Source organism: Streptomyces sp. NPDC058401 (assembly GCF_042722885.1).
In the GTDB taxonomy this organism is placed as follows: Bacteria; Actinomycetota; Actinomycetes; order Streptomycetales; family Streptomycetaceae; genus Streptomyces.
Genome location: NZ_JBHXKA010000060.1, coordinates 1 through 48,531, shown reverse-complemented (window position 1 = coordinate 48,531; position 48,531 = coordinate 1). Strand labels below are relative to the sequence as shown.

The following is a 48,531-nucleotide window of genomic DNA, read 5'->3' as shown; positions in this document are numbered from 1 at the left end:
CCTCCGCCGCGGCCGCCCGCGGCTGCGCCGCCTCGGGCCCTGCCTGCGCCGTCGGCCCCGGGCCGGGCTCCGCCGCCGGGCCGGGCCGGGCGGGGGCGAGCGGCCCCGCCCCCGGGTGGCGCACCGTCGGCGCGGCCGGTCCGGGCAGCAGCACCCGGGCGGTCGGCCGGACGGCCGGAACCGGACCCGGGACCGGAAGCGACGCGGAGGGCGTCCCGGGCGGCCGCGGCCGCGGCTGCGACCCGGCGGGAACACAGAGGTCGACCCGGGCGCCGCGCCCGTGGCCGTCTCCGGCGACCGCCACGTGACCGTGCAGCGGGCAGAGCGCCGCCACCAGGCCGGCCCCGGCGAAGTACTGCCAAGCGGTCACCGCGCGTTCTCCCGATTCCGCAGCAGGGATGAGGACTACGCCTGAAGAAACGATCAAGGCGGTGCTTCGATACGCGGCAGACAGGTCAAGATCGGCCCATGGCAGCCCACTTCGGGCCGCCCCCGGTCCGGCCGGCACCCGGCCCGCACCGGCCACGCACCGGCTCCGCTCCCGTACCCGCTCCCGTCCCCGCGGTCGGCGTTCACCCGTCCGGCCCACTCCGTCACGGCGCGGCCCGCTCCGCCCGCCGATGATCGGAGAACCCGATCCCGCAGCTCAGCGGGGTCGCCCCGGGGAGCACAGGGACGGTGGCAGGTGGACGCGGACGGCTCGCAGACCCTCGAAGCACAGGTCGACACCCTGATGGACGGCCTCCGGGCCGACCTGGAACGGCTCGCGTCGATCCCCTCGGTCGCCTTCCCCGGATACCCGCCGGAGCCGGTCCTGGAGGCGCACGATCTGATCGTCTCCCTGCTGCGCGAGGCGGGCGTCCCCTCCATCGAGCGGATCGACCTGCCCGACACCGCCCCGGTGATCTACGGCGAGATCCCGCCCCCGCACCCGGACGCGCCGACCGTCCTGCTCTACGGCCACTACGACGTCCAGCCCGCCGGCGCCAAGTCCCTCTGGCTCTCCCCGCCCTTCGAGCCGACGCCCGTCGACGGAGTACCCGGCGCCCTGCGGGCGCGCGGGATCGCCGACGACAAGTCGAACGTGATCGCCCACCTGGGCATGCTCCGGGTCTACGGCGGCCGGCCGCCCGTCGGGATCAAGCTGGTCATCGAGGGGCAGGAGGAGTACGGCAGCCCCTTCGACGACTACCCGCCCACCGATCCGGACCGGTTCGCCTGCGACGCGATGGTCATCGCCGACCTCGGCAACCTGCGCCCCGGCACCCCGACCCTGACCACCGGGCTGCGCGGGGCCTGCGAGGTCGTGGTGGAGGTGCGCACCCTCGCGGAGGCGCGGCACAGCGGGGAGTTCGGCGGAGCCGCCCCCGACGCCCTGCTGGTCCTCCTCCGGGCGCTGGCCACCCTGCACGACGAGCACGGAGACGTGGCGGTGCCCGGGCTGCGCCGCGATCCCTGGGAGGGGACGACCTACACCGAGGAGGAGTTCCGCGAGCTGGCCTCCGTCCGGGACGGGCTGCCGCTGATCGGCACCGGCTCGCTCGGGGAGCGGCTCTGGAGCGGGCCCGCCGTCACCGTCATCGGGCTGGACGCCCCGGACGTGGCGGGGGCGGCCTCCGCCGTGGTCCCGTACGCCCGGGCCAAGCTGAACCTTCGCTTCCATCCGCTCCAGGACCCGAAGGAGGCCCGGGCCGCGCTCGTGGCGCACCTGCGCGCGCAGCGCCCCTTCGGGATCCCGCTCACGGTCACCCCCGGCGACACCGGCCCCGGATTCGAGGCGCGGACGGGCGGGCCGGCGTACCGGGCGGCGCTGACCGCGCTGAAGGAGGCCTGGGGCACCGAGGCCTCGTACGTGGCCACTGGCGGCTCCATCCCGCTGGTGAACGGCCTCGCGCGGGCGGCTCCGGGCGCGGAGGTGCTGCTGTTCGGCGCCCAGGACAGCATGTGCAATCTGCACGCGCCGAACGAGCGGGTGCTGCTGTCGGAGGTGCGCAACACGGTGGTGGCGATGGCCGCCTTCGTCCGGGAGTACGCGGCGGACTTCGGCGCGGCGCGAGCCCCGAAGTCACCGGGAGGCGAACAGTGACCACGACGCCCCCGGCCCCGCCGCAGATCCCGACCGTGCAGGCTCCGCCGGAGGAACCGCCGCCCGCGCGGAAGTTCACCTTCCCCAGCGCCCTGACCATCCTGGCCATCGTCACCGTCGGAATCTGGCTGCTGGCCTTCCTCATCCCGGCCGGCGAGTACGACCGCAGCGACAGCGGGACGCCCGTCTCCGGCACCTACCACCGGGTCGAGGGCACCCAGAGCTTCACCGACCGCCTGAACGACCTGTTCCTCTCCCCCGTCAACGGGCTCTACGGGCTCCAGGACCCCAAGACCGGCGAGGTCGGGCCCACCTTCAGCGGTGATCTGTACGGCAGCGCGGGCGTGTTCCTCTTCGTGCTCGCCATCGGCGCCTTCATCACCGTCGTGTTCGCCACCGGGGCCCTGGACCGGGGCATCGCCCGCCTGGCCCACCGGCTGCGCGACCGCGGGGCGCTGCTGATCGCAGCCGTCATGGTGGTCTTCTCGATCCTGGGCACCGTGGAGGGCTTCGCCGAGGAGACCCTCGGGTTCTACGGACTGCTGGTGCCGATGATGCTGGCCCTCGGCTACGACCGGCTGGTCGCGGTCGGCGCCGCCATCCTCGGTGCGGGCGTCGGCGTGCTCTGCTCGACGGTCAACCCGTTCGCGACGGGCGTGGCCTCCTCGGCGGCCGGCATCTCGCTCGGCGACGGGATCGGGCTGCGCTTCCTCATGTGGATCGTGCTGACCACGGTGACCGTGCTCTACGTGATCCGGTACGCGCGGCGGGTCCAGAAGGACCCGTCCAAGTCGATCTGCGGGTTCCTGCCCGGGGACCGGGAGCAGAAGGCCACCGGCGCCGACTACCCCGAGGGCGCAGAACCGGAGCTGACCGGGCTGCACAAGACCGTGCTGGTCCTGCTGGTACTCGTCTTCGCCTTCATGATCTTCTCGGTGGTGCCCTGGTCGAGCGCACTGACCGGCGACGCGGACGCGACCCCGTACGGCTGGGAACTGGACTGGTCCTTCGCCCAGTTGGCGGCGCTGTTCATCTGCGCGGCCGTGCTGATCGGCCTGGTCGCCCGGATGGGCGAGGCCAAGCTCAGCTCCACGATCATCCAGGGCGCCGCCGACTTCATCTCGCCCGCCCTGGTCATCATGCTGGCCCGCGGGGTCACGGTCATCATGAACAACTCGCAGATCACCGACACCGTGCTGCACTCCATCGAGGGCGTGGTGAAGGGGACTTCGTCCGGGGTCTTCGCGATCATCGTCTTCCTGGTGAACCTCCCGCTCGCCTTCCTGATCCCCTCCACCTCCGGGCACGCCACGCTCACCATGCCGATCCTGGCCCCGCTCGCCGACTTCGCCGGGGTCTCCCGTGCGCTGATGGTGACGGCCTGGCAGTCGGCCAGCGGCTGGATGAACCTCTGGGTCCCCACCACGGCCGTCACCATCGGCGGTGTCGCGCTGGCCAAGGTCGGCTACGACAAGTACCTGCGCTTCGTCTGGCCGTTGCTCGGCATCCTCTTCGTGCTGATCTGCGGGTTCCTGGCCCTGGGCGCCGCGATGTGACGGCGGCCCCGCGCCGGAGCCGGGCTCAGCGCCGCCGGACGACGACGAAGTCGGCGAGGGCGGTGAGCTGTTCGCGGACCTCCTCCGGCAGGTAGATCTCGTCGAGGGCCGCGAGGGCGGTGTCGTACTGCCGCCTCGCCTCGTCGGCGGTCCACGCCCGGCCCCCGGCCTCCTCGATCAGGGCGGCCCGGAAGGCGAACTCGGCTTCGTCGAACACCTCGTCCGGTGCGCCTGCGGCGGCCCCGGTTCCGGCGGCCCCCGCATCGGCGGCGAGCAGTGCGGCCAGGCGCTCCGACGCCGGCCCGCCGGCCTGGAGCGCCGCGCACACCGGCAGCGACTTCTTGCGCTGCTTGAGGTCGCTCCACGCCTGCTTTCCGGTCTGCTCCGGGGTGCCCCAGATGCCGAGCAGGTCGTCGACGGCCTGGAAGGCGAGGCCGAGGTGGTACCCGTAGCGCTCCAGGGCGTCGGCGGTCGCGTCGTCGGCGCCGCCCAGGACGGCGCCGATGGAGATGGCGCAGGCGAGCAGCGCGCCCGTCTTGTTGCCCTCCATCTCCAGGCATTCGGCGACCGTCGCCCGGTCGCGCTGCTCGAAGGACATGTCCTGGGCCTGGCCGTCGATCAGCTTGCGGGTCGCGGTGTTCAGCCGGCGGGTGGCGCGGGTGGCGTCGACCGTGTTCAGCTCCAGCAGTACCTCACTGGCGAGCGCCAGCAGCGCGTCCCCGACCAGGATCGCCTGGGCCGGGCCGTGCACCTTCCAGACCGTGTCGCGGTGGCGGCGCTGCTCGTCGCCGTCCATGAAGTCGTCGTGCAGCAGTGAGAAGTTGTGCACGAGCTCGACCGCGACCGCCCCGGTGACCCCCGCTTCGGGCGGGGCTCCGGCGGCTTCGGCGGAGATCAGCGCGAGGGCGGACCGCAGGGCCTTGCCGCCGTCGCCGTCCGACGGGTTCCCGTCGGCGTCGATCCAGCCGAAGTGGTAGGCGGCGATGGTGTCCATGGGCGCCGCCAGCCGTTCGACGGCCCGGCGCAGCGCGGGCGTGGACAGGGTACGCCCCCGCTCCAGCAGGCCGGGTACGTCCACGGCGCCGCGGACCCTCGGCTTCACGTCCAGACGGTTCATGCTGTCTCCTCCCAGGAGGGCCGGGCGCCGTGCAGCCAGGCCATGTGTGCGTACAGGTCGTCCTCGCTCAGTGACCGCAGCAGCGCGTTGCGCGCGCGGGCGGCCTCGCCGGCGGGGTGGTAGAGCCGTTCTCCCATCTCCCTGGCCAGGAGCTGGGTGCGTGCGGTGCGCTCGCGGCGTTCGGCGTTGTACTTCTCCAGGCGCGCGGGCACGTCGTCGGCGGTGGCGCCGCCGAGGAGTTCGCCCAGGACGACGGCGTCCTCCAGGCTCTGGCACGCGCCCTGGGCGGCGTACTGGAGCATCGGATGGGCGGCGTCTCCCAGCAGGGTCACCCGCCCGTCGGTCCAGACGTCCACGGGATCGCGGTCGCACAGCACCCACTCGCGCCATTCCCCGCCCAGTTCGAGGAGCCGGCGGGCCGGGCCGCGCAGGTCCCGGAAGCGCTCGCGCACGAGGTTCCGGTGGGCGGGCCGGCCCGCCACGGGTTCGCGCGCGCCGTCGTCCAGGGTCGCGGCGAGGTTGAGGTACTTCCCGCCCCCGATGACGTAGTGGACGAAGTGCCATCGGGGGCCCGCCCACAGCGTCACGGCGTTCCAGCGCAGCTCCTCGGGGACCTTCCCGATCGGTATCACCGAGCGGTAGATGGTGTGCCCGCTGACCCTGGGGGGCCCGTCGCCGACGAGCTGGGCGCGGACGGCCGAGCGGATGCCGTCGGCTCCGACCAGCAGATCGCCCGTGAAGGTCCGGCCGTCGGCCGTGGACACCGTGACGGCCGAGGGCTGCTGCGCGTACGAGCGCACGGCGGCGCCCGTCACCAGCTCGATGCCCGCGTCCGCGCGGCAGGCCGCGAGCAGCGGCTGGTAGAGGTCGGCGCGGTGCACCACCGCGTAGGGGCCCCCGAACCTGCGGCGGTAGCGCTCGGTGAGGGGCAGGGTGGCTACGGTCTCGCCGGTGACTCCGTCCATGAAGCGCAGCTCGGCGGTGAACACCGCCCGCTCGCGCACGGCCCGGCCCACGCCCAGCCGGTCCAGGGCGCGGAAGGCGTTCGGGGCGAGCTGGATGCCCGCGCCGATCTCGGTGAAGGCCTCCGCGCGCTCCAGGACCGTGACCCGGTGTCCCCGGCGTGCGAGGGAGAGGGCGGCGGCGAGACCGCCTATGCCCCCGCCGGCGACGAGTGCGTGCGTCGTGGTCTCGTGCGTGCGCGCGGTCGCGCTCGGGTGCGCTTTCGGGTGGGCGGTCACGGCCGCAGCACCCCGGTGAGCAGCGAACCGAGGATCCGCCGGCCTTCCTGGGTCAGGACGGACTCCGCGTGGAACTGTACGGAGGCGAAGTGCCGGCCCTCCAGGGCGTGCACCTCTCCGGTGTCCCGGTCCCGGCTCACCGTCACCCGGCCGTGGTCGGGATGGTCGAGGACGTCGGCCTCGGCCCGGGCGGCGAACGTGTTGTAGAAGCCCACCCGTTCGCGCCCTCCCAGCAGGTCGATCTCGCGCTGCACCCCCTGGTTCGGGGCCTCCCGGCGGACCAGGCCGAGTCCGAGGAACCCGCTCAGCACCTGGTGGCTCAGGCACACCCCGAGGAAGGGCTGCTTCCGCGCGAGCAGCCGGGCGACCTCGGCCCTGAGGTGCGCGATCTTCGGATGCCCGAGGTCTCCGGGGTCGCCCGGTCCGGGGCCCAGGACCACCAGGTCGTGCGCCGCGGTGTCGTAGGGCTCGTCGAAGCGCCGTACGGTGACCTCGGCGCCGAGGGAGCGGATCAGCTGGGCGAGCATCGCCGTGAAGGTGTCCTCGGCGTCCACGACGAGGACCCGGCGCCCGGCCAGTTCGGCGGTGGCCCCGCTCCTGCCGCCCGGGTCGTCCAGCCAGAACCCGGCGACGGTCTCGTTGCGCAGGGCCAGCGCGGCGCGGACCTCGGGGTGGGCGGCGAAGCGGCTGGGGGCGGGGCCGGCCAGGGCCGCGAGCAGCCCGGCGGCCTTGGCCCGGGTCTCGCGCGCCTCGGCTTCCGGATCGGAGTGGCGTACCAGCGTGGCGCCGACGCCGATGCGCAGCCGGCCGTCCACGGCGATGTCGGCCGTGCGGATCAGGATGGCTGAGTCGAGGCTCCGGGCGCCCGAGGCGTCCCTGCCGATGAGGGCGGCGACGCCGCTGTAGTAGCCGCGTCCGGTGGTCTCGTGGCGGCTGATCACCCGGGCGGCGTTCTCCAGCGGTGCGCCGGTCACCGTGGGGGCGAACAGGGTCTCCCGGAGGATGTCGCGGACGTCCAGGTCGGTGCTGCCCTCGATGAGGTACTCGGTGTGCGCGAGCCGGGTCATCTCCTTGAGGTAGGGGCCGATGAGGCGCCCGCCGGACCGGCAGAGGCGGGACATCATCTTCAGTTCCTCGTCGACGACCATGTACAGCTCGTCGGCTTCCTTGCGGTCCGTCAGGAAGGACAGGACTCCGTCGAGCGTGGGGCCGCCCGGGGGGTAGCAGTAGGTGCCGCTGATGGGGTTCATCACCGCGGTGCCCCCGCGGACGCTGATGTGGCGTTCGGGGGTGGCGCCGATGAGCATCCGGTCGCCGGTGTGCACGAGGAAGGTCCAGTAGGCCCCGGCCTCGCGTTCGAGGAGGCGGCGGAAGAAGGACAGCGCGCCGACGACCGAGCAGTCGGGCAGCCAGGCCGTGAACGTCCGCTTGATCACGAAGTTCGCGCCCTCGCCGGTGCCGATCTCGTCGGCGACCACCCGGCGCACGATGTCCGCGTACGCCTCGTCCGAGAGGTCGAACTCCTCGGACTCGACCTTGACGGGATCGTTCGGCAGCCGGCGCAGGGCCGCGGCGAGCGGGAGGTCCTGCCGGTCGGTGACGGTGAGCGCGATCAGCGGTTCGCCGTCGTCGAGGGCGGCGAACCCGCGCTCGGTGATCTGCCGGTACGGCACCAGGGCCAGCACCTCGCCCCCGCCGGCCGGGGCCGCGGGGTCCGCTGCCGGGTCCGCGGGGTCCGTGAGCGGGAGGTCCGCCAGGGTGGCGCAGGCGGCCGTGTCGCCCAGCAGCACCTCCAGGGTGCCCGGGGCCGTGGATTCCGGGCGGTACAGCAGGGCGAAGGCTCCCGCGGAGCCGTCCAGCACCCGTGCGAGGAGGTCCGGGGCCGCGGCGGTGCCCGGCCCGGCCGCGGGCCTGCCCGTCCCGGTCACCGCCGTTCCCCCGCCGGTACGGCGGCCAGCGCCTCGCACACGGAGGCCGTGGTGACCACGGCGGCGCACCGCTCGGCCGCGTACTCCAGGGCGAGCCGGTGGTAGGAGGCGGAGAAGTCGGCGACGGCGTCGCCCACCAGGAACGGCTGGATGTCGCGGGTGAACGCGTCCACCGCCGTCATCAGGACCCCGACGTGCGCGTAGACCCCGCAGATGACCAGCTGGTCGCGGCCTTCGGCCCGCATCCGCTCCAGCAGGCCGGAGTTGAAGAAGGCGCTGTAGCGCCATTTGGTGAACACCCAGTCGTCCGGGGCTGGTTCGAGTCCCGCGACGACCTGGCGGTGTTCTGGCGACGGGCGCATGCCGGGGCCCCAGAAGTCCGCGAGCAGGCCCCGCTCCACGGGGGTCATCCCGCCGGGCTGGGCCGTGTAGGCGACGGGGATGCCGAGTTCGGCGCAGCGCCTGCGCAGCAGGGCCGCATTGCGCACGAGGGGGTCCCTGGGGGAGGTTCCCCGCGCGAACGGCCGGAGGAAGTACTCCTGCATGTCGTGGACGAGCAGCACGGCGCGCCGCGGGTCCACCCGCCAGCCGACCGCCGCGGGAGGAAACTCACCGGGCAGGGGCATCGGGTAGGGATCGATGGAAGGGAGGCCTGCCATGCGGTGGTCGGTCCTTTCGGGATGCGTTCGGTGGACGGAGCGGACCCGGGCGGGGGCCTGGGCCGCACCGGTGGCGGAGCGGGGGGGTACGGCGGGACGCGCCGGGCGGGACGGGAGGCGCCGGGTGGGTCAGACCCCGAGGGTGGCGCCGCCGTCGACGGTCAGGCCCTGCAGGGTGATGTGCCCGGCCTCGTCCGACAGCAGGAAGCGGATCGCGTGGGCGACGTCCTCCGGGCTCGCCACCTTTCCCAGCGGTATGCCGGTCCGGTAGGCGGCCGGGTCCCCCTCCACGGAGGCGGCGACCGCGCTGCCGTCGGCGTGCATGCCGTGCAGCATGTGGGTGTCGGTCGAGCCGGGGGCGACCACGTTGCAGCGGACTCCGTACCGGGCGACCTCCAGGCCCATGCACTTGGTGAAGGCGACCGCCGCGGCCTTGGACGCGGCGTAGGCGGCCATGTGCGAGCGGGCGGTGCCCGCGGCGTTCGAGGCGACGGTGACGATCGAACCCCTGCGGCGCGACACCATGCGGCTGACCACCGCGCGGGACACGAAGAAGACCCCGTTCGCGTTGACCGCGAAGGTGAGGTACCACTCCTGGTCGCTCAGGTCCGCGACCTCGCCGAGGCGGAGCACCCCGGCGGCGTTCACCAGATAGTCGATGGGCCCCAGTTGCTCCTCGACCGCCTCCACCACCGCTTCGACGTCGGTGCTCGACGTCACGTCCGCCGGGTGGCCGCGGACGGGCAGTCCTTCGGCGGCGAGCTTCTCGACCGTTTCCCAGAGCTGTCCGTTGTCCAGGTCCACGGCGGCCACCACCGTGCCCTGTTCGGCGAGCAGGCGGACCACGGCCGAGCCTATGCCGCCGGCCGCGCCGGTCACCAGGGCGACTTTGCGGGCCATCCCGTCACTCATCGCGAGGCCGTCGCCGAAAGGGGCCGCAGGGCGGAGCCCTCGGCGAACTCCTCTGCGGAGCGGGACCGTTCGCCTTCGGCGAGCGCCCCCTCGGCTTCGCGCAGGGCCGCGATCTTCAGCTGGCGTACGAGCATGAAGAGGCCGTAGGTCACGATCAGGGCGATGGCCGGGGCTCCGACGATGTACGCCCACACGTGCCGGATGCCGTACCGCCGGCCCTCGACGATCATGTAGGCGCCGACGGCCGCCCACGTGAGCACCAGGTCCATGTAGACGAACTGGGTCGCCAGATTGGTCGTCGAGTCGCGGAGGAAGTTCTCCACGACGCCCAGCGCACCGGCGTCGGCGTTCTGCACGACGAACGCGACGGCCATCCACCCCATGACGATCAGGCCGATCAGGGCGGACGCCCCGTAGAGGAAGCACAGTGCGCGGTCCCTTCCGCGCACCTCGCTCAAACGCGTCACAACTGCCTCCCAGGCATTGGTTCCTGCCGCGGCCGGCCGGCCGCGGATCATCGCTCGTAGCTGTAGTCGTCCAGGTCGAAGTGGCGGGCCCGCCAGGCCGCTTCGTAGGTGGAGGCGGGGCGGACGGCCGGCGCGTCCCCGTGCTCGTCGAGGTAGTAGCTGTTGGTGCCCCGGCAACTCGGGTCGAGGAAAACGGTGTTGCGCATGCGGCGCAGGTTCCTGCGGAAGGAGCCGTCGTGCTTCTCCGGGCGGATGACCGCTTCCGTGGCCCGGCGCCGCCGGGCTTCGCCGATCACCCGCAGGGCGTGGGTCACCTGGTAGTCGATCATTCCGAACCAGGACCCGCCGGTGAACGAATAGGGGCCGACGATGAACCACAGGTTCGGGTAGCCCTTGATCGACGTGCCCTCGTACGTCTGGAACCGCTCGGTCTTCCAGAACTCCTTGAGGTCCCGGCCCCCTTGGCCGCTCAGCGGGAACGGCGGCAGGTTGTCGAGCACGTGGAATCCGGTGGCCAGGATCAGCACGTCGAGGTCCTGCTCCTCGCCGTCCGCGGTGCGGATGCCGTACGGGGTGACCTCCTCGATGGGCTCGGTGACGAGCTCGACGTCGTCGCGGGTGAAGGCGCGCCAGTAGCCCTTGCTCAGTGACGGCCGCTTGCAGCCCACCCGGTAGGTGGGCGTCAGCTTGCGCATCAGCGTCCGGTCGCCCTTGACCTGGCGCCGCAGGTAGAGCTTCGACGCCGCTTCCCCGGCCCTGGCCAGGAAGGGGAAGCGCCGGTAGTGGACCATGGCGATCACGAAGCTGAGCTCGGTCACGACGTCGGTGAGCAGCCGGATCGTCCGCTGCGTCGCGGGAACCCTGCGGAAGAGCCGGCGGACGGACTCCGGCACCGCGAAGTCGGGCTTCGGGAGCAGCCAGGTGGGGGTCCGCTGGTAGACGTGCAGTTGCTCGGTGCGCTCGGCGATCTCCGGGACGATCTGGACGGCCGAGGCCCCGGTGCCGATGACTCCCACCCGCTTGCCGTCCAGGTCCAGGGACTGGTCCCACTGTGCCGTGTGCACGAGGTCGCCCTTGAACGTGTCGAGGCCGGCGATGGCGGGAGTCTTGGGCTTGGTGAGCCAGCCGGTGGCGCAGATGACGAAGCGCGCCGTCAGCGAGGTGCCGTCGCCGAGGACCACCTTCCACATGTGCGTCGATTCGCTGTACGAGGCCCGCTCGACCCGGGAGTTGAAGCGCAGGTGGGGCCGCAGGCCGTACGCGTCGATGCAGTGGTCGGCGTATGCCTTCAGCTCCTCTCCCGGGGGAAAGACCCGGGACCAGGAGGCGAAGGGTTCAGCGGCGAAGGAGTAGGAGAAGGCGGAGATGTCCACGGCGACGCCCGGGTACTTGTTGGCGTACCAGCTGCCGCCCACGTCGTCCCGCTCCTCCAGGACGACGAAGTCGTCGATGCCCGCCCGGCGCAGGCCGAGCGCGGTTCCGATGCCCGAGAACCCCGCGCCGATGACGAGGACTTCGTGATCGGGACTCATCGTTTCCCTCATGGAGGTCACAGGGCCAGGCCGATCGCCAGCAGGGACCCGAACGCGAGCAGCAGCAGGCAGGTGTGCTCCAGTGCCGGAATCAGCTCGCGGCCGGCCGCTCCGCCCAGCACCCGGCGCAAGGGGAGGACGGCGACGGGGACCGCGCCGAGGACGAGGAACGCGCCGGGGCGGGCGGAGGCGAGGAGCAGCGCGGACACGAAGGCCGCGGCGACGCACAGGGCGTAGAACTGCCGGGTCGGTCCGGCGCCCATCCGCACCGCGAGGGTGATCTTCCCCGCGGCCGCGTCGGTCGGGATGTCGCGGAGGTTGTTCGTGGTCAGCAGCGCGACCGCGAGGAAGCCCAGCGGTACGGACGCGCCGAGGGCGGCCGGGGGCACGTGCCCGAGCTGGACGGCGGCCGGGGCGCACACGAAGACGACGCCGTGGAAGAGGAAGATGCTGATCTCGCCGAGGCCGCGGTAGCCGTAGGGCCGTGCCCCGCCGGTGTAGAACCAGCCGCCGAGGGCGAGGGAGACGGTCAGCGGCAGCACCCACCACGAGACCAGGACGGCCAGGACCAGCCCGGCCAGGGCTCCTACGGCGTACAGCGCCAGTCCGTGCCGGAAGACCTGCCGGGGCGTGGCCCGTCCGGAGCCCACCAGCCGGGCCGGGCCCGCCCGGTGGTCGTCGACGCCCCGGATCCCGTCGCTGTAGTCGTTGAAGAAGTTGGTCCCCAGGACGAAGCCCAGGAGGAGCACGGCCGTGAGGGCGGCGTGCCACGGGTCGACGGTCCCGGCCTCGGCGGCGACGGCGAGGCCCACCGCGAGCGGGGCGAAGGTGACGGGCAGGGTCTTGAGCCGTGCGCCGGCCACCCAGCTCCGTACGGCGCCGTGCTGTACGGGCTGCTGCTGGAGGGTCATTTCTTGGATCCCACGCCCAGGTAGAGGACGGAGGTGGAGTTCGTGCGCACCATGGTCACCTCGTCGATCCGGCCGGCCGCGTAGCGGGCCATCTCGCGCATCCGCGGGCGCAGGCCGAGGAGTTCGAGCTCGACTCCGTTCTCCCGCGCGGCCCGGGTCAGCCGTTCCCGGTTGACGAAGAGCCGGTGGTCGTGGGTGCCGCGGGGCGGCCTGCCGGGGAGGGGGAGGTTCTCGGCGAGGGTGATGGAGACCAGCCGGGCCACCCGCGTATCGGCGATGGTGTCGACGATCAGCGTGCCGCCGGGACGCAGGACCCGGCAGGCCTCCGCCACCACCGCGTAGGGATCCGGTACGTGTTCCAGGCACTGCCCCGCGGTGACCACGTCGAACGACTCGTCCTCGAAGGGGAGTTCGGAGACGTCGGCCCGGACGACCTCGTCGAACCCGTGCCGCAGCGCCTCGCGGAGCGACATCTCCGAGAGGTCGACCCCGACCACGCGGTAGCCCTTGGCCGCCGCGTGCGGGCCGAACAGCCCGCCGCCGCAGGCGATGTCGAGCAGTGCGGCCTGCGCGTCGCGGGCGGCGGGAACGAATTCCGCGCGGGCCCGTGCGATCCAGCTCAGCGGCGCGAGCGCCCCCCTGGGATCCCACCACTCGTCGGCGAGCCCGTCGTAATCCGAGATGAAGTCCTGCCGGATTTCCGACCTGTCCTTTTCTCCACTGCGTGTAAGCAAAGCAGTTTACCTCCGCCCATCAGTCGCACTGCTGTCAACCTTTTCCAGAAGCCTGACAGGGGCTGATAGAGCCCGCATGGAGCATCCCTATAGCCCACGGCCCGGGAGCGTTCTGCGGCCTTCCGGAGCGGGGCCGGAGCCGGTTACTCTCCCCTGACTTCCCCAACTCCCGCAACCTGCCGCCCCTCGGGCAGGTGCCCATGCGGCGCGACCCGGAAAGAGATCCGGGAAAGGTGGCACACAATGAGCGCATTCAGCACCGATTTCGGACGGTCCCTCTCCCTCACCCCCGAAAGGGTGGTCCGGGAAGGCGCGGACGGGGAGATCGGCGACCTCATGGCCGAGGCGGCCGCGTCCGGCAAGGACACGGCGGTACGGGGCGCCGGCCGCTCGTGCAACACCCAGACGCTCGCGTCCGGGACCGTGCTGGACAATGCCCGCGCCGATGCGGAGCCGCGCTTCACGGGCACGGAACATCTCGTGGAAGTCCCGAGCGGAATCACCTGGCTCGCACTGGAGAAATGGCTGAACGGGCACGGGCGAGCCAATCCCGTCCTGCCCAGCTATCTGAATCTCACGGTGGGCGGGACGCTGTCCATCGGAGGTTTCGGCCACGGTTCCCTGCGGTCGGGACTTCAGATCGACCAGGTGGAAGAGATCGAACTCGTCGACGGAACGGGACGTTCACGCACCTGCTCCCGCCGGGAGAATTCCGAGCTGTTCCGATTCGCCCTGGGCGGTCTGGGGCAGGTCGGTTTCATCAGGAACGCGGTGCTCCGCACCGTGCCGTACCGGGCGGTCACTCCCGTCTCCAGGATTGCGCACACCGGAATCTCCGATCTCGCCCACTACATGAAGTCAGTCGCCGGAGATCCCGCGGTTTCCGGCTATTTCGGCATGTACGACCGGACCTCCTGGTATTCGCAGATCGCCTGGGCGGCGGAGGCCGCGGAAGCCGTGGCGGCGGGTGAGCCGGGCACCGTGCTGCCGGCGCCCGACTACTCCCTGCTGCTGCACCAGGAGGTCGACCAGCACCTGCTGCCCGTCCTTCAGGACGAGTCCCGCGTGAACCTCTGGGCCGACTACGTCTTCGACGAGGCCGGCTTCGAGGGGATCACGAAGACCCTGGAGGAGCTGACCCGCGAGTCCCCGTTCGCGGACCACCTGATCAGCCTGTACTTCCTGGTCATCAAGCGCCCCGAGGAGGCGACGCCGTTCGTCTTCGCCCCGTCGCTCGACACCTCGGTCCAGTACGGGGTCGGCGTGTTCACCACCATCGAGAAGTCCGACTCCCACGCGGTGGCCGAGACCCGCCGGGTGCTGCGCGAGCTGCTGGCGGCCTGCGCGGCGGCCCAGGGCCGCCCGTACCTGTACGGCTCCCACGAGCTGGACGCGGAGCTGCTGGAGGGCTTCTACGGTGCGGACGCGCTGCGGCGGCTGGAGGCCCTGCGCGAGGAGCACGCGCTGACCCGTTTCAACCCGCGCGCCTTCGGCGGCGTACGGCCGTGAGGAAAGCGCGCAGGGGCGCGACCCCGACGGGCCGCGCCCCTGCGTGTGCTGATGCCCTGGAGCGGTGACGCTCCGGAGGCCGGTACGGCTCAGGCCTCGGGGTTGCCGCCGAAGCGCTCGCGGTACGACTCCAGGTCCTCTTCGGTGATCCTCGGGAAGAGCACCGGCGGAACCGTGAACGGCGTGCCCGCCGGCACCGCGTCGAGGGACGCGGCCTGCTCCGGGGTGATCCAGGTGGCCGTGTCGTCGGCGAGGTCGAACGAGGAGCGCATGGCGCGCGCCGAGGCCGGGATGAACGGCTCGGAGACCACCGAGTAGAGGTGGATGAGGTTCATCGCCGTGCGCAGGGTGAGGGCCGCGCCGTCCAGGTCGGTCTTGACCTCCGTCCAGGGCGCCTTCTCGTCGAGGTAGGAGTTTCCGGCGGACCACAGGGCGCGCAGCGCGGCCGCGGCCTTGCGGTACTGGAGCGCGTCCATGTGGAGTTCGTACTCGGCCAGCAGCTCGGCGATCTGCGTGCCCAGCTTGGCCTCGGCCTCACCTGCGGGGCTGCCGGCGGGGACCTCGTCGCCGAACTTCTTGCGGGAGAAGGTCAGTACGCGGTTGACGAAGTTGCCGAGCGTGCCGCCGAGGTCCTTGTTGACCGTGGCGGTGAAGTGCTCCCACGTGAAGGAGGAGTCGTCGGACTCGGGCGCGTTGGCGATGAGGAAGTAGCGCCAGAAGTCGGCCGGGAGGATCTCCAGCGCCTGGTCGGTGAAGACGCCGCGCTTCTGCGAGGTGGAGAACTTGCCGCCGTAGTACGTCAGCCAGTTGAAGGCCTTGACGTAGTCGACCATCTTCCACGGCTCGCGGACGCCGAGCTCGGTGGCGGGGAACATCACCGTGTGGAACGGGACGTTGTCCTTGGCCATGAACTGGGTGTAGCGGACGTCCTCGGCCTCGTACCACCAGGACTTGTAGTCGCGGTTCTCCGGGTCGGCATCCGCCCACTCCTTGGTGGAGGCGATGTACTCGATCGGCGCGTCGAACCAGACGTAGAACACCTTGCCGTCGGCGGCCAGTTCGGGCCACGTGTCGGCCGGGACCGGGACGCCCCAGTCGAGGTCGCGGGTGATGGCGCGGTCGTGCAGGCCCTCGGTCAGCCACTTGCGGGCGATGGAGGACGCGAGCTGCGGCCACTCCTCCTCGTGCTCCGCGACCCAGGCCTCGACCTCCACCTGCAGCTTGGACTGGAGGAGGAAGAGGTGCTTGGTCTCGCGGACCTCCAGCTCGGTGGAGCCGGAGATCGCCGAGCGGGGCTCGATCAGGTCCGTGGGGTCCAGGACGCGGGTGCAGTTCTCGCACTGGTCGCCGCGGGCCTTGTCGTAGCCGCAGTGCGGGCAGGTGCCCTCCACGTAGCGGTCCGGCAGGAAGCGGTCGTCGACCGGCGAGAAGACCTGCCGGATCGCGCGCTCCTCGATGAAGCCGTTCGCCTGGAGCCGGCGCGCGAAGTGCTGGGTGATCTCGCGGTTCTGCTCCGAGGAGCTGCGGCCGAAGTAGTCGAAGGACAGCTCGAAGCCGTCGTAGACCGCCTTCTGGGCGTCGTGGGCCTGCGCGCAGAACTCGGCGACCGAGAGGCCGGCCGCCTTCGCGGCGAGTTCGGCGGGGGTGCCGTGCTCGTCGGTGGCACAGATGTAGAGGACGTCGTGGCCGCGCTGGCGGAGGTACCGGGAGTACACATCCGCCGGAAGCATCGACCCGACCATGTTGCCCAGGTGCTTGATCCCGTTGATATAGGGAAGCGCGCTGGTGATCAGGTGTCGAGCCATCCTCGGATGCTCCATTTCATATATGCCGGTACAACGTGACGTGCGGTTCATCGTATCGAACCGCCGAAACGCCACGCGCCGCATTTCTTCGGGGTGGACTGGGGGGTACAGCGCAGAACTGACGGGTGCAACGCAAAAGCGAGGACTGTGACCTCTCCGTCACGGCCCTCGCGCTGCGGCCATGGTACAGCGGGCCGGGCAGCCGCCGAACCGCCGTCCGCCCCGGTGGGACACCGTCCCACCGGGCCGGGCGGTCAGTCGCGGCCGCCCCGGGCGCCGTCGATCGCGGTGATCCGGACGCCGCTCGCGAGTCTGGCCGTCAGGGTGGCCGCGGGGCCCTGCGGACCGGCGACGGGGGCGGTCAGTGTCCGGCCGGCCGCCTCCGCGCGGACGGCGCCGGCCGCCGTGATGCCCGCGACCTCGCGGCTGCCGGCCGCCAGCAGGTACCAGCGGCCGGCCGGGGACCTCCACCGGGTGCCCGCGAGCAGGTGCTGCCCGAACCGCCCGCACGCTGCGGTCTCCCGGGACCGCGCCACGTCCTGCGGAGCTCCGGCGGGCAGGCGCAGCTGGACCAGGACGTCGCCCGGGCCGGCCCAGCCGGAGGCCCGGGTGCAGGTCCAGACGGCCCGGCCCGCGCCGTCGGGGAGTTCGGAGTCGGCGAAGTCCCAGATGTTGACGGCCCGTACCCCGCCGGCCCGGTACTCCCGCAGCCGGCAGGCGACCGGCGCCCACGCCGCCCGCGCGGCCGGTCCGGTGGCCTCGCGCGGCTGGCGCGCGGCCACCGCCGCCGGGCCGTCGGGCAGCGGGGTGTAGGTCAGGTGCACGGGGGTCAGCGCGCCCAGGTCGGCGAGGACGAAGGCGTGCTTCTCCACGATGCGGGCGGAGGAGGTCAGCTCCAGTACGGGCCACGCCGCGCAGGCTCCGCCGGAGCCGCCCGAGCCGCCGGATCCGCCCGGGGCGTCCGTACGCGGCACCGCGGTCTCCTCGGTGACCCCGTCGGCGGAGACGGCCAGCGGCTTGGTCCCCTCCCCCGCCCGGAGCAGGTCGCGGGTGCCGGCCCGGGCGATCCACGGCGCGAGCAGGTACCTGGCCCGGCCGCCGTCCGTGCTCCCGCTGCCGTTCCCGCTCCCCGGGGAGCGGCTCAGGGTCAGCGCCGCGGCGGTGGTCACGTTCGCCTCGTCGGTACGGGCGAAGGCGAGCTCCCGGGCGCGCGGCCCGGCCGGGCCCTCGGCGGGTTCGCCGTACCGAACCACCCGGTCCCCGTCGAGCAGCAGGACGACCGCACGCCCGGCGACGTCCCCCGCGTACAGGAGCTGCGGCGCGCGCAGCGGAGGGTCGGTGGCCGTTCCCGGCGCGGCCGCCACCGTCACCTCCCGGGGCCGGGCGGCCCAGGCCGCCAGGGCGCGGGCGAGCAGACCGCGGTCGGCGGTGCGGGCGCCGCGCGCGGGCCAGGCGGTGAAGTCGACGCGGGCGGTGTCCGCCCAGGCCTCGGCGGGGACCCGGACCAGCCGGGCGGGGTCCAGTGCCCCGGCGACGGCCGGTCCGGCGAGCGGCGAGACCTCGGGGCGGGGCGGGGAGCCGTCGGCCGCGAGGATCACGGCGGCCAGGGCCAGCGCGGCCGCGGCGGTCCAGCCGGCCCGGGTACGGCGCCGTCGGCGCAGCAGGTCGGTGGGGCGGGCGCTGACCACGGCGGCATCGAACTCGCCGCCGCCCGGGCCCCGCAGGAGCGTTTCACCAGCGGTGTTCCCGCCCGCTTCCCGACCGGCGCTCCCGGCGGCGCTCCCGGCGGCGCCGCCGAAACCGGCAGCGTCGCGGAAGCCGGCGGCATCGCGGAGACCGGCAGCGCCGCGGAGACCGGCAGCATCGCGGAAGCCGGCACCGTCCGCCGTCCCCGCCGCGGGCCCGGCCCGCCCTCCGCGCCCCGGCGGTGCGGCACCGCCGCGCACGGCACCCGGGTCCGTCGCGGCCCGCGCGTCCCGCGCCCACGGCCCGGCGCCCCGGCCCGCTTCCGGGGGCCCGGAGACACCGCCCGCCCACTCCCCCCAAGCGGCCAGCGCCTCCCGTACGGCGTCCGCCGGGTCGGCCACCCCCGCCGCGCCGAGGAGCCGGGCCACCGCCTCCTCCGGGAGGCCGTCCATGCCGTGCAGGACGAACGCCGCCCGGACCGGCCCCGGCGCCGCGCCCAGCACCCGGGCCGGCTCGTCGATCCCGCCCGCCGGAGGCCACAGCCGCAGCCCCCAGACGAAGGGCGGCACCGGTGGCCAGCCGAGCCCGGCCGCGGCGAGGCGGGCCCGGCCGGACGGGGCCAGGCTCGCGCGCAGGACCCGTACGCGCACCTCGGTCAGGGGGCCGCCCGGCCCGTCGGGACCGGCCGGAGCCTGCGTACTGCCGCGCCCGCCGCGCGGGAGCGCCCGCTGGACGGCCTTGTGCGCGAGGAGGACCCGGGTATGGCGGCCCAGGGTGACCGGGAGCGTCACGTAGGAGAGCCGCACCAGTTGGGGGTAGTGCTCGACGAGGACGGCCTCGGCCTGCTCCACGGCGGTGGAGCCGAATCGCTGTGTTGTACCCACACTCCGACAAACGAGTGAATCTTGGGATGGTCACACGCCGTGCTCTCCGGGGCGGCGCGAAACGGACGCACAGGAGATCGGCATATGCGTTTGCGCTGGTTGAGCGCGCGTGCGATCGACATCGATCAACACATGATCATCACCGAACGTAATTCTTCCAGCTTTCGTCTCTGCGCCCTCCGAGTGCGCCCGCGCTGATTTCCTTGCCCCGCACACGGGATGGGGTGGAGCGGTGAGCGATGGCAGCGGTCTTCCGGAGGAGTCCGGCGGCGGGGCCGTGGGTCTGCCGAGCCGGCGACGGCGGCCGGCGCCCATGAGCCAGTGGAACGCGCCGGCGCGCCTGTCGTACTGGGCCTTCCACGCCGACCGGCGCCCGGCCTACATGCGGTTCGCGTACCTGCAGCTGGGCTCGGACGCGGCGGCCGAGGAAGCGGTGGACGCCGCCTTCGACTCGATCATGGGCGAATGGCTGCGGATGCTCCACATGGACCGGCTCGACGCCTACGCGTGGACCGTCCTCAAACAGCGGCTGATCGACCGCCAGTTCCGCCGCAGCCCCTGGCCGGAGCCCATGGACACCAGTGCGTTCGAGGCGGCGCTCAAGGAGGCCCACGCGGAAGCCGACCAGTACGAGGTGCTCACCGACACCATCCGCTTCTACTCCGCCGTCTCCCGGCTCGCCGAACGGCAGCGCGACGCCGTGCTGTTGCGGTACGGACTCCAGTGCACCCCCGGCGAAGCCGCCGCGATCATGGGGGTGGACGAGGCCACGGTCCGCTCGCAGCTCGGCCAGGCCCAGCGGCGGCTCGCCCGGCTGCTCGACGCCTCGGCCGAGTCATGAACCGCAACACGAGCCGCGGAACCCGTCGCGAGGACGGCGGACTCCCGGGCTCCCTGGAGCAGTTCCTGGCCCGGGCCGGCGTCCGCGACCGCTATCCGCACTACGACCTCGGCGCGGCGGAGGCCCGGCTGCTGCGGGCCGCCGATTCCACCGCCTCCGGTGCCCGGCCGCTCCCCGCTCCGGCCCCCCGGCGCGGCGGCGCCCACGCCCGGCGCCGCACCCTGGGCTGGAGCGACCCCCTGCGCGACCTGCCGGTGGACTCCGAGCGGGCAGGACGCGACCTCAAGGCCGCCTGCCTGGCCTCCGTGTGCGCCACGGGGGCCCGCGAGCGGCTCGACGCCTTCGAGAGCGGCGGCCACGCCGACCTGCCCGGAGCCGTGGTCTTCGGCTGCCTGCTGCACCTGGCCGGACTGCGCGAAGGCGCCCGGTTCTGGTGGCAGTTCGCCGCCGGGTCCGGGCGCAGCCGCACCACGCACGCCGCGTACTGCCTCTTCCTCGACCACTCCCGGCGCGGCGAGCACCACGACGCCCGGGTCTGGGCGCGGGAGCTGGGCCGGCGCCGGTTCCGGCCGGGCGGGCGCCGGGAGCTGCGCGAGGTACGGCTGTGCGCGCAGGCGGCCGTCCTGCGCTACGTCGACCAGCTCGACGACCCCGACCTGGGCCCGGTGCCGCTGCCCCGGCCCGGGGTGTCCCGGGCACTGGACGCGTTCCGGCCGCCGGCCGCCCCGGCGCGGCCACCCCGGCCGGGGGCGGGCCGCCTGGGGGCGGGTCCGCTGCGCCACCCCGCGCTGACGGCGGCGGCCCGCGGGACCGTGGTCCAGCCCGGCGGGGGCGAGGCCCTGGCGGCGGCCCGGCACGCCCTGGCCGTCGTACGGGTCCTGCAGCGGCGGCCGCTCGGCGTACGGGCCGGGCGGCTCGGGCGGGAGGCCGGCCTGGCCGAGGCGGAGCTCGGGCCGCTGCTGTCGATGCTCTGCGAGGAGGGGTACGCGTACCGCTCCGGCGTCGGGGTCTACGCCCCCGGGCCGGCCCTCGACCGGCTCGCGGCCCCGGGCGGCCGGGGCCTGGCGGCCCAGTTGCAGCGCACTCTGGCCCTGGCGCGGGACAGCGCGGGGGCGGCGGTGTACCTGAGCCGGTACGCGGAGGGGGAGGTCCGGATCACCCAGATGGCGGACGGGCCCGGCGCCCCGCCGGTACGGGAGTGGGTGGACTTCCGGGACGCCGCGCACGCCAGCGCGGTGGGCAAGTGCCTGCTGAGCCAGCTCGATCACGACGGCCGCGCCGACCACGTGGCCCGGCACCGGCCGGCCCGGCTCACCCAGCGGACCATCACCGACAGCCGGGCCCTGTTCAGCGCGCTCGACGCGGTGACCCCGGGGGCTCCCGTCTTCGACCTGCGCGAGTACGCCCCCGGTGTGGTGTGCGCGGCGGTCCCCCTGGCGCTCGGCGAAGCGGCGGGCAGCCTCGCCCTGTCCCTGCCCGGCGGGCACGCGCACCGGCTGGGCCGGGCCACGGAGGCGCTCCGGCGCAAGGCGGTGCCGGTGCTCCTCGCGCTCCTGCTGGCGGGGGCGATCCCGCCGGACGGCCCGACGAACGGCCCGGCGGACGGCTCGGAGGACGGCCCGACGGACCGCGCGGAGGAGGCGGCAGGATCCACCGGGGCCGACGGGCCGGAACCGCGGGCGGAGCCGGAAGCCCGGCCGCTGCCGGTGCCGGTGACGGCGGAGACCCTGCGCCAGCTGCGCCGGGTCTTCCGGACCCCGCTGCCGCGGGCCGCCGCCGGCGGGGCGGACGGACCGCACCTGGTCAGCGACAGCGCCTCGGAGGCGGCGTACCTCTTCGACGCCCCCCAGAGCGACGGGGCCCCGGGCCTGGCGCTCCCGCGCACCTTCGGCCCGCTGGTCCCGGGCAGCCTGCGGACGGCCGACGGCCAGGACGGGCTGGTGGTGCTGCGCACCTGACCGGGGAGGGGGCGCGGGGCGGCCGGGTCAGGGGGTGACGGCTCCGGGCGCTCCGGGGACGAAGGTGGCCACGGCGGTGTCGAAGTGCCGCTTGGCCGGCGCGAGTTCGCCCACCGGGGCGGAGACCCAGATGTCGTACATCCGGCCGTTCTGGTCCCAGCAAAGGTCGTAGGTGTGCCGGGGACCCTCGGCCGCCTCGAAGCCGTCCCAGGTGAACTCCCACAGCGCCGCCGGAAGTTCGCCGTAGGTAGTGGAGAGGACCGAACCGCCGCGGTAACCGGGGTTGGTGTCCGGGCCCTTGGCGTGGGCCTGCCGCATCACGCCGAGCGGACCGCCGGGCACCGGCATCTTCACCCGGATCCCGATGCGGAAGGCCCCGTCCGGGGAGACGTAGAAGACCCGCTGGTCATCGGTGGCCCGCTGGTACCCCTCGGGCACGGCGATGGCGAAGCCCTGCGGGTCGACGAAGGTCCGGTACCCGGCGGGCGGCCCGCCCGGGGTCGCCCCCGCCGGACTCGGGGTCGGGACGGCCCCGACCGGTGCCCCGCCCACCGGACTCGGGGTCGATCCGGTCCCGCCCGGGGTGGACGGCAGGCTCGCGGAGCCGCCGGGAGCCTCCTGCACGCTCCGCGAGCCCTGCTCCGACTCCCCCGCCCCGAACAGCGAGCTCAGCGGGTCGGCGCCCACCATCAGACCGCCCGCCACCAGGACGACAGCAGCGGCGACCGCCCCGAGGCCCAGGCCCCGCCGGGTGGCGACGCGCTGCCTGGCCGTCGGGCGCGGAGCCACGGCCGGGGCCGTCAGCCCTTCGGACTCCGGCGCGGGCGCGGGTCCGGCGGCGGGTCCGGCGGAGGGTCCGGCGGCGGGTCCGGAGCCGTCCGCGCGATCGGAGGCCGGCCACCCCTCGGCGTCCACGGCTGCGATGACGCGGTCGGCCGGTACGGGGACGCGGTCAGCCGGTGCCGGCACCCGGCCGGCCGCTACCGGCGCCCGCTCGACGGGTGCCGGGCCGCCGCCGGCCAGGTACGCCGACAGCAGCCGGTCCGCCTCGGCCGCCGCCATCCTCCGCTCCGGGTCGCGTTCCAGCAGCCCCCGGATGACCGGCAGGAGCGGCCCGGCCTGGGCGGGCGGGCGGATCTCCGCGGTGACCACGGCGTGCAGGACACCGCCGAGGGAATCGCGGCGGAAGGGGGATTCCCCGGTCAGCGCGGTGCACATGAGCGTGCCGAGCGACCACAGGTCGGCGGCCGGCCCGGCCTTGGCTCCCTGGATCCGCTCGGGGGCGGTGTACTCGGGCGAGCCGACGAAGGCACCCGTCTCGCTGATGGTGGTGGCCCCGGAGAACCGGGCGATGCCGAAGTCGGTGAGCACCACGCGGCCGGTCCCCGACTCCATGAGGACGTTGGCCGGCTTCACGTCCCGGTGGAGCACTCCCCGGCCGTGCGCCGAGCAGGGCGAGTGCGGTCCTGGCCGTCTCGACCGGGGTGAGGGTCTTCCCGGCGGAGAGCAGGTCGGCGAGCGAGCCGCCGTCGACGAGTTCCATCACGATGCAGGGGCGCCCGTCGTGTTCGACGACGTCGTGGACCACGACGACATGGGGGTGGCGCACGTGGGCCACGGCCTGCGCCTCGCGCAGCGCCCCCGCGCCCACACCGTCCCGGCCCCCGTCCCCGTCACCCTCGCCCGCGTGCAGTTGCTTGACGGCGACCGGACGGCCGAGCAGTTCGTCGGTGGCCCGCCAGACGGTACCCATCCCGCCCCGGCCCAGCCGGTCCTCCAGGCGGTACCGCCCGGCCACCACGACACTGCCGCGCACCTCGTCCTGTGCCACCGCGTTCCCCCTCGCCCGATCCCGGAGCCATGATGCCGTAGCCCGCTCCCCCGCCGGCCCGAGCTCGGCGCACTCTAGAATCGCGTCGGGCGGCACCGGCACAGATCTACGGGGGAACACGTGGAACCCACGGCCATCGGGCTCAAGTTGGCGGCGGCCGTGATCGGCCCCCTCGTCAGGAAGTTCTTCGTCGCCGACGCCCCCGGGGCGGGGCTGGTCGACAAGCCGGTCCGGCTCTCCGGGTACGTCTCGTTCAGGGGCGAGAAGCGCACCCTCACCGAGTCCGACGTGCGCACCCTGGCCGCCACCCTCGTCCGGCAGGCCCTGGGCCCGGGCGAACGCCGGATCCCGGCGGACGAGGAGAACGCCGTCACCGACGCCCTCGCCGCGACCCTGCACGCCCTGGGCGACCTCACGATCACGGACGTCGACGCCGTCCGCCTCGGCCCGGAGGCCTTCGCCCGGGAACTGCGCCGCGCGGCCGGCCGCCCGGAGCGCCACCTCTCCGCCGACGCCACGCACTTCTACGAGGCCCTGCTCGGCGCCGCCTCCCTGCACATCCTGGAGTTCTTCACCCAGCGCAAGACCTTCACGGCGCACGCACTGGTCGGCCAGACCCGGGCGGTCCACGAACTGGCGTCGAAAACAGATGAGTTGATCCGGCGCACGCCGCTCCCCGAGTCGGCGGACGCCGTCTTCGAGGCGACGTACCTGCCCTACGTGGCGAGGAAGCACTCCAAGCTCACCATCTACGGCATCGATCTGAACCACTCTCCGACGCGCTGGCCGCTCGACGTGGCCTACCTCAGCCTGGAGGCGGCGCCGCTGGGGCGGTCGGTGATCTCCTGGGACGCCTACGAGACCTCGGAGGACTTCCTCGCGTCGCAGCCGGCCCCGGAACCCCAGCCCGCGGACCAGGCCCTGGCCCGCACCCCCCGGGTCCTCCTGCGGGGCGAGGCCGGTTCGGGCAAGACCACGCTCGTCCAGTGGCTGGCCGTCGCCGCCGCGCAGCAGGACCGCCCGGACCGGCCGGCGTACCTCCGCGACCGGATCCCCTTCGTGCTCCCGCTGCGCACGCTCACCCGGCACGGCGAACGCCTCCCCGCCCCCAAGGACTTCCTCGCCGCGATCGGCTGTCCCCTCGCCGGCTCCCAGCCCGCCGGATGGGAGCACCGGGTGCTGACCGCCGGGCGGGGACTGGTCCTCGTGGACGGCATCGACGAGATCCCGGAGCCCGAGCGCGAGCGGACCCGCCGCTGGCTGCGGGACCTCATCGACACGTACGGCGACACCGGCAACCGCTGGCTGGTCACCTCGCGCCCCTCGGCCGTCGGCCAGGACTGGCTCGTGGAAGAGGCCTTCGGCGAGCTGGCGCTGTCCTCCATGGGGCGCGCCGACACCGCCACCTTCATCAAGCGCTGGCACGCGGCGGCCCTCGGCGGGCCCGGGTCCGCGGCGGAACTCGACGCGTACGAGGCGCAGCTCCTCACCGCCGTCCGGACCAAGACGGACCTCGGCAGGCTGGCCACCAACCCCCTGATGTGCGGCCTGATCTGCGCCCTCCACCGCGACCGGCGGGGCTATCTCCCGCACGGCCGGAAGGACTTGTACGAGGCCGCGCTGTCCATGCTGATCAGCCGCCGCGACCGCGAGCGGGACATGAAGGGGCCCGACCTGCGGGAAGAGCCGCAGCTCGAACTCCTCCAGCGGCTCGCGTACTGGCTGATCAAGAACGGCCGTACGGAGATGGACCGTTCCCAGGCCGAGGACATCATCGGCCGGGCCCTCCCCGCGGTCCCGGAGGCGGCCGCCCTGGGTGACGCACGGGCCGTCTTCGACCACTTCCTCCAGCGCAGCGGCCTGATCCGCGAACCGGCCCCGGGAACGGTGGAGTTCGTCCACCGCACCTTCCAGGACTTCCTGGGGGCGCGGGCGGCGGTGGAGGAGGGTGATTTCGGACTGCTCGCCGGGCACGCCGCGGACGACCAGTGGGAGGACGTCATCCGCATGGCGGTCGCCCTGGCCCGGCCGCGCGAGCGGGTGGCCCTCTTCGAGGACATGCTGGGTCGCGGCGACCGCACGGAGGACCCGTACCTCCGTTCGCGCGTCTACCTGCTCGCCGCCGCCTGCCTGGAACACGCGACGACGCTGGAGCCGACCGTCCGCGCGGCGGTGGAGGAACGCACCGCGAGACTGGTCCCGCCCCGCAGCGAGGCCCAGGCCCGCGCCCTGGCGGAAGTGGGTCCACTGATCCTGGACCTGCTGCCCGTCCCGGACGCCGTCCCTCCGCGGGACTGGTACTACGTGATCATTGCGGCCTCCTGGGTCCTGTCCGACGCCGCCCTGCCCTTCCTGGCGAAGTACGCCGCCGAACAGGACTCCCCGATCACGGTGCGCAGTCAGCTCGTGTGGTCCTGGTCCCGCTTCGACACCGCCCGCTACGCGGAGGAGATCATCGCGCAGCTGAACCCGGAGGGACTGGACTACACCGTCACCTCCGACGAGCAGTTCCCGCACCTGGAACAGCTGGGGAGCCGAGTGGCATCCCTGGAGGTCAGGAGCGACCCGTCCGCGGAGGCGCTCGGCTCGTACCTCTCCGGGCGCACCCTGACGCACTTGCAGCTCGTGGATCGCGGGATCCCGGACCTGTCGTTCCTGGCGGGCCAGACGGAGCTCGAGTCGTTCACCGCCCGCCGGTGCGATCCGATCGCCGATCTTTCCCCCTTGGCCGGGCTTCCGATCCGGGAGCTGAACATCGACGTCTCCACGGACGACCTCCGTCCGCTGTGGCAGCTGCCGGAGCTCCGGACCCTCATGGTCTCCGGCACGGGTCCCCTGGGCTGGACACCGGAAGACCTCCATCCGCGTGCTCCCCTCCAGCACCTCAACATGGTGGGCCGCCTCTCCTCCAACATGGTGGGCCGCCTCTCCTCCGAGCAGGAGCTCAAGGGAATCGACCGCTTCCCCCTACTCGAATCCCTCTGCTTCTCCGGCGCGGCGACGACCGAGGGCTGGCGGGACATGTCCCGCCTTCCGTCGCTCTCCAGCCTCACTCTGGACGCACCCTCGTTCGCGACCCTTCCGGTCGGTACCGTCATGGCGGAAGTCACCCATCTCTGCGTGAACGGCATCCATGACGCAGACACCGTGCAGCAGGTCCTCGACGGACTCCCGCACGTCTTTCCCCGCCTCGTCTCCTGCGAGTTCTGGGGAAGTCCGAGCCTGAGAGGAACCGTCGACCTCTCCCCCGTGGCAGGCATGGAGAGCCTGGAACGGTTGCTCATCAGCATTGACGCCGCCCAGCTGACCGGCGACGGAGCACTGTCCTCCCGGGTCCTGATCCCGGGGCCCCACGGACTGGAGATCCGGTCAGTCCCACCCGCGCGATCGACCGGAGCCTCCGGGTAAGGTGTCGAACCGTGGCTGATCGTCGAACGGCAATCATGGAAGGCGCCGCGCGGGTCATCGCCCGGCGCGGCGTACGCGGCCTGCGCGTGGAGGAGCTCGCCGCCGAGGCGGGCGTGTCCACGGCGTTGATCTACTACCACTTCAAGGACCGCGCGGGGATCCTCCGCGCCACCCTGGAGTTCATCAACGACCGGGCCGGCCGGTACACCACGGAGCGGGACCCCGCCGATCCGGTGCTCGACGCCCTGGGCGAGCTGGAGCAGACGCTCCTGCTGGAGTTCCAGGACGATCCCGCGGTCCGGGAGAACAGCACGGCCTGGGGAGAGCTCCGGGCCAGCGCGGTGTTCGACCCCGACCTGCGGGAAGACCTCGCCGACGCCACCCGTGTGTGGATCCAGGAAGTGAGCGAGCTGCTCGGGCAGGTCCACCCCATGGCCCCGGCCGCCGGCCTGTCGGGTGCCGCCGAGCGGCTGACCGCCCTGGTGGAGGGGCTGAGCTCGCGCTGGCTCAGCGGCAGCCTGCCGCTCGCGCACGCCCGTGAGTTGATGGTGTCCTCCATCGCCGCCGAGCTGGACCGCCTCGCCCGCGCCGCCGCCTGAGCCGCAGGCTTCGTAAGACATCCCTCCTTCCCCAGGGGTCACGCACGCCCCGCGTCTTGACTGAATTTTCAGTCAGTGACAGAGTTCCGGCCATGGCCGCTCACGGCACCCCCACTTGCTCCGGAGGCTCACCGATGCACGAATCCCCCGACGACAGCCGCTCGCTCCTCGGCCGGTTCTTCGGCTCCACCCCCACCCGCCGGCGCGTCCTCGGGGCTGCCGGACTCGGCGCCGCGGGCGTAGCGCTCGGCACCGCGGCCGCCGCGACTCCGGGGGCGCTCCGCGCGCCGAGCGCGGCGGTGCAGCGCTGGCGGGTGGACCTCGACGACGTCCCCCACACCCGCACCTGGATGTCCTGGCCCTCGCGCTCCTCGATCTGGGGCGGCCGCGCGCTGACCGGGGTCCAGGAGGACATCGCGCTGATCGCGAAGACGATCGCGCGCTACGAGCCCGTCGTGATGTGCGCGCCGGACTCCTCCACGGCCGCCACCGCCCGCTCCTGGTGCGGCCCGGGCGTGACGGTGACCACCGCCATCGGCACCGACGACCTCTGGATGCGCGACATCGCCCCGGTCTTCCGCCGGGACGGCCGCGGCGGGCTCGACGCGATCGGCCTGAACTTCAACGGCTGGGGCAACAAGCAGGCCCACTCCTACGACGCCCACGTCGCGGAGAGCATCGCCTACGAGTCCCATCTCCCCTTCAGCAAGACGGACTTCGTCGGCGAGGGCGGGGCGATCGAGACCGACGGCGACGGCACCGTGATGGCCACGGAGAGCAGCCTCGTCAACAAGAACCGCAACCGGGGCTGGAGCCGGGCCGAGGTCGAGGACGCCGTTCTGCACGCGTACGGCGCCGACAAGATGATCTGGGTGCCCGGCATCAAGGGCAAGGACATCACCGACGACCACATCGATGTGACCTCGCGCTTCATCCGACCCGGTGTGGTCATGGTCCAGGTGCCGCCGGTGGGCCGCGACGACGTCTGGGCGCGCGACGCCCGCGAGCAGTTCGCGATCCTCTCCGCGGCCACGGACGCCCGGGGCCGGCGGCTGACCGTCGTCAAGGTCGACGGCCCCGACACCACGCGCTCGAAGAACCCCGAGTTCGTCGACTCGTACATGAACTTCCACGTGGTCAACGGGGCTGTCGTCACCGCCCAGTTCGGGGACTCCGCGAAGGACGCCGCGGCGAAGCAGGCCCTGGCGGCCGCCTTCCCCGGCCGGACCGTGGTGCAGCTCGACGTCGACCGGCTGATGGCCGGGGGCGGCGGCATCCACTGCTCCACGATGGCCGAACCGCGCGCGTAGGAACCGCCGTTGCCGGTCCTGCCCGTGCCCCCGGCAGCGGCAGGACCGGACAGGACACCGGGCACAGCCCTGCGGAGGCGCTACTGCCCCGACGCGTGCGGGCGGAGGTCCAGCATGCAGAACACCTTGTCGTAGCGGCGTTCGCCGACGGCGACGAAGCGGGGCAGCCGCCCGTACTCGGTGAACCCGAGGGAGGCGTAGAGCCGCAGGGCCCGGGTGTTGTCGCCCCGCGCATCCAGCGTCAGGACCTCGATGCCGGCCCTGCGGGCGTCCTCGACGAGTGCGGCGGCCAGTGCCCGGCCGAGCCCGAGTCCGTGGGCCTCCGCGGCGACGGCGAGCTTCTCCAGGTCCGCGTGCGGCCGGTGGGTGGGGCGGGCGTAGCGCTGCCAGTAGCCGAGCCCGACGAGCCGGTCCCCCAGGCAGGCGGCGCGCAGGGCCGCGTCCCCGCTTCGCACGGCGGCCACGACCCCGTCGAGGAGCCGCGCCACCTCGTCCCGCCCGGGCGGTTCGACCCAGCCCAGCGCGGCGCCCCCGGCGACGAGCTCGGCCAGGATCCGGTGCGCCGCGGCGGCGAACCGGGCCGCCCGTTCCGGGTCGGACAGGTCGGACACCAGCTCCAGGGCGTCCACGATCACCGCTCCGGCGGCCGCTCCGCCCGTCTCCCGATCCATGACCGGCAGCCTAGTGCGGTCACGGCCCGGCCTAGGCGGCCAGTTCCCCGTCGATCGCGTCGGCGAGGAGCCGGCGTGCGTGCTCCAGGGGCAGCGAACCGCTCAGCCACCGGACGCTGAGGCCTTCGAGGAGGGCCGTCAGTCGCTCGGCGGCGGCCGCGTGCTGGGGCGCCGTGCCGGCGGGGCGGGCCTGGGCGAGGAGGTAGGAGATCTCGTGGACCCAGCTGTGCGTGGCCTTGGCCACGTCCTCGCGCAGGTCGGGATCGAATACGGCGCTGGCCCGCAGCTCGCCCCAGGCGGTGCTGTTCTCCCGCACCTCCGGGGTTTCCTGGAGTTCGAGGAGCAGGGTCCGCTTGAGCTCGTCGCGGGGGCTCTCCGGATCGTCCGAGCCGTCCTCGCGTTCGGCCGTGTACCGATCGGCGCGGTCGCTGATGAACTCCAGCGTGCGGCGCAGGATCCCGGCGCGGTCGGTGAAGTGGTAGTAGATCAGCGAGGTGGACACGCCCGCTTCGGCGGCGAGCTCCCCCACCCGGAGCCCGCGCACGCCGCGGCGCGCGATCACTCGCGTGGCGGCTCTGAGTATTTCCGTTCGACGGTCTGACACGAAGGGTCACTCTACCCGTCGACTCCGTCACCTGGGGCTTTTCCTGACCGTAACATCAGGCACCCGTTTCGGCGGTAAAGCCGTGATCATGACGATTCAGGGGCCCCTCACCACCCCGCTCGATACGCGGTGTGACCGATTCCGCATCAGCTTGGCCAGAAGCATTGACTGAATTTTCAGTTTGATGGACGATGCGGACACCCCTTACGAACACTGACTGAATTTTCAAACAGGAGTGGATCATGACCAGTTTCCGCATGCCGGCCGAGTGGACGGACCACGAGGGCTGCCTGATGGCGTGGCCGACGCGACAGGAGCTGTGGGGCGAGGTCTTCGACGAGGTCAAGGCCGAGTACGCCCAGGTCGCCACCGCGATCGCCGCCTTCGAGCCGGTCACCATGGTCGCGCTTCCCGGCAGCGGTGACGAGGCCCGTGCCCTGTGCGGTGAGGGCGTCGAGGTGATCGAGCTCCCGATCGACGACTCCTGGTTCCGGGATTCCGGGCCGATCTTCGTGCTCGGACAGGACGGCCGCCGGGCGGGCGTGGACTTCCGCTTCAACGCCTGGGGCGGCAAGCACTTCCCCTTCGACACCGACGACAAGATCGCCGCGGCCCTGCTGGCGCATCTGAACGTGGACCGCATCGATTCCCGGATGATCCTCGAAGGCGGCGCGATCACGGTCGACGGCGAGGGCACGCTGATCACCACCGAGCAGTGCCTGCTGCACCCGAACCGCAACCCGGACATGACCAAGGAGGAGATCGAGGCCGAGCTGATCGCCCGCCTCGGTGTCACCAAGGTGATCTGGCTGCCGTACGGCGGTCTGCTGGACACCGAGACCGACGGGCACGTCGACGGCGTCTGCGCCTTCGTCGCCCCCGCCACCGTCGTCGTCACGGTCCCGAGCGACCCCGAGCACCCCGACTACGAGCGCATGCGCGTCAACCGCGCCGTCCTGGAAGGGGCCACCGACGCCTCCGGCCGCCCCTTCACGATCATCGACCTGCCGCAGAGCTCCTTCGTCGAGGTCGACGGCAGGGAGACCGAGGTCGGTTACCTGAACTTCTACATCGCCAACGGCGGGGTCGTCGTCCCGGTCGCCGGCACCGATGCGGACGAGGGCGCGCTCGCCGTCATCGCCTCCGCGCTGCCCGGCCGCAAGGTCGTCGGAGTCCGCTCGCGCGTGATCGCGTGGGGCGGCGGCGGCGTGCACTGCATCACCCAGCAGATCCCCGCCGCCGGCCGCACCGCCTGACCGGTTCGCCCCCTTCGCCGTGCCCGGGCCGGCGGCCCGCTCCCGAGCCTCCCCTCCTCGACCCGCTGGCCGCCCGCCCGTACCTCCCCGCCCCGCATGGAAGAGAGAGCACCGATGCCCATATCCCTTCCCTGGTCCAGAGCCGCCAGGACCGCCGGCAGCGCGTCCGCCCCGCACGCCTCCGCCGCCCCGCACGCCGCCACCGGTGGCACCTCCGCCGGCCGCCGCTCCCCCGCCCGCCGGTACGCGCTGCCCGTCGCCGCGCTGGCCGCCCTCGGCCTGGTCGCCGCCTGCGCCGGCCCGCCCAAGGCCGACGGGAGCGGGAAGGACACGGCCTTCAAGCTGTCCGCCGGCACCCCCGCCGCCGCGGGCGAGATCGACTCCTTCACCTGGGCCGTGTACGCGGAACCGCCGACGCTGGACTACATATCGGCCTTCGACTACCCGGCGAACACGATCCTGTCGAACGTCTGCGAAAGCCTGATGCGGTGGACCCCGCAGCTCACCATGGCTCCGGGACTGGCCGAGAAGGCCACCAACCCCAACGACCTGACCTGGGTCTACGACCTGCGTCCGGGCGTGCGCTTCCACGACGGCGGCACGATGAGCGCCGACGACGTGGTCTACAGCCTGGGCCGGCAGCTGGACCCGGCGAACGGGGCCGCCTGGAACAGCAACTTCTCCAACGTCGAGGCCGTCACCAAGACCGGCCCGCTCCAGGTGACCGTCAAGCTGAAGCAGCCCGACTCGCAGTTCCCCCAGTACATGGCGACCGCCGCCGGCGTCGTGGCCTCCAAGGCCGGGGTGGAGAAGGCGGGCGAGGACTACGGCACCACCGGCAGCCTGGACTGCACCGGCCCCTTCAAGCTCGGCACCTGGAACAAGGGCCAGTCCATCGAGCTCCAGCGCTTCGACGGCTACTGGGGCACCAAGGCCAAGTCCGCGAAGGCGGTCTTCACCTTCCTCACCGACGCCTCCGCCCGCACGAACGCCATGCTGAGCGGCGAGGCCGACGGCGGCTACCTGATCCCCACCGAGAGCTACGACCGGCTGCGCGCGAGCGGCGCCGGCACGCTCTACTTCGGCGAGGGCCTCAGCACCGTCAACGTCAACGTGACCAGCATGAAGGGCGCACTCGGCGACGTCCGCGTCCGCCGGGCCCTGTCCCTGGCCCTGGACCGCCGCGGCTTCGTCAAGGCGGGCCTGGGCGGCGCGGGCACCGTGACCAGCGCGCTCACCTCCAAGGCGATCTGGGCCGGGGCGCCCGCCGCCGTCCGCGCGTCCGCCTTCGACACCCTGCCCTCCCCCGACCAGAACGTCGAGGCGGCCAAGCGGATGATCGAGGAGGCCGGCGCCACCGGCAAGACGCTGACCATGGCCACCAGCTCGATCGGCCAGGACGTCTCGGTGCTGGCCACCGCGGTCCAGGACGCCGGCACCCGGATCGGTCTGAAGATCGAGCTGAAGACCATCGCCCCGAACGCCTTCACCTCGCTGTTCACGGACCCCGCGGCGCGCGAGGGCATCGACATGTTCCCGGAGACGTACTACGACTCCATCACCGACCCGATGGACATGCTGAGCAACTTCCAGACCGGGGCCTACCAGAACTACGCCGGCTACAGCGACGAGTCCTACGACGCGCTGGCCGACAAGGCCCGGGCCGAGTACGACCCGGCCAAGCGCTTCGCCGCGGCCGCCGAACTCCAGAAGAAGGCCTCCGACCAGGTCCTGTGGATCCCGGTCGCCGAATGGCCGACCGCGGTCTTCCTGAACAAGCGGATCACCGGAGCCCCCACCACCATCTCCTACCTGTACTACCCGTGGGCCGCCGACGTCGGGGCGGCCGCGCGATGAGTTTCCTGCGCTTCGCCGTACGGCGGCTGGCCGAAATGGCCGCCACCCTGCTCGGCGCCTCCTTCGTGATCTTCGGCGCGCTGTACCTGGCTCCGGGCAATCCGGCGAGCTTCCTCCTGGGCGGCCGCTCGGCCTCCCCGGAGGCACTGCAGGCGATCAACGAGCACTACCACCTGGACGACCCCTTCGCCGTCCGGTACCTGAACTGGCTCGGCCAGGTGGTGCAGGGCGACTTCGGCCGCTCGATCACCTACCGCACGGACGTCTCGCGGCTGCTCGCGGACCGGCTGCCCAACACCCTGATGCTGATCTCGATGGCGCTCGTCCTGGTCCTCGTGTTCGGACTGCTCCTGGGCTGGATCGGCGCCGTCCGCGGAGGGAAGGCCGACTCCGCGATCCTGGTCACGACCACCGTCGCCATCGGCACCCCGTCGTTCGTCGCGGCGGTGCTGCTGCAGGGCCTGTTCGCGGTCAAGCTGGGCTGGTTCCCCACCGGCGGGGCCGGCGAGGGGTTCGGGCAGATGCTGTGGCACCTGACCCTGCCGGCCGTGGCCCTGGCGCTCTACCTGATCGGCATGCTCGCCCGGGTCACCCGGGCCGCGATGCTCGAAGTCCTCGGCCAGGAGCACGTCACGGTCGCCCGCAGCCGGGGCGTGTCCGCGAGCCAGGTCATCCGGCGGCACGTCTTCCGCAACGCGCTGGGCACCGTGCTCACCACCGGCGGGCTCATCGTCTCCACACTGCTGGTCTGCACCATCCTGGTGGAGTCGGCGTTCAGTGTGGGCGGCATCGGCCAGCTCCTCGAACTGTCCACCACCACCAAGGACTTCCCCACCGTGCAGGCCATCTCCCTCATCATGGTCGCGCTGTTCATGACGGTGAACCTCGTCGTCGACCTGCTCCATCCGCTGGTCGATCCCCGGGTCACCCTCGGCCCCGCGAAGAAGGCCTCGTGAGCTCCGTCCTGGTGCGCCGGCCGGGCCTCGCCCGGCTCCGGACCTCCCGCGCCCCCCTCACCCTGTTCTGTACGGGCTTCGTCGCCCTCGTCGTGCTCGTCGCGGTGCTCGCCCCCTGGATCGCGCCCTACGATCCCAACTCCGTCGACCTGGCGGGCGCCCTCGCGGGCCCCTCCGCCGATCATCTCCTCGGCATCGACGCCTCCGGGCGCGACACCTTCTCCCGGCTGGTGCTGGGAGCCCGCACCTCGCTCCTCGGCCCGCTCGGCGTGGTCGCCTTCTCCACCGTGGCCGGCGTGGCGATCGGCACCGCCGCCGCCTGGCGGGGCGGCTGGCTCGACTCGGTCCTGTCCCGCAGCACCGAGCTGGTCTTCGCCTTCCCCGGCATGCTGCTGGCCATCCTGATCGTCTCGGTCTACGGCGAGGGCCTGCTCGCCCCCGTCATCGCCCTGGCCATCGCCTACCTGCCCTACGTCAGCCGGCTGACCCGCTCCCTCGTGCTCGCCGAGCGCGCCCGCCCGTACGTGGAGGCGTACCAGGTGCAAGGACACTCGGGGGCGCAGATCTGCCTGCGCCACGTGGTCCCCGCCGTCATGCCCGTCGTCCTCGCGCAGTCCGCGATCAACTTCGGCTACGCCCTGATCGACCTGGCCGGCCTCGCCTTCCTCGGGCTGGGCGTACCGGCCCTGACCCCCGACTGGGGCCGCATGGTCTTCGACGGCAACGCCGCCATCCAGGCCGGCTACCCGCTCTCCGCGATCGTGCCGTGCGCGGCCATCGTGCTGACCGTGGTCGCCTTCAACGTCGTCGGCGAGTCCTGGGCCGACAAGGTAGCCAGGAGGCCCCGATGACCACGCCGACCACACAGCCGGCGCCGACGGCGCCGCCCCTGCTGAACACCCTGGAGATCGAGGGCCTGCGGCTGCACCTGCCGGGGGCCGTCCGGCCCGTCCTGGACGGGGTCGGGCTCACCGTCGGCCCCCGGGAGACCGTGGCCCTGGTCGGCGAGTCCGGCTCGGGCAAGAGCCTGACCTCGCGCAGCGTGCTGCGGCTGCTCCCCGAAGGGGCCCGTACGGAGGGCGAGGTACGGGTCGCCGGAGACGACGTGCTCACCATGTCACCGGGCCGCCTGCGCGTGCTGCGCACCAGCACGGCGGCCATGATCTTCCAGGACCCCCGGGCGGCGGTCAATCCGATGCGGCGCGTCGGCGACTTCCTCACCGAGAGCCTGCGGCTGAACGCCAGGGCGAGCAAGGCGGTCGCCGAGGACCGGGCGGTGGCCATGCTGGAGGCCGTGGGCCTCACCGCGGACGCCCTGCGCAAGTACCCCGGACAGCTGTCCGGCGGCATGCTCCAGCGGGTGGTGATCGCCGCGGCGCTGATGGGCGATCCGGCCCTGATCCTCGCCGACGAACCCACCACGGCCCTGGACGTCACCACCCAGGCCGAGGTGATCGGCCTCCTGGGCGATCTGCGCGACCGCTTCGGAACGGGGCTGCTGTTCGTCACCCACGACCTCGGCCTCGCCGCCGCGATCAGCGACCGGGTGTACGTGATGTACGCGGGCCGGATCGTGGAAACGGGCCCGGCCGCCGAGCTGTTCGCCCGGCCCCGCCACCCGTACACGGCGGCCCTGCTGAACTCCACGCCCCGCCTGGACGCGCCCCGCGGGCGGCTCGCCGCGATCGAGGGCCGGCCGCCGAGCCTGCGCGAGGAGCTGACGGGCTGCCCCTTCGCCGCGCGCTGCGTGCTCGCGACCGACCTGTGCACCCGGGAGGCTCCGGCCCTGCTCCCGGTCGCCGGGCAGCCGCACCGGCTCTCCGCCTGCCACCACGGCGAGCTGATGGCCGAGCAGGAACGCGAACGGGAACAGGAACGGGCGGGAACGGAACGGAAGGAACTCCACCGATGACGACCGCTACCGGCACGAGCGCCGGCCCCCTGGCGGGCACGGCGAAGACCGTCCTGGAGGTCCTGGGCCTGCACCGGACCTACGGGAGCGTCCGGGCCGTGGACGACGTGTCGTTCCGGCTGGCCGAGGGCGGCTCGCTGGGCATCGTCGGCGAGTCCGGTTCGGGCAAGACGACCACGGCCCGCATCGTGGTGGGTCTGGAACGCGCCGACGAGGGCCGGGTGCTGATCCACGGCCGCGACCGCGGCGACCGCGGCGACCGGGCGCGCGGCACTGCGCACGGCAAGACGCAGGGCAAGGCGCACGGCAAGGCGCGCCGGCTCGCGCGGGCCCGCGAGATCCAGATGGTCTTCCAGGACCCCTTCCTGTCCCTGGACCCGCGCACCACCGTGGGCGCGGCCCTGCGGGAGACCCTCGCCCTGCACTTCCCCGGCGCCGACCACGCCCGCCGGATCACCGAACTGCTCGACCAGGTCGGCCTCGGCTCCCGCGAGGCCGACGCACTGCCCCGGCAGTTGTCGGGAGGACAGCGCCAGCGCGTGGCGATCGCCCGCGCGCTGGCGGTGGAACCGGCCGTCCTCGTCCTCGACGAAGCGGTGGCCGCCCTGGACGTCTCGGTGCAGGCCCAGATCCTGAACCTGCTCTTCGACATCCGCGAACAGACCGGCATCGGCTACCTGTTCATCACCCACGACCTCGGCGTCGTCCGCTGCGTGACCGATGACGTGATCGTCATGCGCAGCGGCCGGATCGTCGAGTCGGGCCCGACCCAGCAGGTGCTCGCCGACCCCCAGCACCCCTATACGCGCCTGCTCCTGGAATCCGTACCCCGCCCGGGGTGGGATCCGCGGAGCATCGCCGCCGCGCGCCGCGCGCTGTAAGGAGGGTTGTGGGAGCGGCGGCTCCCACGGCCCGGCGGTTCATCACCCATCCAGGCAGGACTGATCGGAGATCAGAGATGAACGAGCACGTCGCAGGGAAGTTGGACAGACGAGGGTTCCTGGCTGCGGCCGGTCTCACGGCCGCGGGCGCCGCTCTGGCGTCGGTCGGCGGGCAGGCCTTCGCGGCCGGCCGGCCGGCGGCCGCGGCCGCCGGGGCGTTCGCCGTACCGTGCGAGACCGTCCGGCACACCCGGACCTGGATGGCGTGGCCCGACCGGACCTCCATCTGGGGCAACCAGCTCTCGGGGGTGCAGGCGAACATCGCGCTCATCGCGAAGACCATCGCGAAGTACGAACCGGTCGTGATGCTCGCCAACCCCGCAAGCCTCTCCAAGGCGAAGAGCGCGTGCGGGACGTCGGTCACCGTGATCAGCTCGATCCCCGTCGACGACTGCTGGATCCGTGACAGCGGCCCGGTGTTCCGCACCAACGGGGCCGGCGGGATCGACGCGTTCGGCACCAACTTCAACGGCTGGGGCAACAAGCAGAGCCACGCCAAGGACGCCCTGGTGGCAAACCGCGTCGCCGCATACGCCGGGGTGGCGTTCAGCACCGCCTCGTTCGTCGGCGAGGGCGGCTCGGTGGAGACGGACGGCGCCGGCACGCTCATGGCCACCCGCAGTTCCCTCATCAACTCCAACCGCAACCCCAACAAGAGCCAGGCACAGCTGGAGGCGTCCCTGTGCGCCGCCTACGGCGCGTCCAAGGTGATCTGGTTCAAGGGCATCTCCGGCCAGGACATCACCGACGACCACGTCGATGCCACGTCCAGGTTCCTCGAACCGGGCAGGGGGCTGGTCCAGATGCCGCTCGCGAGCGACAACGACGTCTGGGCCAAGGACGCGCGCGAGCAGTACCAGATCCTGTCCACCTCCACCAGCGCCCAGGGCAGCCCGATCGCGGTCACCAAGCTCCAGGGCCCCGACTACGACAAGATCCGCTCCACGAACCCCGACTTCGTGGGCTCGTACGCCAACTACTACGTGTGCAACGGTGCGGTGATCTCCTCGCAGTTCGGCGACACCCGCGCCGACGCCGCGGCCAAAGCCACCCTCCAGCAGCTCTTCCCCGGCCGGGTCGTCGTCCAGCTGAACACCGACAGCCTGGGCGGCGGCGGTGGTGGCATCCACTGCGTGACCCAGCAGCAGCCGGTCGCGTAGCCGCTCGCCCGGTGCAGGTCCGGCCCCCCGCTGTCGGCGGGGGGCCGGATCGTTTCCCGCGGGTTGGTCCGCCCTACGGGGCGACGTCGTCCCAGGCCATCGCGCTCATCCGCCAGCCGTCGGGCGTGCGGACGTACTGGGTGGTCTTGTGGCCGGTGCCCTCGAACCACGTGCCGTCGAGGTATCCGGACTTGCGGTACTGGCTGAACCGGTGCGCGATCGAACCGAAGACCTCGGTCCGCTCGGCGACCTCCCATTCGCGGAACTCCGTCAGCGTGCCGTCGGTGAGGATCTTCACCCGCGGCTCGATGAACCCGTCGAGGTCGTAGATCACCGGGTCGCCCCCGATGTTCTTGATGATCATCCCCTGGGGGATGAACACCTCGCGGACGGCGCCCAGATCCGGCCGCCCGCCGTCGGCATTGGTGAACGCGCCGAGGAAGACGCTCATCAACCGGTCCAGCTCGGCCTTGACTTCGGACACGCGTTCCCTCCCGAGGGCGAAGATTCCCGGCCGATCTTCGCCCACCGCCCGGCACCAGGGCAATGGCCCGGACGCCCGCGCCACCGCCTGAGCGGCCGGCCGAGACCTGGAACGCGTCCGGCCCCCTGCGAACCGCAGGGGGCCGGAGCACGTGCACGCACAACAACAGAGCCGACCAAAGCGACGTTCAATCGCTTTGACCGGCTCTGTCTGGTCGGTTGACCTCTTGTGTCCGAGGGGGGACTTGAACCCCCACGCCCGATAAAGGGCACTAGCACCTCAAGCTAGCGCGTCTGCCATTCCGCCACTCGGACTAGGTGGTCGGCCCCGGTTTCCCGCGGCGACATGGACAACAATAGCAAAGGTTCGGCGAGGTTCCGACCAGGTATTTCGCCCGGGCCGGGTCCGACGCGCCGCGCTGACCTGCGGGCATGCCCCGGGGGTGGGTGCACCGGCTGGGCGAGACGCGGTGTCTCGTCTGGCTAGGACTCCCGGTTCACGCGCTCTCCCGCCACCAGGTCCTCCTGGTGCTGCCAGGCGTAGAGGGTGTCCCCGTCCAGGTAGCCGAAGTACGTGGCACAGCTCAGGGCCGCCTTGTCCCGGGCCTCCTTCGGGAACCAGTCCGCCCGGAGCTGGATCTCCTTCGCCGTGGACGCGGGGGCCGGGGTGCACCGGGCCGGGAGCTTGCCGTCGGGGAGGGTCGCCTTCAGCAGGCGCTCACCGCCCGTGGTCTTCATCGAGTACCGGACCGACTGCGCCTCGTCCGGCAGCCAGCGCGGGACCGAAGGGCGCTTCGACTTCGCCTCGGCACCGGTCGCGTACGCACTCGTCTCCTGGTGCCGGTTCGCGAGCCAGTCGTTCGCCATCGGCACGGCGACGGCGGTGGCGCCCCCGAGGGTGACGAGGACTCCGGCGGTGATCAGGGCGACCTTTTTGCGGCTCATGGTGTGTTTGCCCCCGTTGTTCTCCGATTGCGTGGTTCCATCCTCCGGCGCCCGGGCCGCCGATCCATCAGCCCGCCGGGCGGGATCGGCGTACCCCTCAGGTCGCACGGCTGGGCGCCGGGGGGCTCCCGGATGCTGATACCGGCTGGACACGGGCGGGCCGAGGCGATCGGATGGGCGCCGCACGTTCGAGTCCCGGGGGGAACCGCATATGGAATCCGAGCATCGCGTCAGCACGCTGGAGCTCTTCTTCGACCTCGTCTTCGTCTTCACCATCACCCAGCTGACGGTGCTGCTCGCGGACGACCTCACCCTCCGCGGTGCCGGACGGGTGCTGCTGATCTTCACGGTGCTGTTCTGGATGTACGGCGGCTACGCGTACCTGACCAATCAGGTACCGCCCGACCGGCCCGTGCGCCGCTTGCTGATCATGCTCGCCATGGGGGCGTTCCTGGTGTGCGCCCTGGCCGTGCCGACGGCCTTCGGTGACGGCGGGGTCGCCTTCGGGCTCGGCTACCTGGTCGTCGTGATCATGCACAGCGCGCTGTACACCCAGGCCCACGGGCGCGGGGTGCTGTGGTTCGCGCTGCCGAACGCACTGTCGGCGCTGTCGGTGACGGCCGCCGGGCTGTTCGACGGGGTGCAGGCCCTGGGCCTGTGGGCCCTGGCGCTGCTGTTCCAGTTCGTCACGCCCGTCATCTCGCGGCGGGCGACGGCCTCCGGGGCCGAGGCCGCCGAGGGCAAGACCATCGAGGAGCAGCTCGGCGGGATCGGCGCCGCGCACTTCGTCGAACGGCACGGGCTGCTGCTGATCATCGTGTTCGGCGAGTCGATCATCGCGGTCGGCATCGGTGTGGGCTCGCTGCCGCTGACCTTCGGGATCCTCGTCGGCGCGTTCCTGACGCTGGCCGTGGGGGCGACGCTGTGGTGGATGTACTTCGTGCGCGACGAGGGCCGCGCCGAGCACGTCTTCGCGAGCTGCCCCCCGGACCGGCGTTTCAAGCTGGCGCTGCGCGCGTACTACTACTGCTTCATCCCCATGCTGCTGGGCATCGCCGCCTTCTCGGCGGGCGTGAAGAAGAGCATCGGGCACCTGGGCGAGCAGCTTCCGGCGGGGCCCGCGCTCGCGCTCGCGGGCGGGGTCGCCTGCTATCTGGCCGGGGACGTGGCCTTCCGGCTGGTGCTGGGGATCCGGCCGGTACGGTTCCGGGCGCTCGCGGTGGTGCCCGTACTGGCGACCGCCGCGGCGGGCATGCGGATCGGCGCGGTCTGGCAGCTGACCGCGCTGGTCCTGGTGCTCGTGACCGCGCTGGCGGCGGAGTCCCGTAGTGCGGGGCCGGGCCTGGACGCCGGTGTGGACGCCGGTGTGGACCCCCGTGTGGACCCGGCCGGGGCCGAGCCCGTGGCCGGGCCGACGGCCGCACCCGCGGCGGCCGGACCCGCGAAGGGCGGCGCCGCGGGCTCCGGGCCGGGTGTTACGGGCAGCTGATGACCTGGCCGGCGTAGGAGAGGTTGCCGCCGAAGCCGAAGAGGAGGACGGGCGCCCCGGTGGGGATCTCGCCGCGCTCGACCAGCTTGGACAGGGCCATCGGGATCGAGGCGGCCGAGGTGTTGCCGGAGTCGACGACATCGCGGGCGACGACGGCGTTGACGGCGCCGATCTTCGCGGCGAGCGGCTCGATGATCCGCAGGTTCGCCTGGTGGAGGACGACCGCGGCCAGGTCCTCGGGGGTGATCCCGGCCTTCTCGCAGACCTTGCGGGCGAGCGGGGGGAGCTGGCTGGTGGTCCAGCGGTAGACGGACTGGCCCTCCTGGGCGAAGACCGGCGGCGTGCCCTCGATGCGGACCGCGTTGCCCATGGAGGGCACCGAGCCCCACAGGACCGGGCCGATGCCGGGCTCCTCGCAGGCCTCGACCACGGCCGCGCCGGCGCCGTCGCCGGTCAGGACGCAGGTGGTGCGGTCGGTCCAGTCGGTGATCTCGGTCATCTTGTCCGCCCCGATGACCAGGGCCCGGGTGGCGGCGCCGGCCCGGATCGCGTGGTCGGCGGTGGCCAGGGCGTGGGTGAAGCCCGAGCAGACGACGTTGATGTCCATCACGGCGGGGCTGGAGCCCATGCCGAGCTTGGCCGCGACGCGGGCGGCCATGTTGGGGGAACGGTCGATCGCGGTGGAGGTGGCGACGAGGACGAGGTCGATGTCGTCCGGGGTCAGACCGGCACTCGCGAGCGCCTTGCCCGCGGCCTGGTAGGCCAGCTCGTCGACCGGCTCGTCGGGTCCGGCCATGTGCCGGGTCTTGATCCCGACGCGGGAGCGGATCCACTCGTCGTTGGTGTCCACCATGGCGGCGAGGTCCTCATTGGTGAGCACCTTCGAAGGCTGGTAGTGCCCTAGCGCCACCACGCGTGAACCGGTCATGGGCGGGGTCCCCCCTTGTAAGGCAGTCAGGATGTTTCAGCTTGGCCTGCTACTGATGGGTACAGGGGCGCGTGACCCGACAGGATTCAGTGCCCGGAATTTGGAGCTTCCCGAGGGTCTTCCAGCCGGGGAAGGTGCCGGAAGCGGAGTCCGGGAGAATGGGTCTTCCAGGCGTAGGACCAGCCGCTCGACGGCAGAACAGGTGGACTGATCACATGGGACGGGTCACCGAACGCCGTCGCGTCATCCGGATCCGGAACGGCGTGGCGGGTGCCCGGGCGGACACCCTGGTGGCCGAAGAGCCCCTGGAGATACGGCTCAACGGCAAGCCCCTGGCCATCACGATGCGCACGCCCGGTGACGATTTCGCGCTGGCCGTGGGCTTCCTGGCCAGCGAGGGCGTGCTCGCCTCGGCCTCGGACGTCCGGGCCGTGACCTACTGCGAGGGCGCCGCCGAGGACGGAACGAACACCTACAACGTGGTGAACGTGCAGCTCGCCGCCGGAGTTCCGGTGCCCGACATCACGCTGGAGCGGAACGTCTACACCACCTCCTCCTGCGGCCTGTGCGGGAAGGCCAGTCTGGACGCGGTGCGCACCGCGACCCGCTTCCCTGGGCTCGCGGAGGATCCCGTACGGGTGAGCGCGCGGCTCCTCGGGGAGCTGCCGGACCGGCTGCGCGCGGAGCAGAAGGTCTTCGACCGCACGGGCGCCCTGCACGGCGCCGGGCTGTTCTCGGCGGGGGGCGAGCTGATCGACGTACGGGAGGACGTCGGCCGGCACAACGCGGTGGACAAGATCGTCGGGCGGGCGCTGCAAGCCGGGCGGCTGCCGCTGGCGGGCTCGGTCCTGCTGGTGTCGGGGCGGGCCTCCTTCGAACTGGCGCAGAAGGCCGTGATGGCGGGCATCCCCGTACTGGCGGCCGTATCCGCCCCGTCCTCGCTCGCGGTGGACCTCGCGCTGGAGTCGGGGCTGACGCTGGTCGGCTTCCTGCGGGGCGGGGACATGAACATCTACGCCGGCGAGGAGCGGATCGACCTGACGGCGTGAGCCGCGGGCGGGGGCGGGGACGGGCGTGCCCCCACCCCCGCTCCCCGCCCCTGTCCCGTGCGGGCTACTTGTCGGCCAGGTGACCCGCGCCGGTGTGCTCGGTGCCCACCGGGGCCTTGATGGTCTGGCTGTACGGGTTGTCCTTGGACGCGGGCTCGATCTTCTTCGCGGCCACGTGCGGGGTGCCCTCCGGGGCCTCGTTCGTGTGGCTGTAGTTCGTGTGGCTGTAGGAGGATCCGCTGCCGTCGGAGGCGCCGTTGCCGCCGTTGTCCGCGGCGTTGGCGGCTCCGCCGAGGGCGAGCGTCGCGAGCAGGGCGGCGGCGGAGGCGGCGGCGATGCGCTTGCTGAGCTTCATGAGGGGCTCCCTGGTGGTTCGGGTTTCTCGGGGTTTCTTGCTGACACCCAGAACCTAGAAGAACCGGACATTTCCTCGCTCTAACGCTTTCCGGCCCCACACCCCCCGCATCCTTACGGCGCCCCGATCAGCGCTTGCGGCGGCCGCGGCGGGAAGCGGGCTCGGCCGGCTTCGGGTCCGGGGGGTCGATGCGGTGGAGGTCGAGGGTCGCCGGGAGCGGGGTGGCGCCGGGGCCGCCCGCTTCCGCCCAGGCGATGATCTCGTCGGTGGCGGTGTCGTCCAGGGCCCAGCCGAACCAGACCGCCCGGGCGCCCCGGCGGCGGGCCTCCGTGGTGGGCTGGACCACGATGACGTTGGCCTGGGCGCAGGGTCCGAGGCAGTCGGTCGTACGCACGGCCAGGCGCCCGTCGGAGGCCGCCGCGGCCTCGGTCAGCCGGGCCAGCTGTCCCGCGTGGTCGGTGCCGGGGTTCTTGCGGGGGTCGCCGCAGCAGCAGCCCCGGCAGACCACCAGGGTGCAGGGGCGCGGGGCATGGGCGGAGAGCGGGCGTATCCAGGTCACCGCCGCACGTTACCGGGCTTGCGGGACCGGGTGTTGAGGGGTGTACGAGACCTCCGCCACATGCTCTGCGGCGCGTTCGGGCCGCTCCGTGACCTGCGGGTCCTCGGTGGGATGCGGGGTGTCCGTGAGCTGTGAGGCGTGGGGGGTGTCCGGGGTCTGCGGGGTGTCCGGGGCCTTCGGGGTGCCTGGGGTCTGCGGGGCGTCCGGGGTCTGCGGGTCGCGGGCGCGGCGGCGGGCCAGCACCGCGCAGACCATCAGCTGCATCTGGTGGAAGAGCATCAGCGGCAGCACGGCGAGGCTCGCCTGCGCCCCGAACAGCACGCTGGCCATGGGGAGTCCGGCGGCCAGGCTCTTCTTCGACCCCGCGAACTGGATGGCGATCCGGTCCTCGCGGGTGAACCCTAGGCGCTTGGCCCCGTACCAGGTGGCCGCCAGCATCACCGCGAGGATGACCGCTTCCACGGCCATCAGCCCGCCAAGGCGCGGGAGGCTGACCTGGTGCCAGATCCCGGCGACCATGCCCGCGCTGAAGGCGGTGTAGACGACGAGCAGGATCGAGCCGCGGTCGACGTAGCCGAGGACCTTCTTGTTGCGGACGAGGAAGCCGCCGACCCAGGGGCGCGCGAACTGGCCGAGGAGGAAGGGCAGGAGCAGCTGGAGGACGATCTTCACCAGCGAGTCGAGGGAGAAGCCGCCCGCGCTGTTGCCGAGCAGGCAGGCGGCGAGGACGGGGGTCAGGAAGATGCCGATGAGGCTGGAGAAGGAGCCCGCGCAGATCGCGGCGGGGACGTTGCCGCGGGCGATCGAGGTGAAGGCGATGGAGGACTGGATGGTCGAGGGGACCAGACAGAGGAAGAGCAGGCCGCTGTAGAGGGGCGGCGTCAGCACGGTGGGGACCAGGGCGTGCGCGGCGAGGCCCAGGAGGGGGAAGAGGAGGAAGGTGGAGGCGAGCACGGTGAGGTGGAGCCGCCAGTGCCGCATGCCGTCGAGGGCCTCGCGGGTGGAGAGCCGGGCGCCGTAGAGGAAGAAGAGCAGGGCCACCGCCGCGGTGGAGGCGGCCTCGGCCACGGAGGCGGCCGCGCCGCGGGCGGGCAGCAGGGCGGCGAGGCCGACGGTGGCGAGCAGACCCATGATGAACGGGTCCACGGGGAGCCAGGCGGGAAGGTGCGGGCGGCGGCGCATGGGGGTGCTCACTTGCTGAGGTCGGCGGGAGGGCGGTCCGGGGGCGGACTCCCCTCCATTTTCGGGGGCGGGGCGGTGATCGGGAAACCCGCACACCGCTCTCACTGTCATCACCAATCATGATGAGCGGGCTAGGATGGGGCGCATGTACGACCCCGTTCAGCTGCGCACCTTCCTCACCGTCGCCCAGACGCTGAGCTTCACGCAGGCCGCCGCCCGGCTCGGCGTCCGCCAGTCCACGGTCAGCCAGCACGTGCGCCGACTGGAGGAAGCCACGGGCCGGCCCCTCTTCCTGCGCGACACGCACAGCGTGGAACTCACCGAGGACGGCGAGGCGCTGCTCGGTTTCGCCCGCTCGATCCTGGAGGCGCACGAGCGCGCCGCCGCGTTCTTCTCGGGGACGCGGATCCGGGGCCGGCTGCGCTTCGGCGCCTCGGAGGACTTCGTGCTGACCCGGCTGCCGGAGATCCTGGAGGCCTTCCGGCACGAGCACCCCGAGGTGGAGCTGGAGCTGTCCGTGGAGCTTTCGGGGACCCTGCACGAACGGCTGGACGCCGGACGCCTCGACCTCGTACTCGCCAAGCGGCGCGGGGACGGCGACGAGCGGGGCCGGCTGGTGTGGCGGGACCGGATGGTGTGGATCGGAGCGGAGGGCCTGCGGGTGGACCCGGACCGGCCGGTTCCGCTGATCGTCTTCCCGCCGCCGGGCATCACCCGGGCGCGGGCGCTGGACGTGTTGCAGGCGGACGGGCGGCCGTGGCGCATCGCCTGTACGAGCGGCAGCCTGAGCGGCCTCATCGCGGCGGCCCGGGCGGGGCTGGGCGTGATGGCCCACACCCGCGGGCTGATCCCGCCGGGCCTGGTCCGGGTGGCCGGCCTGCCCGACCTCGGCACGGTGGAGTTCGCCCTCCTACGGGGCCCCCGCGGCTCCGCCGCCGCGGAAGCCCTGGCCGCGGCGATCCTGTCGGGCGCGGACCGGCTCACGCGGGCGGCATAGCGGGAACTCGCGCAGCCTGCACCGCGCAGCGGGAGCTCGCGCAGCCCGCGCCGCGCAGCCGGAGCCCGTGCAGCCCGCGCCGCGCAGCCGGAGCCCGTGCAGCCCGCGCCGCGCAGCCGGAGCCGTGCACCCTGCGCGGCGCAGCCCGCACCGCGTAGCCAGAGCTCGCCCAGCCCGCGCCGCGTAGCCGGAGCCCGTGCACCCTGCGCGGCGCAGCCGGGGCCCGTTCCCCCGCCAGGAGATCCCCGGCCGCCCCGCACCCCACAGGCAGCGGTGCGCCCGGGCCGGTGACCCACCGCCGCCTCCCAGTGGAATGGATCTACACATCAAGGGAGTTGGGGATGAGCGCAGGGGCGTCCGGGGGTGTCCGGCCGGTCGCTGACAGATCTCCTCGGAAGGCCGTTCCATGTCCTCACTGCGCCTCGGCGTGTCCCTCCAGCCGCGCTGGCCGCTCGACGACGGCCGCGCCGTCCTGCGCACCGCGCTCCGCGCCGAGGAGCTGGGCTTCGATCACGTCGCGGTCGGGAACCGTCTCCTCGACAGCGGGTTCGGCCTCGACACGGATCCGCTGGTCCTGCTGTCGGCCGTCGCGGGCGCCACCAGCCGCCTCCGGCTGCTGACGTCGGTGCTCGTCGCGCCCTACTATCCGGCGCTGGTGCTCGCGAACCAGGCGGCCACCCTCGACGTCCTGTCAGGCGGCCGCCTGATCCTGGGAGTCGGCGCCGGCTGGAACCCGGAGGAGTTCGACGCCGTCGGGATCCCCGCCCGCGAGCGCGGCGCACGCACCGATGACCATCTCGCGGCCGCCCGGGCCCTGTGGTCGCGCCGGCCCACCGATTTCGACGGGCCGTTCACGACCCTGCGCGCCGCGCGCCTGGGCGTGCCGCCGGTCACCCCCGGGGGCCCTCCCGTGTGGGTCGGCGGCAGCAGCGACGCCGCCCTGCGCCGTGCGCTGAGGTTCGGCGACGGCTGGTACGGCGCCGGCGCCGACGCGGCGGAGGTCACCGGCGTGCGGCGCCGGCTGCGTGCGTTGGCGACCGGCCCGCAGGACGCCGACCGGCTGGTCCTGGCCTCGGCACAGTTCCTCACCCCGCCCGGGTTCACCGCGGCCGTGGCTCCGCCGGGGCGGCCCCTCGGGGGCGCCGCGCCCACCGCGGCGAGCGTCGTCGACGACCTGGGGAGCCTCGCCGAGGCCGGGCTCACCGTCTGCACGCTGTGGCTGCCCGTCGCGGCCGGGCACCTCGGCGAGGCGATGGAGTGGATCGCGGCCGAGGTCGCCCCTCAACTCTCCTGACCTGGGGACTCGAACGCCCGGCGGGTCCGAATGTACCGCCGTTCGCGGCGGGGTCCGTTTAGGGTCTCCGTACGCCAACCGGTCGCGGCACGGCGGGAATTCGTACGGCACGCACAGAACGAACAGAGCGAGCAGGGGGACGCACATGAAGATCGCGGTACTGGGGACCGGCGAGGTCGGGCAGCGGCTGGCGGGGAAGCTGGTCGCGGTCGGGCACGAGGTCACGATGGGGTCCCGTACGGCGGACAATGCCGATGCCGCGGCGTGGGCCGCCCTGACGGGCGGGGGCCACGGGACCTTCGCCGATGCCGCCGCCCGCGCCGAGCTCGTCGTCAACGCGACCGGCGGGCTGGTCTCGCTCGCCGTGCTGGAGGCCGCCGGAGCGGGCAATATCCGGGGGAAGACCGTCGTGGACGTCTCCAACGCGCTGGACTTCTCGGAGGGGTTCCCGCCCAAGGTGGTCACCCCGGACGGCCACAGCGTCGCCGAGCAGCTCCAGAAGGCGTTCCCCGAGGCGCGGATCGTCAAGACGCTCAACACGATGAACAACGCGGTGATGGTCGAGCCGAGCCGGGTGCCGGGCCACCACACCGTGTTCGTGAGCGGCGACGACGCCGACGCCAAGGCCGAGACCACCGCGCTCCTGCGCTCCTTCGGCTGGGCGCCCGAGCAGATCACCGATCTCGGCGACCTGTCGAGCGCCCGCGCCACCGAGGCGCTGATGGCGCTCTGGCTGCGCCTCTACGGGGTGCTGGGCCCGGTGGACTTCAACCTCTCCGTGGTCACGGCGACAGAGAAGGCGACAGAGACGGCGACAGAGACCGCCTAGGTGTGTTGTCCGGGCAGGTTGGTGACGCGGCTGGCGGGTGTTTGGCCTTGGATGCCGGTGTGGGGTCGGTGGTAGTTGTACCAGTCGATC

38 protein-coding genes, 1 tRNA gene and 3 pseudogenes are annotated in these 48,531 nt (G+C 72.8%); 20 read left to right on the top strand and 22 right to left on the bottom strand.

All coding sequences use genetic code 11. The annotated features are described in order from the left end of the window. Window positions 1–370: pseudogene (locus ACFWNV_RS22425) on the bottom strand (hypothetical protein); the annotation flags it as partial. 315 nt (window positions 371–685) lie between these two features. On the opposite strand from ACFWNV_RS22425, the gene ACFWNV_RS22420 reads away from it, so the two are divergent. Together ACFWNV_RS22420 and ACFWNV_RS22415 are read left to right on the top strand one after the other, a co-directional pair. Beyond that, window positions 686–2,086: a M20/M25/M40 family metallo-hydrolase gene (locus ACFWNV_RS22420; RefSeq protein WP_383949800.1), complete on the top strand. Its 1,401-nt coding sequence runs from the start codon at window positions 686–688 to the stop codon at window positions 2,084–2,086. A gap of 26 nt (window positions 2,087–2,112) precedes the next feature. After that, entirely contained in the window at window positions 2,113–3,642 is a 1,530-nt protein-coding gene (locus tag ACFWNV_RS22415; protein WP_383949805.1) for a YfcC family protein, read from the top strand. 25 nt (window positions 3,643–3,667) lie between these two features. On the opposite strand, the gene ACFWNV_RS22410 is transcribed toward ACFWNV_RS22415, so the two are convergent. From ACFWNV_RS22410 to ubiG, 9 genes are all read right to left on the bottom strand, one after another. Then, a complete protein-coding gene (locus ACFWNV_RS22410) occupies window positions 3,668–4,759 on the bottom strand; it encodes a polyprenyl synthetase family protein (RefSeq protein ID WP_383949797.1) in 1,092 nt (363 codons plus the stop codon). Next, on the bottom strand, window positions 4,756–6,000 hold the full coding sequence (locus ACFWNV_RS22405; RefSeq protein ID WP_383949794.1) for a 3-hydroxybenzoate 6-monooxygenase: 1,245 nt from the start codon (window positions 5,998–6,000) through the stop codon (window positions 4,756–4,758). The genes ACFWNV_RS22410 and ACFWNV_RS22405 overlap by 4 nt, the downstream gene beginning before the upstream one ends. Beyond that, window positions 5,997–7,928, bottom strand: a complete 1,932-nt coding sequence (locus tag ACFWNV_RS22400) for an anthranilate synthase family protein (RefSeq protein WP_383949791.1) — start codon at window positions 7,926–7,928, stop codon at window positions 5,997–5,999. Before ACFWNV_RS22400 ends, ACFWNV_RS22405 begins: the two co-directional genes overlap by 4 nt. After that, window positions 7,925–8,587 carry an isochorismatase family protein gene (locus ACFWNV_RS22395; protein WP_383949788.1) on the bottom strand — a complete coding sequence of 221 codons (663 nt, stop codon included), beginning with the start codon at window positions 8,585–8,587 and terminating at the stop codon, window positions 7,925–7,927. The genes ACFWNV_RS22400 and ACFWNV_RS22395 overlap by 4 nt, the downstream gene beginning before the upstream one ends. Window positions 8,588–8,716: 129 nt before the next feature. Further along, window positions 8,717–9,487 (bottom strand): 2,3-dihydro-2,3-dihydroxybenzoate dehydrogenase, encoded by a 771-nt coding sequence (locus tag ACFWNV_RS22390; RefSeq protein ID WP_383949785.1) that lies wholly within the window; start codon window positions 9,485–9,487, stop codon window positions 8,717–8,719. Window positions 9,488–9,495: 8 nt separating this feature from the next. Next, complete coding sequence (locus ACFWNV_RS22385) at window positions 9,496–9,966, bottom strand: DUF2834 domain-containing protein (protein ID WP_383949782.1); 471 nt, start codon at window positions 9,964–9,966, stop codon at window positions 9,496–9,498. Between the two features lie 47 nt (window positions 9,967–10,013). Next, the gene (locus ACFWNV_RS22380) at window positions 10,014–11,498 is read right to left on the bottom strand and encodes a flavin-containing monooxygenase (protein WP_383949778.1); all 1,485 of its coding nucleotides are present in this window, start codon (window positions 11,496–11,498) and stop codon (window positions 10,014–10,016) included. A 17-nt stretch (window positions 11,499–11,515) separates the two neighbouring features. Then, entirely contained in the window at window positions 11,516–12,409 is an 894-nt protein-coding gene (locus ACFWNV_RS22375) for a 1,4-dihydroxy-2-naphthoate polyprenyltransferase (RefSeq protein WP_383949775.1), read from the bottom strand. Then, the gene (gene ubiG / locus ACFWNV_RS22370) at window positions 12,406–13,143 is read right to left on the bottom strand and encodes a bifunctional 2-polyprenyl-6-hydroxyphenol methylase/3-demethylubiquinol 3-O-methyltransferase UbiG (protein ID WP_383949772.1); all 738 of its coding nucleotides are present in this window, start codon (window positions 13,141–13,143) and stop codon (window positions 12,406–12,408) included. Before ubiG ends, ACFWNV_RS22375 begins: the two co-directional genes overlap by 4 nt. Before the next feature lie 243 nt (window positions 13,144–13,386). On the opposite strand from ubiG, the gene ACFWNV_RS22365 reads away from it, so the two are divergent. After that, a complete protein-coding gene (locus tag ACFWNV_RS22365) occupies window positions 13,387–14,652 on the top strand; it encodes an FAD-binding protein (protein WP_383949769.1) in 1,266 nt (421 codons plus the stop codon). 89 nt (window positions 14,653–14,741) lie between these two features. Here the strand turns inward: ACFWNV_RS22365 and metG are convergent, their stop codons facing one another. After that, window positions 14,742–16,457, bottom strand: coding sequence for a methionine--tRNA ligase (metG, locus tag ACFWNV_RS22360; RefSeq protein WP_383949766.1), 1,716 nt, complete (start codon window positions 16,455–16,457; stop codon window positions 14,742–14,744). Window positions 16,458–16,711: 254 nt separating this feature from the next. After that, window positions 16,712–19,027, bottom strand: a complete 2,316-nt coding sequence (locus tag ACFWNV_RS22355; protein ID WP_383949763.1) for a hypothetical protein — start codon at window positions 19,025–19,027, stop codon at window positions 16,712–16,714. Between the two features lie 313 nt (window positions 19,028–19,340). On the opposite strand from ACFWNV_RS22355, the gene ACFWNV_RS22350 reads away from it, so the two are divergent. After that, complete coding sequence (locus ACFWNV_RS22350) at window positions 19,341–19,868, top strand: RNA polymerase sigma factor (protein WP_383949761.1); 528 nt, start codon at window positions 19,341–19,343, stop codon at window positions 19,866–19,868. 812 nt (window positions 19,869–20,680) lie between these two features. After that, window positions 20,681–21,427, top strand: a pseudogene (locus ACFWNV_RS22345) (IclR family transcriptional regulator C-terminal domain-containing protein); the annotation flags it as partial. A gap of 426 nt (window positions 21,428–21,853) precedes the next feature. Here ACFWNV_RS22345 and ACFWNV_RS22340 read toward each other — a convergent pair. Beyond that, window positions 21,854–23,579 (bottom strand): annotated as a pseudogene (locus ACFWNV_RS22340) (protein kinase). Between the two features lie 198 nt (window positions 23,580–23,777). Here ACFWNV_RS22340 and ACFWNV_RS22335 point away from each other — a divergent pair. The 3 genes from ACFWNV_RS22335 (at window position 23,778) to ACFWNV_RS22325 (ending at window position 28,974) form a co-directional block, all read left to right on the top strand. Further along, window positions 23,778–27,065 carry an NACHT domain-containing protein gene (locus tag ACFWNV_RS22335; protein WP_383949758.1) on the top strand — a complete coding sequence of 1,096 codons (3,288 nt, stop codon included), beginning with the start codon at window positions 23,778–23,780 and terminating at the stop codon, window positions 27,063–27,065. 11 nt (window positions 27,066–27,076) lie between these two features. Continuing rightward, window positions 27,077–27,664, top strand: coding sequence for a TetR/AcrR family transcriptional regulator (locus ACFWNV_RS22330; protein ID WP_383949755.1), 588 nt, complete (start codon window positions 27,077–27,079; stop codon window positions 27,662–27,664). 134 nt (window positions 27,665–27,798) lie between these two features. Beyond that, window positions 27,799–28,974: an agmatine/peptidylarginine deiminase gene (locus ACFWNV_RS22325; RefSeq protein WP_383949753.1), complete on the top strand. Its 1,176-nt coding sequence runs from the start codon at window positions 27,799–27,801 to the stop codon at window positions 28,972–28,974. An 80-nt stretch (window positions 28,975–29,054) separates the two neighbouring features. On the opposite strand, the gene ACFWNV_RS22320 is transcribed toward ACFWNV_RS22325, so the two are convergent. Both ACFWNV_RS22320 and ACFWNV_RS22315 read right to left on the bottom strand, forming a co-directional pair. Beyond that, the gene (locus tag ACFWNV_RS22320) at window positions 29,055–29,645 is read right to left on the bottom strand and encodes a GNAT family N-acetyltransferase (RefSeq protein WP_383949750.1); all 591 of its coding nucleotides are present in this window, start codon (window positions 29,643–29,645) and stop codon (window positions 29,055–29,057) included. Between the two features lie 31 nt (window positions 29,646–29,676). Next, a complete protein-coding gene (locus ACFWNV_RS22315; protein ID WP_383949748.1) occupies window positions 29,677–30,249 on the bottom strand; it encodes a TetR/AcrR family transcriptional regulator in 573 nt (190 codons plus the stop codon). A gap of 242 nt (window positions 30,250–30,491) precedes the next feature. On the opposite strand from ACFWNV_RS22315, the gene ACFWNV_RS22310 reads away from it, so the two are divergent. The 7 genes from ACFWNV_RS22310 to ACFWNV_RS22280 all read left to right on the top strand — a co-directional run bounded on the left by ACFWNV_RS22310 (window position 30,492) and on the right by ACFWNV_RS22280 (window position 38,331). Next, window positions 30,492–31,505, top strand: coding sequence for an agmatine/peptidylarginine deiminase (locus tag ACFWNV_RS22310; protein ID WP_383949745.1), 1,014 nt, complete (start codon window positions 30,492–30,494; stop codon window positions 31,503–31,505). Window positions 31,506–31,619: 114 nt separating this feature from the next. Beyond that, complete coding sequence (locus tag ACFWNV_RS22305) at window positions 31,620–33,362, top strand: ABC transporter substrate-binding protein (RefSeq protein WP_383949742.1); 1,743 nt, start codon at window positions 31,620–31,622, stop codon at window positions 33,360–33,362. Next, window positions 33,359–34,318 (top strand): ABC transporter permease, encoded by a 960-nt coding sequence (locus tag ACFWNV_RS22300; protein ID WP_383949740.1) that lies wholly within the window; start codon window positions 33,359–33,361, stop codon window positions 34,316–34,318. The genes ACFWNV_RS22305 and ACFWNV_RS22300 overlap by 4 nt, the downstream gene beginning before the upstream one ends. Further along, the gene (locus ACFWNV_RS22295; protein WP_383949738.1) at window positions 34,315–35,169 is read left to right on the top strand and encodes an ABC transporter permease; all 855 of its coding nucleotides are present in this window, start codon (window positions 34,315–34,317) and stop codon (window positions 35,167–35,169) included. The genes ACFWNV_RS22300 and ACFWNV_RS22295 overlap by 4 nt, the downstream gene beginning before the upstream one ends. Continuing rightward, complete coding sequence (locus tag ACFWNV_RS22290) at window positions 35,166–36,230, top strand: ABC transporter ATP-binding protein (protein WP_383949735.1); 1,065 nt, start codon at window positions 35,166–35,168, stop codon at window positions 36,228–36,230. Before ACFWNV_RS22295 ends, ACFWNV_RS22290 begins: the two co-directional genes overlap by 4 nt. Further along, window positions 36,227–37,111, top strand: coding sequence for an ABC transporter ATP-binding protein (locus ACFWNV_RS22285; protein ID WP_383949733.1), 885 nt, complete (start codon window positions 36,227–36,229; stop codon window positions 37,109–37,111). The genes ACFWNV_RS22290 and ACFWNV_RS22285 overlap by 4 nt, the downstream gene beginning before the upstream one ends. Window positions 37,112–37,188: 77 nt before the next feature. Further along, complete coding sequence (locus tag ACFWNV_RS22280) at window positions 37,189–38,331, top strand: agmatine/peptidylarginine deiminase (RefSeq protein ID WP_383949731.1); 1,143 nt, start codon at window positions 37,189–37,191, stop codon at window positions 38,329–38,331. A 73-nt stretch (window positions 38,332–38,404) separates the two neighbouring features. Here the strand turns inward: ACFWNV_RS22280 and ACFWNV_RS22275 are convergent, their stop codons facing one another. The 3 genes from ACFWNV_RS22275 to ACFWNV_RS22265 form a co-directional block, all read right to left on the bottom strand. Continuing rightward, window positions 38,405–38,815, bottom strand: coding sequence for a DUF4440 domain-containing protein (locus ACFWNV_RS22275; protein ID WP_383949728.1), 411 nt, complete (start codon window positions 38,813–38,815; stop codon window positions 38,405–38,407). Window positions 38,816–39,044: 229 nt separating this feature from the next. Beyond that, window positions 39,045–39,129, bottom strand: a tRNA-Leu gene (locus ACFWNV_RS22270). A gap of 168 nt (window positions 39,130–39,297) precedes the next feature. After that, window positions 39,298–39,759 (bottom strand): hypothetical protein, encoded by a 462-nt coding sequence (locus ACFWNV_RS22265; protein WP_383949725.1) that lies wholly within the window; start codon window positions 39,757–39,759, stop codon window positions 39,298–39,300. Between the two features lie 211 nt (window positions 39,760–39,970). Between ACFWNV_RS22265 and ACFWNV_RS22260 the strand changes: the two genes are divergently transcribed. Beyond that, a complete protein-coding gene (locus ACFWNV_RS22260; RefSeq protein ID WP_383949723.1) occupies window positions 39,971–41,248 on the top strand; it encodes a low temperature requirement protein A in 1,278 nt (425 codons plus the stop codon). Here the strand turns inward: ACFWNV_RS22260 and ACFWNV_RS22255 are convergent. After that, window positions 41,235–42,176: a beta-ketoacyl-ACP synthase III gene (locus ACFWNV_RS22255; protein WP_383949720.1), complete on the bottom strand. Its 942-nt coding sequence runs from the start codon at window positions 42,174–42,176 to the stop codon at window positions 41,235–41,237. The two genes, ACFWNV_RS22260 and ACFWNV_RS22255, sit on opposite strands and share 14 nt — an antisense overlap. Window positions 42,177–42,391: 215 nt before the next feature. Between ACFWNV_RS22255 and fdhD the strand changes: the two genes are divergently transcribed. Next, window positions 42,392–43,225 carry a formate dehydrogenase accessory sulfurtransferase FdhD gene (gene fdhD, locus ACFWNV_RS22250; RefSeq protein WP_383949717.1) on the top strand — a complete coding sequence of 278 codons (834 nt, stop codon included), beginning with the start codon at window positions 42,392–42,394 and terminating at the stop codon, window positions 43,223–43,225. 64 nt (window positions 43,226–43,289) lie between these two features. On the opposite strand, the gene ACFWNV_RS22245 is transcribed toward fdhD, so the two are convergent. The 3 genes from ACFWNV_RS22245 to ACFWNV_RS22235 form a co-directional block, all read right to left on the bottom strand. Beyond that, a complete protein-coding gene (locus ACFWNV_RS22245) occupies window positions 43,290–43,580 on the bottom strand; it encodes a hypothetical protein (protein ID WP_383949714.1) in 291 nt (96 codons plus the stop codon). 127 nt (window positions 43,581–43,707) lie between these two features. Then, window positions 43,708–44,139, bottom strand: coding sequence for a (2Fe-2S) ferredoxin domain-containing protein (locus ACFWNV_RS22240; protein ID WP_383949711.1), 432 nt, complete (start codon window positions 44,137–44,139; stop codon window positions 43,708–43,710). Window positions 44,140–44,148: 9 nt separating this feature from the next. Further along, entirely contained in the window at window positions 44,149–45,321 is a 1,173-nt protein-coding gene (locus tag ACFWNV_RS22235; protein ID WP_383949803.1) for a bile acid:sodium symporter, read from the bottom strand. A 145-nt stretch (window positions 45,322–45,466) separates the two neighbouring features. On the opposite strand from ACFWNV_RS22235, the gene ACFWNV_RS22230 reads away from it, so the two are divergent. The 3 genes from ACFWNV_RS22230 (at window position 45,467) to ACFWNV_RS22220 (ending at window position 48,441) form a co-directional block, all read left to right on the top strand. Beyond that, window positions 45,467–46,318, top strand: coding sequence for a LysR substrate-binding domain-containing protein (locus tag ACFWNV_RS22230; RefSeq protein ID WP_383949708.1), 852 nt, complete (start codon window positions 45,467–45,469; stop codon window positions 46,316–46,318). A gap of 406 nt (window positions 46,319–46,724) precedes the next feature. Next, a complete protein-coding gene (locus ACFWNV_RS22225; protein WP_383949705.1) occupies window positions 46,725–47,612 on the top strand; it encodes a TIGR03619 family F420-dependent LLM class oxidoreductase in 888 nt (295 codons plus the stop codon). Between the two features lie 145 nt (window positions 47,613–47,757). After that, complete coding sequence (locus tag ACFWNV_RS22220) at window positions 47,758–48,441, top strand: NADPH-dependent F420 reductase (protein WP_383949702.1); 684 nt, start codon at window positions 47,758–47,760, stop codon at window positions 48,439–48,441. The last annotated feature ends 90 nt before the right edge of the window (window positions 48,442–48,531 follow it).

Excerpts from the sequence above, each read along its gene's own strand:
- ACFWNV_RS22410 (WP_383949797.1), bottom strand. The coding sequence starts at position 4,759 with ATGAACCGTCTGGACGTGAAGCCGAGGGTCCGCGGCGCCGTGGACGTA.
- ACFWNV_RS22395 (WP_383949788.1), bottom strand. The coding sequence starts at position 8,587 with ATGGCAGGCCTCCCTTCCATCGATCCCTACCCGATGCCCCTGCCCGGT.
- ACFWNV_RS22390 (WP_383949785.1), bottom strand. The coding sequence starts at position 9,487 with ATGGCCCGCAAAGTCGCCCTGGTGACCGGCGCGGCCGGCGGCATAGGC.
- ACFWNV_RS22380 (WP_383949778.1), bottom strand. The coding sequence starts at position 11,498 with ATGAGTCCCGATCACGAAGTCCTCGTCATCGGCGCGGGGTTCTCGGGC.
- ACFWNV_RS22375 (WP_383949775.1), bottom strand. The coding sequence starts at position 12,409 with ATGACCCTCCAGCAGCAGCCCGTACAGCACGGCGCCGTACGGAGCTGG.
- ACFWNV_RS22365 (WP_383949769.1), top strand. The coding sequence starts at position 13,387 with ATGAGCGCATTCAGCACCGATTTCGGACGGTCCCTCTCCCTCACCCCC.
- metG (WP_383949766.1), bottom strand. The coding sequence starts at position 16,457 with ATGGCTCGACACCTGATCACCAGCGCGCTTCCCTATATCAACGGGATC.
- ACFWNV_RS22350 (WP_383949761.1), top strand. The coding sequence starts at position 19,341 with ATGAGCCAGTGGAACGCGCCGGCGCGCCTGTCGTACTGGGCCTTCCAC.
- ACFWNV_RS22325 (WP_383949753.1), top strand. The coding sequence starts at position 27,799 with ATGCACGAATCCCCCGACGACAGCCGCTCGCTCCTCGGCCGGTTCTTC.
- ACFWNV_RS22320 (WP_383949750.1), bottom strand. The coding sequence starts at position 29,645 with ATGGATCGGGAGACGGGCGGAGCGGCCGCCGGAGCGGTGATCGTGGAC.
- ACFWNV_RS22310 (WP_383949745.1), top strand. The coding sequence starts at position 30,492 with ATGACCAGTTTCCGCATGCCGGCCGAGTGGACGGACCACGAGGGCTGC.
- ACFWNV_RS22305 (WP_383949742.1), top strand. The coding sequence starts at position 31,620 with ATGCCCATATCCCTTCCCTGGTCCAGAGCCGCCAGGACCGCCGGCAGC.
- ACFWNV_RS22300 (WP_383949740.1), top strand. The coding sequence starts at position 33,359 with ATGAGTTTCCTGCGCTTCGCCGTACGGCGGCTGGCCGAAATGGCCGCC.
- ACFWNV_RS22290 (WP_383949735.1), top strand. The coding sequence starts at position 35,166 with ATGACCACGCCGACCACACAGCCGGCGCCGACGGCGCCGCCCCTGCTG.
- ACFWNV_RS22285 (WP_383949733.1), top strand. The coding sequence starts at position 36,227 with ATGACGACCGCTACCGGCACGAGCGCCGGCCCCCTGGCGGGCACGGCG.
- ACFWNV_RS22280 (WP_383949731.1), top strand. The coding sequence starts at position 37,189 with ATGAACGAGCACGTCGCAGGGAAGTTGGACAGACGAGGGTTCCTGGCT.
- ACFWNV_RS22265 (WP_383949725.1), bottom strand. The coding sequence starts at position 39,759 with ATGAGCCGCAAAAAGGTCGCCCTGATCACCGCCGGAGTCCTCGTCACC.
- ACFWNV_RS22260 (WP_383949723.1), top strand. The coding sequence starts at position 39,971 with ATGGAATCCGAGCATCGCGTCAGCACGCTGGAGCTCTTCTTCGACCTC.
- ACFWNV_RS22255 (WP_383949720.1), bottom strand. The coding sequence starts at position 42,176 with ATGACCGGTTCACGCGTGGTGGCGCTAGGGCACTACCAGCCTTCGAAG.
- fdhD (WP_383949717.1), top strand. The coding sequence starts at position 42,392 with ATGGGACGGGTCACCGAACGCCGTCGCGTCATCCGGATCCGGAACGGC.
- ACFWNV_RS22245 (WP_383949714.1), bottom strand. The coding sequence starts at position 43,580 with ATGAAGCTCAGCAAGCGCATCGCCGCCGCCTCCGCCGCCGCCCTGCTC.
- ACFWNV_RS22235 (WP_383949803.1), bottom strand. The coding sequence starts at position 45,321 with ATGCGCCGCCGCCCGCACCTTCCCGCCTGGCTCCCCGTGGACCCGTTC.
- ACFWNV_RS22230 (WP_383949708.1), top strand. The coding sequence starts at position 45,467 with ATGTACGACCCCGTTCAGCTGCGCACCTTCCTCACCGTCGCCCAGACG.
- ACFWNV_RS22225 (WP_383949705.1), top strand. The coding sequence starts at position 46,725 with ATGTCCTCACTGCGCCTCGGCGTGTCCCTCCAGCCGCGCTGGCCGCTC.
- ACFWNV_RS22220 (WP_383949702.1), top strand. The coding sequence starts at position 47,758 with ATGAAGATCGCGGTACTGGGGACCGGCGAGGTCGGGCAGCGGCTGGCG.